General features: G+C 56.4%; 36 protein-coding genes (2 of these 36 running past the window's edge). 17 read left to right on the top strand and 19 right to left on the bottom strand.

What is annotated here, in order from left to right:
• The 4 genes from IAE27_RS05270 to IAE27_RS05255 all read right to left on the bottom strand — a co-directional run.
• Positions 1 to 3,061, bottom strand: the 5' portion of a protein-coding gene (locus IAE27_RS05270; protein ID WP_004112968.1) for a multidrug efflux RND transporter permease subunit. Its footprint begins 47 nt before the window's first position; 3,061 of the gene's 3,108 nt are visible here — the first part of the coding sequence; the start codon lies at positions 3,059 to 3,061; its stop codon lies off the left edge, out of view.
• Positions 3,062 to 3,077: 16 nt separating this feature from the next.
• A complete protein-coding gene (locus IAE27_RS05265; RefSeq protein WP_135800176.1) occupies positions 3,078 to 3,500 on the bottom strand; it encodes a hypothetical protein in 423 nt (140 codons plus the stop codon).
• Positions 3,501 to 3,627: 127 nt separating this feature from the next.
• A complete protein-coding gene (locus IAE27_RS05260; RefSeq protein WP_154023008.1) occupies positions 3,628 to 4,080 on the bottom strand; it encodes an ester cyclase in 453 nt (150 codons plus the stop codon).
• A gap of 51 nt (positions 4,081 to 4,131) precedes the next feature.
• A complete protein-coding gene (locus tag IAE27_RS05255) occupies positions 4,132 to 5,457 on the bottom strand; it encodes a glycoside hydrolase family 10 protein (protein ID WP_070557711.1) in 1,326 nt (441 codons plus the stop codon).
• A gap of 268 nt (positions 5,458 to 5,725) precedes the next feature.
• Between IAE27_RS05255 and IAE27_RS05250 the strand changes: the two genes are divergently transcribed.
• On the top strand, positions 5,726 to 7,246 hold the full coding sequence (locus IAE27_RS05250) for a cyclic diguanylate phosphodiesterase (RefSeq protein ID WP_115239550.1): 1,521 nt from the start codon (positions 5,726 to 5,728) through the stop codon (positions 7,244 to 7,246).
• Positions 7,247 to 7,382: 136 nt separating this feature from the next.
• Positions 7,383 to 7,982, top strand: a complete 600-nt coding sequence (nqrE, locus tag IAE27_RS05245) for an NADH:ubiquinone reductase (Na(+)-transporting) subunit E (RefSeq protein ID WP_004102040.1) — start codon at positions 7,383 to 7,385, stop codon at positions 7,980 to 7,982.
• Positions 7,983 to 8,134: 152 nt separating this feature from the next.
• Here the strand turns inward: nqrE and ivy are convergent, their stop codons facing one another.
• On the bottom strand, positions 8,135 to 8,575 hold the full coding sequence (gene ivy, locus IAE27_RS05240) for an Ivy family C-type lysozyme inhibitor (RefSeq protein ID WP_154023007.1): 441 nt from the start codon (positions 8,573 to 8,575) through the stop codon (positions 8,135 to 8,137).
• A gap of 443 nt (positions 8,576 to 9,018) precedes the next feature.
• Here ivy and IAE27_RS05235 point away from each other — a divergent pair, with 443 nt between their 5' ends.
• The gene (locus tag IAE27_RS05235; protein WP_016809021.1) at positions 9,019 to 9,564 is read left to right on the top strand and encodes a YfaZ family outer membrane protein; all 546 of its coding nucleotides are present in this window, start codon (positions 9,019 to 9,021) and stop codon (positions 9,562 to 9,564) included.
• A 75-nt stretch (positions 9,565 to 9,639) separates the two neighbouring features.
• Here IAE27_RS05235 and IAE27_RS05230 read toward each other — a convergent pair whose 3' ends face one another.
• Complete coding sequence (locus IAE27_RS05230) at positions 9,640 to 9,801, bottom strand: YqaE/Pmp3 family membrane protein (protein ID WP_004102047.1); 162 nt, start codon at positions 9,799 to 9,801, stop codon at positions 9,640 to 9,642.
• Positions 9,802 to 10,119: 318 nt separating this feature from the next.
• Between IAE27_RS05230 and IAE27_RS05225 the strand changes: the two genes are divergently transcribed.
• Entirely contained in the window at positions 10,120 to 10,347 is a 228-nt protein-coding gene (locus tag IAE27_RS05225) for a hypothetical protein (RefSeq protein ID WP_016809020.1), read from the top strand.
• A gap of 179 nt (positions 10,348 to 10,526) precedes the next feature.
• Here the strand turns inward: IAE27_RS05225 and IAE27_RS05220 are convergent, their stop codons facing one another.
• Positions 10,527 to 11,417 (bottom strand): SDR family oxidoreductase, encoded by an 891-nt coding sequence (locus IAE27_RS05220; RefSeq protein WP_200092110.1) that lies wholly within the window; start codon positions 11,415 to 11,417, stop codon positions 10,527 to 10,529.
• Positions 11,418 to 11,531: 114 nt separating this feature from the next.
• Positions 11,532 to 12,059 carry a GNAT family N-acetyltransferase gene (locus tag IAE27_RS05215; protein ID WP_200092108.1) on the bottom strand — a complete coding sequence of 176 codons (528 nt, stop codon included), beginning with the start codon at positions 12,057 to 12,059 and terminating at the stop codon, positions 11,532 to 11,534.
• A 144-nt stretch (positions 12,060 to 12,203) separates the two neighbouring features.
• Here IAE27_RS05215 and treZ point away from each other — a divergent pair, with 144 nt between their 5' ends.
• The 5 genes from treZ (at position 12,204) to IAE27_RS05190 (ending at position 20,138) form a co-directional block, all read left to right on the top strand.
• Positions 12,204 to 13,991 (top strand): malto-oligosyltrehalose trehalohydrolase, encoded by a 1,788-nt coding sequence (treZ, locus tag IAE27_RS05210; protein ID WP_154022982.1) that lies wholly within the window; start codon positions 12,204 to 12,206, stop codon positions 13,989 to 13,991.
• Positions 13,988 to 16,528 (top strand): malto-oligosyltrehalose synthase, encoded by a 2,541-nt coding sequence (gene treY, locus IAE27_RS05205; protein ID WP_200092099.1) that lies wholly within the window; start codon positions 13,988 to 13,990, stop codon positions 16,526 to 16,528. Before treZ ends, treY begins: the two co-directional genes overlap by 4 nt.
• A gap of 2 nt (positions 16,529 to 16,530) precedes the next feature.
• On the top strand, positions 16,531 to 18,606 hold the full coding sequence (gene glgX / locus IAE27_RS05200; RefSeq protein ID WP_135800175.1) for a glycogen debranching protein GlgX: 2,076 nt from the start codon (positions 16,531 to 16,533) through the stop codon (positions 18,604 to 18,606).
• 59 nt (positions 18,607 to 18,665) lie between these two features.
• Positions 18,666 to 19,100 carry a DUF4440 domain-containing protein gene (locus IAE27_RS05195; RefSeq protein ID WP_135800174.1) on the top strand — a complete coding sequence of 145 codons (435 nt, stop codon included), beginning with the start codon at positions 18,666 to 18,668 and terminating at the stop codon, positions 19,098 to 19,100.
• A gap of 765 nt (positions 19,101 to 19,865) precedes the next feature.
• Entirely contained in the window at positions 19,866 to 20,138 is a 273-nt protein-coding gene (locus IAE27_RS05190) for a DUF1471 domain-containing protein (RefSeq protein ID WP_004102072.1), read from the top strand.
• A 203-nt stretch (positions 20,139 to 20,341) separates the two neighbouring features.
• On the opposite strand, the gene IAE27_RS05185 is transcribed toward IAE27_RS05190, so the two are convergent.
• Together IAE27_RS05185 and IAE27_RS05180 are read right to left on the bottom strand one after the other, a co-directional pair.
• The gene (locus tag IAE27_RS05185) at positions 20,342 to 21,394 is read right to left on the bottom strand and encodes a heparan-alpha-glucosaminide N-acetyltransferase domain-containing protein (RefSeq protein ID WP_135800173.1); all 1,053 of its coding nucleotides are present in this window, start codon (positions 21,392 to 21,394) and stop codon (positions 20,342 to 20,344) included.
• A gap of 32 nt (positions 21,395 to 21,426) precedes the next feature.
• On the bottom strand, positions 21,427 to 21,597 hold the full coding sequence (locus IAE27_RS05180) for a hypothetical protein (RefSeq protein WP_168217111.1): 171 nt from the start codon (positions 21,595 to 21,597) through the stop codon (positions 21,427 to 21,429).
• Between the two features lie 539 nt (positions 21,598 to 22,136).
• Between IAE27_RS05180 and IAE27_RS05175 the strand changes: the two genes are divergently transcribed.
• Positions 22,137 to 22,577, top strand: a complete 441-nt coding sequence (locus IAE27_RS05175; RefSeq protein WP_070557611.1) for a helix-turn-helix domain-containing protein — start codon at positions 22,137 to 22,139, stop codon at positions 22,575 to 22,577.
• Between the two features lie 84 nt (positions 22,578 to 22,661).
• Here the strand turns inward: IAE27_RS05175 and IAE27_RS05170 are convergent, their stop codons facing one another.
• The 5 genes from IAE27_RS05170 to pgtC form a co-directional block, all read right to left on the bottom strand.
• Positions 22,662 to 24,029, bottom strand: a complete 1,368-nt coding sequence (locus tag IAE27_RS05170; RefSeq protein ID WP_200092097.1) for an L-serine ammonia-lyase — start codon at positions 24,027 to 24,029, stop codon at positions 22,662 to 22,664.
• Positions 24,030 to 24,092: 63 nt separating this feature from the next.
• On the bottom strand, positions 24,093 to 25,376 hold the full coding sequence (locus IAE27_RS05165; RefSeq protein ID WP_004102080.1) for an HAAAP family serine/threonine permease: 1,284 nt from the start codon (positions 25,374 to 25,376) through the stop codon (positions 24,093 to 24,095).
• A gap of 403 nt (positions 25,377 to 25,779) precedes the next feature.
• Complete coding sequence (pgtA, locus tag IAE27_RS05160; RefSeq protein ID WP_023320954.1) at positions 25,780 to 27,030, bottom strand: two-component system response regulator PgtA; 1,251 nt, start codon at positions 27,028 to 27,030, stop codon at positions 25,780 to 25,782.
• On the bottom strand, positions 27,020 to 29,029 hold the full coding sequence (gene pgtB, locus IAE27_RS05155; protein WP_004102084.1) for a two-component system sensor histidine kinase PgtB: 2,010 nt from the start codon (positions 29,027 to 29,029) through the stop codon (positions 27,020 to 27,022). The genes pgtA and pgtB overlap by 11 nt, the downstream gene beginning before the upstream one ends.
• Positions 29,026 to 30,246: a phosphoglycerate transport regulator PgtC gene (gene pgtC / locus IAE27_RS05150; protein WP_154023006.1), complete on the bottom strand. Its 1,221-nt coding sequence runs from the start codon at positions 30,244 to 30,246 to the stop codon at positions 29,026 to 29,028. Before pgtC ends, pgtB begins: the two co-directional genes overlap by 4 nt.
• 406 nt (positions 30,247 to 30,652) lie before the next feature.
• Between pgtC and pgtP the strand changes: the two genes are divergently transcribed.
• A complete protein-coding gene (gene pgtP, locus IAE27_RS05145) occupies positions 30,653 to 32,044 on the top strand; it encodes a phosphoglycerate transporter PgtP (protein ID WP_004113099.1) in 1,392 nt (463 codons plus the stop codon).
• Positions 32,045 to 32,113: 69 nt separating this feature from the next.
• Here the strand turns inward: pgtP and IAE27_RS05140 are convergent, their stop codons facing one another.
• Genes IAE27_RS05140 through ybtP form a run of 4 tightly spaced genes read right to left on the bottom strand, consistent with a single transcriptional unit; the run spans position 32,114 to position 38,205 of the window.
• The gene (locus IAE27_RS05140) at positions 32,114 to 33,424 is read right to left on the bottom strand and encodes a salicylate synthase (RefSeq protein WP_135800172.1); all 1,311 of its coding nucleotides are present in this window, start codon (positions 33,422 to 33,424) and stop codon (positions 32,114 to 32,116) included.
• A 3-nt stretch (positions 33,425 to 33,427) separates the two neighbouring features.
• Entirely contained in the window at positions 33,428 to 34,711 is a 1,284-nt protein-coding gene (locus IAE27_RS05135; RefSeq protein ID WP_135800171.1) for an MFS transporter, read from the bottom strand.
• Complete coding sequence (gene ybtQ, locus IAE27_RS05130) at positions 34,704 to 36,506, bottom strand: yersiniabactin ABC transporter ATP-binding/permease protein YbtQ (protein ID WP_135800170.1); 1,803 nt, start codon at positions 36,504 to 36,506, stop codon at positions 34,704 to 34,706. The genes IAE27_RS05135 and ybtQ overlap by 8 nt, the downstream gene beginning before the upstream one ends.
• A complete protein-coding gene (gene ybtP, locus IAE27_RS05125) occupies positions 36,493 to 38,205 on the bottom strand; it encodes a yersiniabactin ABC transporter ATP-binding/permease protein YbtP (RefSeq protein WP_070557712.1) in 1,713 nt (570 codons plus the stop codon). The genes ybtQ and ybtP overlap by 14 nt, the downstream gene beginning before the upstream one ends.
• Before the next feature lie 256 nt (positions 38,206 to 38,461).
• Here ybtP and ybtA point away from each other — a divergent pair, with 256 nt between their 5' ends.
• The 6 genes from ybtA to IAE27_RS05095 form a co-directional block, all read left to right on the top strand.
• Positions 38,462 to 39,421 carry a yersiniabactin transcriptional regulator YbtA gene (gene ybtA / locus IAE27_RS05120; protein ID WP_023329710.1) on the top strand — a complete coding sequence of 320 codons (960 nt, stop codon included), beginning with the start codon at positions 38,462 to 38,464 and terminating at the stop codon, positions 39,419 to 39,421.
• Positions 39,422 to 39,601: 180 nt separating this feature from the next.
• Positions 39,602 to 45,709 carry a non-ribosomal peptide synthetase gene (locus IAE27_RS05115; protein WP_154022986.1) on the top strand — a complete coding sequence of 2,036 codons (6,108 nt, stop codon included), beginning with the start codon at positions 39,602 to 39,604 and terminating at the stop codon, positions 45,707 to 45,709.
• Positions 45,710 to 45,796: 87 nt separating this feature from the next.
• Positions 45,797 to 55,273, top strand: coding sequence for a yersiniabactin polyketide synthase HMWP1 (gene irp1, locus IAE27_RS05110; protein WP_200092087.1), 9,477 nt, complete (start codon positions 45,797 to 45,799; stop codon positions 55,271 to 55,273).
• Positions 55,270 to 56,367: a Gfo/Idh/MocA family oxidoreductase gene (locus IAE27_RS05105; protein WP_070557620.1), complete on the top strand. Its 1,098-nt coding sequence runs from the start codon at positions 55,270 to 55,272 to the stop codon at positions 56,365 to 56,367. Before irp1 ends, IAE27_RS05105 begins: the two co-directional genes overlap by 4 nt.
• Entirely contained in the window at positions 56,364 to 57,167 is an 804-nt protein-coding gene (locus tag IAE27_RS05100; protein ID WP_070557621.1) for a thioesterase II family protein, read from the top strand. Before IAE27_RS05105 ends, IAE27_RS05100 begins: the two co-directional genes overlap by 4 nt.
• A gap of 3 nt (positions 57,168 to 57,170) precedes the next feature.
• Positions 57,171 to 57,671, top strand: the beginning of a protein-coding gene (locus IAE27_RS05095; RefSeq protein ID WP_200092078.1) for a (2,3-dihydroxybenzoyl)adenylate synthase. 1,077 nt of this gene lie beyond the right edge of the window; the window shows 501 of its 1,578 coding nt (coding positions 1-501); it begins with the start codon at positions 57,171 to 57,173; the stop codon falls past the right edge of the window.

Here is a 57,671-nt window from a genome sequence, read left to right as displayed (position 1 = left end):
GGAAAAAGAGTGGAACGAAGAGCAAGGTCAGCAGCGTCCCGGTGAGCATACCGCCGATCACCGCGGTGCCAATCTCCCGTTGGCTGGAAGCGCCGGCACCGGTAGAGAGTACCAGAGGGATAACGCCGACAACAAATGCAAGTGAGGTCATAATGATGGGGCGTAAGCGCAGACGAGCGCCCTCCAGCGCCGCGTCGGATAAGGTTTTTCCTTGCTGAAACTGCGCCAGCGCAAATTCAACGATCAGAATCGCATTTTTTGCGGAAAGCCCCATGGTCGTCAGCATACCGACCTGGAAGTAGATATCGTTTTCATATCCGGCGAGCAGCGACGCGCTCACGGCCCCCAGAATCCCCAACGGCACGATCAGCAGTACGGCGACCGGAATCGACCAGCTTTCATACAAGGCGGCCAGACACAAAAACATAAAGGCCAGCGACGCCAGATATACCCATAGCGTTTGCACTGAAGAGGCCTGCTCCTGCCAGGACAAACCGCTCCATTGCAGATCAAACCCGCTCAGCGTGCCCACCAGTTCGGCCATTTCCGCCATCGCCGAACCGGAGCTGACGCCCGATGCCGCATTGCCCTGGAACTGCACGGCTGACAGTCCGTTAAAACGCTGAAGCATCTGCGGCCCGGTGGTCCAGCGCCAGGATGAGAAGCTGTCGAAGGAGGCCATGTTGTTGCTGTCGCCGCGGACAAACCAGGCGGATAAATTTTCCGGCGTCGAACGCCAGGCTGCGTCTCCCTGCATGTACACGCGCTTGACGCGTCCGCGATCGATAAAGTCGTTAATGTACACGCCGCCCCAGGCCGCAGAGAGAGTGCTGTTTATCGCGGCCTGATCCAACCCCTGGGCCTGCGCTTTCTGTCTGTCAACATCGACCTGCAGCTGCGCCTTCTCCTCCAGGCTGTTAATGCGCACCGCATCCAGTTCTGGCTGTTGTCTGGCGGCAGCGAGCAGGGTGTTTTGCGCCTCGATGAGCGACGGGCTGCCGTTTTGCGCGCTATCCTGTAGCCAGAGTTCAAAGCCGCTCGACTGCCCGAGCCCGCGCACGGTGGGTGGCGACATCACGCTGATGCTGGCCAGCCGGGAGGTTTTAACAAAGTACTGGTTCGCCCGGGCAATGATCGCCTGAGCGCTGTTCTGTTCTCCGGGACGCGCATCCCAGTGCTTGAGTTCGGCGAAGGCCATGCCGACGTTCTGCCCGCTGCCGGCGTTATTTCTGCCGGTAACCATAAAGATGACGTTGAGGTTATTCTCTTCCTCGCTCATGAAATAGCGGCTAATTTCCGCGCCGACCTCTTCGGTCATCGACATCGGCGAGCCGGAGGGAAGCGTAAACTGAACCATCACCGCGCCCTGATCCTCTTCCGGCAGAAAGCCGCCAGCCAGTTTCTGATACTGCCAGAGCATCAAAAACGTCAGCGCCAGGGCCAGCAATACAAAGCGGAAGGGGCGGACCGCTATCCGCCGGAGAATCGCCAGGTAACGATTCTGAGTGGCGGCGACGCCGCGGTTGAAACCGGAGAAGAACGGCCCTTTTTTAAGATGGCCGGGTTTGAGCAGATGGGCGCACAGCGTCGGCGTCAGGGTCAGTGCGACCAGCGCGGAAAGCACCATCGCCGAAACGATGGTCACGCTGAACTGCCGGTAGATAATCCCCACCGAGCCGCCGAAAAACGCCATCGGGATAAAAACCGCCGAGAGTACCAGCGCGATGCCAATCAGCGCGCCGGTTATCTCATTCATCGAGCGCAGCGTGGCTTCAAGCGGGGTAAGATCCTCTTCCACCATCAGGCGTTCAACGTTCTCCACCACCACGATAGCGTCATCAACCAGCAGACCGATTGCCAGAACCATCGCGAAGAGGGTGAGCGTATTGATGCTGTAGCCCAACAGGCTAAGGATGCCGAAGGTACCGAGCAGGACGACCGGCACCGTGAGGGTCGGGATCAGCGTTGCCCGCCAGCTCTGGAGAAAGAGATACATGACCGCCACCACAAAAAGAATCGCCTCAATCAGCGTGCGCACTACGCTTTCGATAGAGACCGTCACGAACGGCGTGCTGTCGCGCGGATAAGCGGCGACAACGCCCTGCGGAAAGCGGGGCGTCAGGCGTTCGACTTCTGTCCGGATCTTCTCCGCCGTCTCCAGCGCGTTGGCCCCGGAGGCCAGCTGAATTGAGATTCCGGCTGAGGGGAAACCGTTGAGCGTGGTTTGGTTTTGATAGTTTTCCGCGCCGATCTCCACCCGGGCGACATCGCGCAGATAGACCACCGAGCCGTCGCTGTTGGTGCGCAGAATAATGTTTTCAAACTGTTCGGGATGCTCAAGGCGGGACTGCGCGGTGACCGTCGCGTTCAGATACTGCCCCTCCAGCGTAGGCAGTGAACCAATTTCGCCGCTGGTGACCTGAGAATTCTGCGCCTCGACGGCGGCCTGCACGTCGGAGGGCATCAAACCGTAGCTGGTCAGCTGCAGCGGATTGAGCCAGATGCGCATCGCGTACTGGGCGCCGAAAACGGTCGTTTCCCCCACGCCTTCCACCCGGCTCAGCGGCTCCTGCAGGGAGCTAACGAGAAAGTCGCTGATATCAAGGCTGGTTAGCGTTCGAGTTTGATCGTACAGGGCCACCACCATCAGGCTATCACCCTGTGACTTGGTTACCGTAAGGCCTTGCTGCTGCACCTCTTGAGGCAAACGCGTAATGGCCTGATTAACGGCATTTTGTACCTGCACCTGCGCCATATCGGGATCAATGCGTTGATCGAAACTGAGGCTAATACGCGCCTGGCCTGCTGAACTGCTGCTGGAGGAAAAATAGAGCAGGCCGTCGATGCCTTTAATCTGCTGCTCCAGCACCTGGGTCACGCTGTCTTCAACGGTTTCAGCCGAGGCGCCGGGGTAGTTGGCGGTGACGTTGACGCCGGGAGGAGCAATATCCGGATATTGTTCAACGGGCAGGGTCAGCAGGGCGAAAGCGCCGGTCGCCATAATACAGATGGCGATGACGGCGGCAAAAACCGGGCGAAACACAAAAAAGCGAGCCAGCATCGTTATGCACCTACGGTCAGTTGAGGGATTCTTGTAGCGCAAACACGGCCGGCGGTTCGCTTAGCCCGGAGGATGGGGGAAATGCCGGCGTGGGTGGAGCCAGTAGCGCCGCATCCAGCGCCCTCGACAGAAAAAAGCGGCTGATTTCAGAACATGCAGTCGTACGCTGGTATTCACCCCACAGAAAGTCATAGGTCTGAATACTGAAAATATTCTGCTGCAGTAAAAAATGCAGATAGCGTTGGCGCTGCTCCGCCTGCTGGCTAACGAGCAGGGCGTGACATAGCCTGGCCTGAGCCGGCTCATCTACACGTGAACATGCCGCCTGAATCTGCTGATCCTGCGTAGCCAGACTCAGCAATGAGGCCTTCGCTACGCAGGGAAGAAATGATAATCCAATGAAACAAAACAGCTTTGCCCATTTTCCTTCGTTGAACATCCGCCTTACCCCGTCAGTTTATTTACTTTACAGTAAAGTAAATAAACTGTTTAAACAAGTGCCCATCTATACGAAGCGAAAATGGGTAAAGCGGAGGGAATGATGAGCAGAGGAGCTCTGCTCAGGCTCAGAACATGCCGTTGCCGCTGGCGGTTTTCTGCGGAACGTTCTGGGTCACGTCCCAGTGCTCAACGATTTTATGCTGTTCATCAACGCGGAAGATATCGATAATCGCCCGCGTCACTCCCGGCTCGCGACCGGTTACCTCCACTTGGAGGATCACATGATCGCCGTCGACAAAGGCCTGCTTGATATCGCTGCGCGAGTCGGGATATTTACTCTTCAGGAAGGCGATAAACTGCTGAAAGCCTTCGACGCCATCTTTCGCCATCGGGTTATGCTGTATGTAGCGGTCTCCGAGGTAGGGCCTGGCGGCGGCAAAGTCCTTGTCATTTAACGCTTTGTTATAAAAATCAATGACGTTTTTCTTATTCAGCTGTTCGCTTTCACTGTTGCCCGCAAAAACAGCGGGCGACAGGGCGCAAAACAGGGAAAAGGCGATGAGCGATTTTTTCAACATACATCCTCCGGCGGTGATTGTAGTAACAGGCATCTGGCCTGTCAGGGGGAATCAACCTCCCCAGCGGCCTTTGAGGTAGTTAACGGCCTGCTGGGTCTGCGGCTGATTAAGGTAATTCTCTCTGAACAGAATAGTGCCCTGAATTTGCGGCATGGATTCATTCAGATCAAGCTGCTTTTTCAGCTCCGGCACGCCGCCGCTAATCATCCAGTCAGGCTCGCTCTTTGACGGTTCGCCAACTTTGTACAGCGCCACGCCGATATAAAGCCGGGTGTGGGTAGGCTTCACCACCTCAGCCCACCACTTTGCCAGCACATCGTAGCGCGCGGCGTCGCGGGCGAAGGGCCAGTAAATTTGCGGCGCGATATAGTCCAGCCATCCCTGCTGAACCCACAGGCGGGTATCCGCGTAAGACTCATCGTAGGCCGCCGCGCCGCGGGTATCGGACCCGGACGGATCGTGAGAGCGATTGCGCCAGACGCCCGCCGGGCTGACGCCGAATTCTACGGCGGGGTTCAGCTGCTTGATAGTGCGGGAAACCTGCTCAATCAGCAGCTGGGTATTGTGCCGCCGCCAGTCCGCTTTGGCAGCAAAGCCCTGGCCATACTGCTGGAACGTCCGATTGTCGTTCAGCTTCGACCCCGGCGTTTCGGTATAGAAGTAATCATCGAACTGGACGCCGTCTACCGGATAGCGCTCTACGACCTCTGCCACGATGCTGGTGATCCAGTCGCGCACTTCCGGAATCCCCGGGTCGAGAACGAAACGGTCTCCGGAGGTACGGATCCAATCCGGATGCAGGACATAGACGCTGGCGGGAAACTGCGAAAGGGTACCGTTAAGCTCGGTGACGGTTTTGGGGCGAGTATTGACCGAGACGCGATAGGGGTTGAACCATGCATGAACGCGCATGCCGCGCTTATGGGCTTCATCCAGCATAAACTTTAACGGATCGTAGCCCGGGTCCTCGCCGATTTTACCGGTCAGCATATCGGACCACGGCAGGATCTTCGACGGCCAGAGCGCGGTGCCATCAGGTTTCACCTGGAAAAAAACGGTATTGATACCGAGGCTTTTTAAATTATCCAGCTTGGCAATCAGCGCCTGCTGCTGCAGGGCGATGCGGCGATCGGCGGTAATGCCGCCGTTCACGGATTCCAGCGGCGGCCAGTCGAGGCGCGAGACGGTGGTCAGCCAGACGCCGCGCACCGGCTCGTGGCTTTTGGGTAACGTCGGCTGCTTTGTCGCGGGCGGCAGCGGCGTGACAAGAGAAACGGGCGGTTTACTGCCGCAGTGCGACAGCAGCAGCGCTGCAGCGATAGCTACGGCGGATGCTTTTACTTTTTTCAGGATGCTATTACGGGAGTGAATCGTCATATTTGCCAGCATTTCTGGTCAGCGCACAAAGAAGTCATTTTCGTATTATTCTACTTTAAGTCAATAATTTAGCCATAGACAGCGCCGCTTTTGCCTCAGCAAATTTCGCAGCCAGTCGTCTGCGCCATCACGCAACGGCTGGCCATGATATATCATTGATATGCATTAAAACTTGATCGGTTCAGGGCGAGTTTAAAAAGGATTTGTTAAAATCTGGCCAAACAATTGACCGCCGGCCCCCGATGGCGAGTCTAACTGGATTAGCATAATGAACTACTCATCGTCACGCCATCGTCTGTGGATAATCCTATTTCTCATGGCATTAATCAGCCTTGGCACCGGCCTTTGCTACTGGCAGATGCAAAAAAAGGTGGATAAGGATATCCAGTCGCGGCTGCAGCAGGCGATAGCCAGCCTTGATGTGACCGTCTCCCACGCCGAACAGGCCGCCGACCTGGCGGAACCTTTTATGGGAAAAAACTGCAATGAGAACGTCCTGACGGAGCTGCGCACGCTGGTGGCGACCATTCCCGACGTGCGCTCGGTAAATTTAGGGCGGGATAACGAGATCTACTGCACTTCAGTTTTTGGCGGACGCAAATTTCAGTTTGATAGAACTCAATATACCCAAGGATCGTTGCAGTTATTCCAGGGGAACGATATTACGCCGTCTCATCCGTTAATGGTGTATAGCGAACAGGACGACCGGGGGAATACCACGCTGATAGGTATTGATGGCTATTATTTATACAATATTTTATCCGTTCTGGATGGCGATGCTCATCTGTATCTTCAGGTTGGTAATCGGGTAATGAACCGCAAAGGGGAAGTCACCACGACGCCGAAGATCAAAATTCCCGTGCGTCTGACCTCTGAGCAATTTAATTATTCGGTCATTGCCGATCGCGGCTTTGCCTCCGGCGCAGTCGCATTTATCCGCTATGAACAGCATACCCTCATCGCCATTCTTCTCGCCTCCTTGCTGCTCGCCTTTTTGTTCAGAAACTATCTCCGCTATCGGCAGACGATTGAGTACCAGCTGAGGAAGGCGATCGAGCTGAAGCAGCTCAAACCGTATATTCAGCCGATAATTAACGATGAGGACGGCGCCATTATCGGCGGCGAGGTGCTGGTACGCTGGGAACATCCCAAACAGGGATTTATTGCGCCGGATAAATTTATCTCCGTTGCGGAACAGACCGGTTTGATTAAAGACGTGACGGCGATTTGCTTTGCGGAGGTAAGCCGACAGCTCCGTCGCCAGCAGTCCCTGCTCCCTAAAGGACTCTTTATTTGCTTTAACACCAGCTCGGTTAACTTTCAGGATGACGAAATAGTCCAACTCTGCCAGACGTTTATCCGGGAGCTGAAAGAGGCGGAAGTTCGTCTCGTCCTTGAGATAACCGAGCGGGAGTCGATTGAAAATACGCTGCAAACCTCGGAGGTGACGGATAAGCTGCGGCGCATCGGGATTCAGTTTTCGCTGGATGATTTCGGTACCGGCTACGCAAACTACAGCTACATCCAGCAGTTTAATCCTGAGATTATAAAAATCGATAAGGTGTTTACCTTCAATATCGTCACCAATAATGCTTCCGCGCTGGTGGTCAAGAATATGGTGAATCTGGCGAAGAAGTTTAACTGTCAGATTATCGCCGAAGGCGTGGAGGATAAGGAGCAGCTTACAATGCTCAGGAATATGGGCATCGCTATTTACCAGGGCTACTACTTCTCACAACCGGTGCCGGTTGGCGAGTTTATCAAAATGCTGCCACGTTCATTTCGCTAGTCAGGAAAGGGCTGGTTTGTTCGATCACAAACAGGAAATTAAAAGGTGATCGACTCGGCAAAACCGAATCGTAATTTCCTGTTTGGCCTGAAAATTTGTCATCATTGAGGAACAACTCAACAACACGGAGGTTGTCTTGTTCGAATCTCACCTGAATATTTTTATCCGCGCGGTTTTCGTTGAAAATATGGCGCTCAATTTTTTCCTTGGCATGTGTACTTTTCTCGCTATTTCCAAAAAGATCGATGTCGCATTTCGGCTCGGGATCACCGTGACGGCGCTGCTAGCCATTGCGACGCCGATTAACAACCTGATTTATCATCACCTACTGAAAGAAAATGCTCTGATTGAAGGCGTGGATCTCAGTTTTCTCGATTTCATCACGTTTATCGGCGTCCTTGCGGCGCTGGTGCAGATCCTGGAGATGGTGATCGACAAATATTTCCATGCGTTAAACCATGCTTTAGGGCCGTTTCTGCCGCTGTTGACCATCCACTGCGCCATTTTTGGCGCGACCATATTTATGGTGCAGCGTGAATACAGCTTCCTTGAGTCGCTGACTTATGGCACCGGATGCGGTATTGGCTGGACGCTGGCGATTGTGGCGCTGGCTGGCATTCGCGAAAAGCTGAAATATGCCAATATGCCGAAAGGGTTACGCGGATTAGGCAGCGTGTTCATTACCGCCGGACTCATGTCGCTGGGCTTTATGTCGTTCGCGGGTATTTCCCTGTAAACAGAAGTCGGGAACCATGAGAGAGAGCGTCTGGCCTGACGACGTTTTACCGAAATTCTGCCGTACACCTTTGGGCGCGCACGGCAGAAGAGGGCGCTGGCGGGCGATGAATGCGCGTCGCGGGTTCATCGCACCGGGCCTGCTGGCGGATTTCAGGGGTAGTTGAAAGCCTCTGGATGGTTTTCCAGGCTGCCGCTCAGGGCTGCAAAGAGTACCGTTTTCCCATCGATGGATAATGGATCGCTAACGTTAAGCCAGGTCAGCTTTTCCTGGGAGGTCTTTTCGTCAACGGTGGAAAAAACTCCGGACATTTGTCTGGATTTTTCCGACCACAGCACCGCGAGCCGCTCCGCAGCGCAATCGTGAGGTTTGCAGACGCTGAGCACCTGATAAACATCCTCGCCAAGCTTTACCGTACGCGCGGGCGTGGTCGTGCCGCCTGAACTGACCCAAACGGGCAGGTGATGTCCTTTGAGCATCTGATTAAACGCGGCGGGCTCCTTTTTGGCGAGGCTGTTCAGCGTAATATCGTCCTGTGCCATAGCGTTTGCTGACGTCGCCAGAATAGCCAGCGCGGTTAACATTTTAAGCATAATAATACTCCTGTGATCTTTCCGATTCCGTTTAACGCCTGTCAATCATGGCTCTGGTTGGCGGTGAATGCAAATTTGCTCAGCTGGCTTCTCTATATTTCGCAAATGGTCGGGAAGTGGTGATTTCATTTCTTATGGTTTTGTAAAAAAGAATGTCACTATAGAATGCGAATTACTTATAAAGCATATAAAACCGGCAGTGATTATTACTATCGCGAGCTTTTATTCAACATTTTCGTGTCGTTGGTTGAATCACCATTAAGATAACGCGTCAATAATGGCTCAATCACTGTGCTTATTCGCTTGACTGGTAACGTATAATAGAATCCAGACTATTCTGCTGTTATTTTTCGGTAAATTAATGACTGTGTCATTTCACAAAAGAAAATTTGATCGCCGGCATCGCGCTTGTTAAAGTTCGCGCCACTTTTCAGGAGGGTATGATGAAAAAGACTCAATTCATTATCGCGTGTTCTTTAATTATGGCTTCAGGCTCTGCCCTGGCAATGGGTTTTACCGCTGAGCAGGGGAAAAACTTTACCAATCTTAATATGGAAATCGGTAAGAGTTCTTCCGGCCTGTATGCGGAAAGTAACTGGATTAAAAATACTCAGGACGGAAGTCAGCTTGGCGGCGTCGGCGTTGGCTACAATCTTGCGCTGGGTCCGCTCACGGCGAATATTGGCACAAAAGCCGTATATCTCGGGCCGAAGAAAGGGGACAACGGCGTCGCCTTCCCGATTGGCGGCGGCATCGATCTGGCGCTGACTGACAGTATCCATCTGTACGGCGAAGGATATTCCGCGCCGGAAGGGTTAACTAACAGCGTTAAAAATTACGTCGAAGCGAATGGCGGAATTAGCTGGACGCCGTTGACGCCGCTGACTATCAAGGCTGGCTATCGTCACGCGAGCGTTGATGGAAAAGATGGCCGCCCGGGACATACTATCATAGATGGCGCTTACGTAGGCGCTGGCGTGACTTTCTGATATGACGGTCGGGAGCGTGGGCTCCCGACATATTACTGAGCACTGGGAAAAATCTCAAAAGGCGCTTTCAGATGCTTAGCTGTTTTTGGTCTGTACCCAAAAAGCGTGAATGAGCCCTGGAATGTAGCCGAGGATCGTCAAAATAATATTGAGAATAAACGCCCAGCCAAACCCTTTTCCCAGCAATACTCCCAGCGGGGGTAGAATAATCGTTAAGACAATTCGCCAGAAACCCATAATATCTCCCTGTGTTGTTAGCTAACTTATTACTATTTTAGTGGCTGACGGTATTTTTGCAAATTTTAGCTTTTTAAATCATAAGTCTGCTAACTTTTCTGAGTTTCAAATACTACATATTTAATAAATTTAAAAGCGCTAATTTATGCCAGATATCTATATGGGATTATTCCAGGTTATTGCTTAAATTATGTTCTTCAAAGCTCAGTGGAAAATTTGTACGGAAGAGGGGGAATTACGCGCAATGATAGCCTGCCGGGTGGGGTAAATTGCGCTACACTGCCCGTCCAGGGGATAAGATATTGACGGCGGGGTTACATGGACAACATCGTTCTTCAAAAGGTCATCGCCATCTTTCTGATGGTTTGGTGGGGTTGGGATATTCTGAAAAGAAAAAAGAAAAAGCAGAACCCCGATCCCCTTATTGCGCAGGCAAACGCTGCGGAGCGCTATCAGTGGCGCTACTTGCGTTGGGGATGGCGACTCTTGCAATTCGCCTGTGGCGGGTATTTGCTGATAATGATGGTCACCTTTCTTTTACGCTAGCGCTGGCAGGTGAAAAGAGAGCCGCTACCGCGGCTCTTTTGCTGACCAGGCACGTATCCGGAGGAGTTGCGCGCTGGCGCTCAACCTGGGCTACCGAACTGCAGACGGCCTGGACCCGCCCGAGTCCCTGTCGCCCGGCTAAGCGTAACGCTAGCCGGGAACAGGCCGCGCCAGCTCTTTTAGGCTACGCCGGTACCGCCATCTGAGCACCAGACCTGACCCGAAGCGTAGGAGCAGGCGTCGGAAGCCAGAAGGACGTAAAGCGGCGCAATCTCAACCGGCTGTCCCGGTCGGCCAAGCGGCGTATCCTCACCAAATTTTTGCACCTTCTCCTGCGGCTGGCCGCCGCTCGACTGCAACGGTGTCCAGTAAGGGCCAGGGGCAACGGCGTTAACGCGAATACCGCGCGGTCCAAGCTGCTGCGCCAGGGATTTAGTAAACGCCACGTTGCAGGCTTTGGTCTGGGCGTAATCCAGCAGAATCTCGCTGGGTTTAAACGCCTGAACGGAAGAGGTATTGATGATAACCGCCCCCGCAGACAGGTGACGAAGGGCGGCTTTGGTTATCCAGAACGGCGCATAGACGTTGGTTTTAAAGGTGGCATCAAACGCAGCGGTGCTCAGCTGTTCGATGGATTCGCAATACTGCTGTCTGCCGGCATTGTTCACCAGAATATCCAGCCCGCCCAGCTCGGCTACCGCTTTTTCAACCAGGGTGTCGCAAAAAGATTCAACCCGAATATCGCCGGGAATGGCGACAGCTTTTCGTCCCTCGGCCTGAATCAGCGCGATAACGGCAGCCGCGTCCGACTCTTCTTCCGGCAGGTAGCCGATGGCGACATCCGCGCCTTCACGCGCATAGGCGATAGCGACAGCGACAGCGCGGCCAATACCTGAATCACCGCCGGTAATAAGCGCTTTTTTTCCCGCGAGCTTCCCGGAGCCGATATAGCTGGTCTCACCGTGGTCGGGAAGGGGCTTCATTTCAGATGCCAGCCCCGGAGCCTGCTGCGGCTGCTCAACAAACGGCGGAAGAGGATAATGTAGCGATGAATTATTTCCTGTTGTCATACCGGCCTCCTGATAAATGAAATTTAAGATTAGCCAATCGTTGTGATTGAGCGAGCAAAAAGCGTAAACCAGGAATAATTAACTTTGTAAAACCAGGAATTATTTACCTGACAATTAGTTCAACATGTAATACCAGAACAGCGCAATTTCATCTTTTTCCGCTAAAGCGTTGTAGAGATATCGATCGTATCCTCCGAGAGTAAAACCATAATTTTGATAGAAGAGGCAGGCGGGCACGTTAACGTTCTGCGTCTCAAGCTTTAATCCCGCAGCGTTCATACTGCGGGCCCAGATATGGGCGGCGGCCATGAGCTTGTTGGCCGCGCCGGCTCTGCGATGTGAGCTTTCAATGGCAATATAATCGACGGAAATAAACCTGTTCCAGCTCAGGGATGCGGTGATAAAACCGGCCATCTGTCCCGCTTCGGTTTCGGCAATCAGGAATATTGCATCCGGATTAATACAGTGGTTTTCCAGCGTCTGGATATCCAGCTCATAGGTTTTATTATAAGCGCAGGGAAGTGCCTCAATTTTCAGATCATTATTGATGAAAGGGCCTCTGGCAACCTGGCTGACCGTGAAGGAAAAATCACAATATTCGAGGCGAGCAAGGTCAGAATTTAATCCTTTACGAATCTGCATAGCATTCCTTATTTTTTAGCGATTTATTAATGATAGACAACGTCGTTAAAAATAACAGTCAGGCCATCAACAGCGCATTCGTCCAAACCTGGGCTAATCTTATATTTCATGCTGCATTTCCTGCAGGTCGTTTGAGGACATTGAATGGAATCCATATCGTTTAAAAAGCATTGGGGGGCGGAATTCATTTCCGCGGATATTGTCCGCTTTCGCGTCTGGGCCGAAGGTCAAAAGTCGATGACGCTTAGCCTGAGAGACCGGGATATTGCGATGGAAGCCGTGGGAAAGGGCTGGTTCCAGATCGATGTCCCTGGCGTTAAGCACGGGGATGAATATCAGCTTCGTTTAGCCGACGGCCGCCTCATTCCCGACCCGGCCACCCGCGCGCAGCGCGATGATGTCAATGGCCCCTCAGTAGTGATCGATCCCCGACGCTATCAACCGGTTAACCGTGACTGGAAAGGGCGTCCCTGGGAAGAAACCGTGATATATGAACTTCATCCGGGCACCTTTACGCCAGAAGGCACCTTTGTCGCCGCTATCGAAAAGCTTCCCTGGCTGGCAGAGTTGGGGATCACCCAGATAGAGGTTATGCCGGTGTCTCAGTTTGGTGGTTCGCGCGGCTGGGGCTACGACGGGGTACTACTTTATGCCCCGCACTCAGCTTATGGTACCCCGGCGGATTTTCACGCCTTCATCGATGCCGCTCACGGGTTAGGGCTTTCGGTGGTTCTCGATATCGTGCTGAACCATTTTGGTCCGGAAGGCAACTATCTCTCTTTGCTGTCGCCGGGCTTTTTTCATCAGGACCGAATGACCCCCTGGGGTAATGCCATTGCCTATGAAAACGAGGCCGTGCGTCAGTATATTACCGATGCGCCGCTGTTCTGGCTTACCGAGTATCAACTTGATGGGCTACGCTTTGATGCTATTGACCAGATTGAAGATCGCTCCGCCCGGCACGTGCTGATAGAAATAGCCGAGAATATCCGCGCGGCTATACCCGACCGCCATATTCACCTGACGACGGAAGATAGCCGTAACGTGGTTTTCCTCCACCCGCGCGATGAAAACGGGCACACACCGCTGTTTACCGCTGAATGGAATGATGACTTTCATAATGCCGCGCACGTTTTCGCGACCGGTGAAACCCATGCGTATTATCAGGATTTTGCGCATCAGCCGGCAAAGAATGTCGCTCGGGCGCTGGCGGAAGGATTTGTCTATCAGGGGGAGGTCTCTCCACAAACCGGGCAACCTCGCGGCGTCTCCTGCGCCGTTCAGCCACCGCAGTTCTTTGTCGACTTTATTCAGAATCACGATCAGACCGGGAACCGAGCCCATGGCGAAAGGCTTATCTCCCTGGCCGGCGCTGAGAAAACGCGCGTGCTGCTAGCCGCATTGCTTCTCTCTCCCCACATTCCCTTACTGTTTATGGGCGAAGAGTATGGTGAAACCCATCCTTTTCTATTTTTTACCGATTTTCAGGGTGCTCTCGCCAAAGCGGTAAGAGAAGGGCGGGCAAAAGAGTTTGCCGGACACGCAGGGCATGATGCCTCCGTTCCGGATCCGAACGATCCTCAAACCTTTATCCGCTCTAAGCTCGACTGGCAGAAGGCGGCAAGCGAGGAGGGGAAATCCTGGCTGCGCTTTACCCGCAACCTTATCTTACTGCGCCATCGCTATATCGTCCCGCTGCTCGCGGCAGGGGGCGTCGTGGAAGGCAGGATCCTGCACGCGGCGGCGCATGCGCTGGCGGTGAGCTGGCGCTTCCCCGACGGGACGCTCTCCGTGGCGCTGAATATCGACGCGGACCCCGTGACGATGCCGGAGATACCGGGAGAGGTCATTTTTAGCTGGCCGGAGCGGCAGGAAGCGTTAACGCCAAACAGCATTGTTGTCCGTTTTGCACATGGAGAAGCTTCATCATGATCCCTTCCGCAACCTATCGTATTCAATTCCGTAATGGTATGACCTTCGATCGCGCGGCGGCGCTGGCCCCGTATCTGAAAGCGCTGGGTATTAGCCATCTTTACGCGTCGCCGATATTTACGGCGACCACCGGCTCCACCCATGGCTATGATATTACCGATCCAAACGAAATCGACCCGGCTATTGGCGGCCGCGAAGGGTTTGACCGGCTGGTAAAGGCGCTGCGGAGTGCGCAAATTGGCCTGATTCTGGATATTGTCCCCAACCATATGGCGACCTCTCTGGAGAATCGCTGGTGGCGGGACGTCATTGAACAGGGTAAGCACAGCGCCTGGGCCAATTATTTCGATATTGACTGGACGCGTCCCGTTACGCTGCCGTTTCTGGGGGATACCTTTGAGGCAGAGCTGGAGAGCGGGGCGCTTGAGCTTAAGCGCGATCCTGAAACGGGGAAACCGGCGTTCGTCTATTACGACCAGGCCTGGCCGCTGAATCCTGAAAGTCTGGCAACAGGTGAGCAACTACTAACTTCGCCGGATCGCGACGCGATTGTGGCGCTGCACGAGGCGCAAAGCTGGCGGCTGATGTCGTGGCGGGAAGCGCCCAGACAGCTCTCCTGGCGGCGCTTTTTCGAAATTACGGGCCTGATTGGCGTCAGGGTCGAAGAACAGGCGGTATTCGACGATACCCACCGTCTTATTCTTGAACTGGTACATGCCGGTATCGTCGATGGTCTGCGCATCGATCATATCGATGGGCTTGCCGACCCATTAGGGTATTTGCAGCGTCTGCGCCAGGCCGCCGGGCCAGAATGCTACATTACGGTGGAAAAAATTCTTGCAAAAGGCGAGCAGCTTCCCGCTGATTGGCCCGTCTCCGGCACCACCGGATATGAGTTTATCGCTTCGCTGGCTGAAGTGCTGGTGGATGACAATAATCTCGACCAGCTGCAGCAGGTGCATGACGAAGCGCTCGGCGGCGCGTTAGATCGTCACCAGGCGCTGCGTGAGGCTAAAGGGCTGATGGCGGATCGCAACTTTGAGGGCGAATTTACCACTTTGTTGAGGCTGGCCATCGAACTGGCGCAGCGTAATAGCATGGAGGTTGAAAGCGAAGCGCTGCGCCACGCATTACGTGAACTGCTGCTGGCCTTTCCGGTATATCGCACCTACGGTACCGCTGAGGGGATGAGCGCCGAGGATATTACGCTATTAAACCGGGTCGTCGATCGGGTTAACGCTCGGGAAAACCGCCCCGATCCCAGGGCCCTTGAGGTCATTATCGCTATCCTGACCGGCAATTTACAAACAAGCAGCCTCGATGCCGCCTCGCTTTTCAGGACCCGTTTTCAACAGCTGACAGGGCCGTTAATGGCTAAATCGGTCGAGGATACGCTGTTCTTCCGCCATAACCTCGATCTGGCGCTGAATGAAGTCGGCGCCGATCCCACGCCGCGCGCTTTCTCGCTTTCTCGTTTCCATCAGGAGATGCGTATTCGCCTTGCTCGCCAGCCCGACGCGCTGCTGGGCACTTCGACGCACGACACTAAACGCGGGGAGGATGCGCGCGCCCGTCTGTATACCTTAACGGAAGCTCCGCAGCTGTGGGCGACCAATCTTGCGCGCTGGCGTCAGATGAATCAAACCCTGGTGCGTTTTTTGAACGACGGTACGGCGCCGAACGCGGCAGATACGTGGATGATCTATCAGGCGCTCGCCGGCGTGTGGCCTGCAACGTTGCTGCCTGACGATAGCGCAGGGCTGAAAGCCCTCGAAGAACGTTTTCTCGCTTTTATGGAAAAAGCGCTGCGCGAGGCTAAGCAAAGAACCGACTGGATCGACAGCAATGAAAGCTATGAAAGCGTCGTACTGAACTACGTTCAACAGCTGTTTTCTGCTGATAATGCGCTGTTTCTCAATGATTTTCACACCTCCCTGCAGCCTTTTGTCCGTGCCGGTCTGGTGAAAAGCCTTAGCCAGACGGTCATCAAACTGACCGCGCCCGGGGTACCGGATATTTATCAGGGGAGCGAGGCGCTGAACTTTAGCCTCGTCGATCCGGATAACCGCCGTGAACCTGACTTCGCCGCCCTGGCACAACATCTTGATAGCGGAAGCGCGGAACTGTTTCATCATGAAAGCGCATGGCGAGACGGACGGTTGAAGCAATACGTCACCGCTTCGTTTCTCAGATTAAGGCAGCAGCATTCCGCGCTCTTTCATTATGGTGACTGGGTACCATTAAAAGTCGCGGGTGAAAGAGCAGATAATTTTATCGCCTACGCGCGTATCAAAGACGAGGAAGCCCTCATCGTGGTGGTTCCTCGGCTGGTGTTTGACGTGGCGGCGCACGGGTTGGTCGAGTCATCGGCGCAACTGTGGGGCGAGACGGCAGTATCGCTCCCGGAAGATCTGGCCGGAAGGCGTTATTGCGATGCATTAACTGGTGAAAGCCGTCTGGTAGAAGAGACGCTCGATCTGGCGTCAGCAACGGGGTGGTTATTGACGCTTATTAGTGAAAAGGAACGTGGGGAATAACAATGTCAAAGGAAAATGCTTTTATCATACGGCCAGGCCACGGCCAGCAGTTGGGGGCTAATTTCGACGGGAAGGGGGTGAACTTCGCACTGTTTTCAGCGCATGCTGAACGCGTTGAGCTGTGCTTATTCGATCCTTCCGGTAAAACCGAAATAGCCCGGCTTGAACTGCCTGAATATACAGATGAGATCTGGCACGGCTATGTACCCGATCTGCAGCCCGGCGCATTGTACGGTTATCGGGTTTACGGACCTTACGATCCGGAAAACGGTCATCGCTTTAATCCCAATAAATTGCTTATCGATCCCTACGCGCGGGAGCTGGAAGGCGATGTTGAGTGGAACGATGCGCATTTCGGCTACGAGTTGGGCCATGAGGAGAGCGACCTGAGCTTTGATAGTCGCGATAGCGCGCCCTATACGCCAAAATGTAAGGTTATCGACCCGGATGCCTTCGACTGGCAGGGGGAAAACCGTCCCAATGTACCCTGGCCGAAGACGGTTATCTACGAAACCCATGTCAAAGGTTTTACCCGGCTTAATCCGGCGCTTCCTCAGGAGCTGCGCGGCACATTTGAGGGGCTTGGGCATCAGGCTTCCGTCGATTATATTAAAAGTCTGGGCATTACTTCCGTCGAACTGCTCCCCGTACACTGGTTTCCCGATGACCAGCATCTGCTCGATCGGGGGCTGACAAACTTCTGGGGTTACAATACGCTAGGCTTCTTTGCTCCCGCTTCCCGCTATTATGGCCCTGCAGGTATAGCGGGCTTTCGCAACATGGTGCGCGCTTTTCATGATGCCGGTATCGAAGTGATCCTTGACGTGGTGTATAACCACACCGCGGAAGGCAATGAACTGGGCCCGACGCTCTCATTTAAAGGTATCGATAACTTCTCTTATTACCGGACGATGCCGGATCAGCATCGTTATTACATTAATGATACCGGGACCGGAAATACGGTGAATACATCGCATCCCCGGGTGCTGCAGATGGTTATGGATTCGCTACGGTACTGGGCGCAATCGATGCACGTTGATGGCTTTCGTTTCGACCTCGGGACTATTCTTGGACGCGAGCCAGAAGGCTTCGATCCGCGAGGCGGTTTTTTCGATGCGGTAACCCAGGATCCGGTTTTATCGAAGCTTAAACTGATTGGTGAGCCGTGGGATATTGGCCCCGGCGGCTATCAGGTCGGCGGTTTCCCGCCTGGCTGGGGCGAGTGGAACGACAAATATCGTGATACGGTACGGGAATACTGGAAGGGAGATAACGTCTCCAACGACTTCGCCGCCCGCTTACTGGGCTCGGGGGATCTGTACGATTTACGCGGTCGTCGTCCGTGGTCCAGCGTCAATTTTATTACCGCCCATGACGGCTTTACGTTGAACGATCTGGTTTCATATAACGAGAAGCATAATGAAGCCAACGGTGAGGACAATAACGACGGGCACAACGATAACCGTTCCTGCAACTATGGCGAAGAAGGCCCAACGGAAAATCAGGATATTATTGCCGTCCGTGAACGCCAGAAGCGTAATTTTCTGGCAACGTTATTTTTCTCCCACGGTACGCCGATGCTGCTGGCCGGCGATGAGTTTGGTCGTTCGCAGCAGGGCAATAATAACGGCTACTGCCAGGACAGCGAGATTTCATGGTTCAACTGGGAAGCGCAGTCTGAGCGGGATCGTGCATTACGAGACTTCACCCAGCATCTGATTGCACTGCGCGCGGAGCAACCGCTTTTACGTCGTGAAAGCTGGCGCGACGGGCTGGAAATACGCTGGTTTAACGCCGGCGGCGGTTTGCAGCAATCAGAGCAATGGGATGAGGGTTCGACCTTAGGCCTTGCCATCAGTCGACCCGATCTTGAGAAGGAGGAGGGCATCTGGCATGACGTGCTGATGCTGTTCAATCCCTTTGAAGGCGATGTTCCGTTCCAGATCCCGCAGTTTGGCGAAGGCGGCTGGGTTCTTGAGCTGTCGACCGCAGAGGAAAAAACAGACGGCGCGATTATTACCGAGACGATTGATTTTGTTCTCGCCGGGCGCAGTATTGCGCTATTCAGACGACCTTAGCCTACAAGACAACCCGGCGCAGATGGCCGGGTTTTTGTCATGTTGAAAAAGAGGTAATAATGTTCGATCCCGTAAACCTGCAATTGTTTGAGTTAATTTTCCACCTGGAAGTTAGCCTGCATCAGGCATCAACACGCCGCAGCGCGCAGCTTTTGCAGCAGTTGTTGCATGACGAATTTCTGGAGATAGGCCGTAGCGGAGAACGTTACGATAAAACGCAGACCGTAGCAGCATTAATTAACGAGGACGTGGAGGCTATCAACGCTTACAGCTTTCAGTTGGCTTTACTAACCAAAGATTGCGCGTTGCTTACGTACCGCAGCGAGGTTATCGATTCAGACGGACGCGCTGCTAAAAAAACGCTTCGTTCGTCAATCTGGCAGAGGAGCCATATTTGTGCAAATCATCAGGAATGCTGGCAGCTCAGATTTCACCAGGGGACGCCAGTGAAAGAAGTTCAGGAAGAAGAGCAGGCGAGCAAGACGGCGAATTAAGAACCAGGTGTGCAGGCGTTAAGCTTCGAAAAGTCCATTTAACATAATATACATTATGCGCACTAATGATGTGACGGCTCAATGCTAATGCCTATTTGTGGTCCATCATCCATCAGGAATGTCCAGGCCATATATAGGTTCTCAGACCTGTATGGCTGGTCAACATCTCACTTCACTTTTCCTGATGAGGAGTTTTCTGTGGCTATACATGACGCCGGGATGTTCACCGTGAAAGAAATCAACCTCCTCAAAATCCTTCATGATGTCATCGACCGCTGCCCCGGACTTCTGAACTTAGCTTTGACAAATATGGTGTCAGCCAGATTATGCGGTTGTGACCAGAACTCAGGTTAACCCGCCAGGGATTCTGCTAATGCTCCCGGCGTTTCCATTTCCGCTGCCGGGATCTTGCGACATGTTATAGCTTACTGCCTCCCGGATGGTATATGCAGCGGTGTTGTTCTTTTACCGGCTCAAGAACCAGAACCACTCAGGATATTCTCAGCCAACGTCTGACAACAAAGACGAAAACGTACCGTCTGCATATTGCCGTGCTCTCATGCCAACATCCTTTCTGAATTTCTTAGACATGACCACCTGGCTTCACCGCAAGTCTTGCTATCGTGACTCCTGCCATCAGGATAACGCTGGATTAATCCTGGGATTGCCACGGTGTTCACCGTCATTTTTTGGCGATACTGAAAATGGCTACTATACTTAAAATGAAAAAGCTTTCGATGAGCTTTATTTAAAGGAGATTAGATAATGAAAAAGGTATTAGCTGCATTAGCGTTATCCGTGTTTGCATTTGGCGCCTCAGCCTCTCAGTTGATTACGAAACAAGAAGTTGACCATTTTAAACTGACCCATGTAGGCAGTATCTCTGTAGGACCTTCCGGCGGTCAATTCTCTTCTCCCTCTGACTTGCACGATCAGCTTTCAAAATTAGCTGATGAAAAAGGTGGCAAGTTCTATGTGATTACCGCGGCTCGTGAGCATGGTCCAAACTTTGAAGCAACTGCTGAAGTTTATAAATAACGATCCTGATAAATTTCATCAGAGCTTAATATAGCATCTGTTATATTTAACAGCCTGTTTCTCCTCGCACAGGCTGTTTGCTTATTTTTCTATCAGCTACGGTAAATCCCATTTTCATCAGTTTATCGGGTAACCACCCTGCTCCCGGGTTTCCGCCATTACAGAGGCAGACATCAGGTTGTGTGGCCGGGTTGTCAGTCGGCTTAGATTGCTCTTTTAACGAAAAACATCGTTTTTTGTATCAGATACGGTGTAAAGCATATAACAGATGAAAACAGCACAGAAAAAAACAACGTTGCTCCCTGGAGAGGAATACTGCGCGGGATTAGCCAGGTGTAGACTGCAACAAATAAAGAGTGCCAGACATGACAGTAAAGCAGAACATCAAAAGCGATGACTGAAATCACATAAATAGCCAGGGAATGTTTTCCCGGGTACTCGAGCCAGGTGAGATCTATTACGGCCATTCTTTTCACTAATAGATAAAGCCAAATTGCAATGCCGACACAAATTAAGAGAAATGATGGTGTCCAGAGCTTCTTAACAATCGGTATCGAAAAATAGTAAGCCAGAAAAAAACCCGTTATTATACAAACCATTCCATAGCAGAACCCTCGGGTGTCACTGATTTTATTTATTTGCTCTCCGAAGATAACGCCTGACAAAGTGGTGATAAGGGCACCGAGCGTGCTCAATACGCCTTCTGAGTCCCCAGATCTGCCAGTGTCAGTATTATAATAATTAGCATGCGCGCCAAGCATTAAATCATCTACGACATCAGAAATATTTGCGTATTGATTATAATCTCCCCATATCATTAAAATGGCTGACCACGCAAGTATGAGCGCCAGGCATAGAGCAGGTAACTTTTTATTGCTGATAAAGTTATAAATTAAGCCTGTCACTCCATAGCAAATACCGATGCGTTGCAGCACCCCCATGATTTTGAAATGCTCCTGATCGTACAAAACAAAGACAATTGCTTTCAGAAATATTCCTGTCAGGACTAGAACCGTTGACCTTATAAACAGGCCTCGCAGCGTGATTTTTTTAAGACGATTTGACAGCGTCAGAGAAATACCCACAATAAAAAGAAACGTAGGAAACACGGTATCCGCCAACGATAACCCCGCCCATTCTGAGTGGATTAACGCAGAGTTCGTTATCCTCAAGTCTACTGGGCTATTAACAACCAGCATCAGAAAGACTGTGAGTCCCCTCATACGATCAATATCTTGATTACGCGTGATTTTCATACGTGAACTTTTTAAAGTGGGCTGATTTTGTATTATTTTTTACAAACACTAATGTCGATTATGCCTGGAACGTCAATGCCAGCATTAATTAAATTACACACACCCGGACCGGGATCAACAATCAGTGCTGCAATATCATCATCTGCAATAGCGGAAAAGGTAAACATAGATAGTAAAAACGCAAAAATTGACAGTTTAAACATTTTAACCTCTCAAAATATGGGATGTTTATTCGCTATGTTGTTGACTCCATCGCTGCGTCAACGTTTTAAAACTAGCAGTTAATTAAAATACTGCAACAGCGAGTAAGAATATTTAAACCATTAAGACCTTATTTTGCCTCGGGTTAAAAAACTCAATACTTTGAGCAATAAGGAATTCGATACAATCGGCAAGAACATTTGAATCTAACAAAACAAAAAAAATGACATTTTTGATAATAATCAGCGCCAGGATGCCCTGAAGGAGTCACGGCACTTCCCTGCTCCACGTTCTTCGTGTTCATAAAGTCGGTGTAAATCATATCACCTCCGGCGATCTCTGCGCCCATTTCTATTCGGATAATGAAAAAAGATAGCCACGGCACTTCTTAAGTAACTGAAAACCTCATAACTGCTAACGACCTGATGACATACGCGAAAAACAATGTCGCCACTCTCGCAAAAGAGACATTATCCACTTTATTTACAAAGTAACATGTTAAATAATCAGTTAAGAATTAATACGCAGTAGAGGAATTAAGATGCGTTTCAGTACCATGCCCGACGGTGAAATTATTTCTGAACTGTGCCGAAGAATTAAAGAAACGCGTATACAGCTGGGATTGTCACAGATTGAGCTGGCCGAACGCGCCCAGGTCGGTGCGGCAACCATTAAGCGCGTTGAATTGGGTGAGTCGGTGACCCTCAGTACGCTTATTGGCATTTTGCGCGGTCTGGATCGTCTGCATCAGCTGGAGTCGATTTTATTCGATTCGCACATGCGCACCTTTAAGGCGCAGCTCAATGCCGAGACCCCTTCCCGTATCCGTATCCGTAAAAAAACGCCTCAGGCAAAAGAGAAATTGCCCACTGCTACGCCGCCTGGCGAGGCTAATGCCACCATTAACGAGTGGTACACCTCATCGGCTTCGAACAGCGTGGTATGGTCTTTCACACCGCCGGACGCGGAGAAAAAAAGCTAAGGGACTTCAGAAGACGGCCGGCAAGTTTCGCGGCCAGAGAAAGAGTAAACCGCCTGCAGCGCGCACAGGCGGTTTTATCCAAAATCAGGATTCACATACCGCGACTTTTATTGCCAGACCGCCCCGGGCGGTTTCACGGTATTTGGCATTCATGTCTTTGCCTGTCTCAAACATCGTTTCGATGACTTTATCCAGTGAGACTTTTGGATCGCTGGTCCGGTACATCGCCATGCTGGCCGAGTTAATCGCCTTCACTGCCGCAATCGCGTTACGCTCGATACAGGGGACCTGGACCTGCCCGGCCACCGGATCGCAGGTCAGGCCGAGGTTATGCTCCATGCCGATCTCCGCGGCAATGCACACCTTCTCCGGGCTGCCGCCCAGCAGTTCGGCCAGACCGGCAGAGGCCATTGAGCAGGCCACGCCCACTTCTCCCTGGCAACCAACTTCTGCTCCGGAAATCGAGGCATTCATCTTGTACAGAATGCCAATGGCGCCCGCCGTCAGGTAATAGCGCATATAGATTTCCGGCGTCACCTCTTTGATAAAACGATCGTAATAGGCCAGTACCGCCGGAACAATGCCGCAGGCGCCGTTAGTCGGCGCGGTAACCACTCGCCCGCCCGCCGCGTTCTCCTCTCCCACCGCCATCGCGAACATATTGACCCAATCCATGGCGCTCAGTGGCGTAATCGACTGGCTCTGGGGCGCCAGCACGCGATGCAGCGCAGAAGCACGGCGCGGTACTTTCAGCGGCCCCGGCAAGATGCCTTCCGTATTCATACCCCGGTTAATGGCGTTTCTCATGGTCACCCAGATTTTCGCCATATTTTGCTCCACGCTCTCTCTGCCGTGGCGAGCGATCTCATTTTTCATCATCACGGCAGAAATCGACAGGCAGTTGTCATGACAGTGCGCCAGCAGATTACGTGCGGAATAGAACGGGAACGGAATATCGACTTCGGCATCCTGATTCTTACCAAAGTTTTCCTCCGTCACGATAAAACCGCCGCCGATGGAATAATAGGTCTGGAAATGGGCAATTTTGCCGTCGCAAAACGCCGTAATGCTCATGCCGTTTTCATGCAGCGGCACAAATTCATTGTGAAAACGCATGCATTCCGCCACCGGGAACTGAATTTCTCGCTGGCCTTCTTCTATAAACAGACGATGCATGGTGTTCACATCACGAATAATACCGGGGATGGCGTCGATATCCACGGTATCCGGTAAATATCCCGATAGTCCGAGAATGATGGCGATATCGGTGTGGTGACCTTTACCCGTTAATGACAGTGAACCATACACATCCACTACCAGACGATTCACTTTTTGCAGCAGGCCCTTTTCCTGCAGGGTATCAACAAAATGTTTTCCCGCTTTCATCGGCCCGACGGTATGTGAGCTGGACGGCCCGATGCTGATTTTGAAAATATCGAAAACGCTAATCATGTGGCACCCATGCGGTTACATAGCAAAACGGATGCGCCGCCTGTGGCAGGCGGCGCTGAACACTTAGCTAAACAGAGAGAAGAAAATGGCGGAGATGGCAATTAACCCCATGACAACCACAAACGCATTGCTGATATGACCGCTGTACTTGCGCATGGCCGGGACTTTGTTAATGGCATACATTGGCATCAGGAACAAAATCATCGCGATAACCGGACCGCCCAGGGTCTCAATCATGCCCAGGATGCTTGGGTTCAGGGTAGCGACAAGCCAGGTCGTCACCAGCATAAACAGCGCGGTAATCTTGTTCAGCTTATTGATTTCGATGGATTTACCTTTTCCGCGCAGAGATTTAATCACCATGCCGTTGAAACCTTCACGCGCCCCGAGGTAGTGGCCAAGGAAGGATTTGGTAATCGCGATCATGGCGATAATCGGTGCCATCCAGGCAATCACCGGCGCGTTGAAGTGGTTCGCCAGGTAGGAAAGAATGGAGATATTCTGAGCCTTCGCTTCCGCCAGGTTTTCCGGTGAGAGGCTTAGTACGCAGCTGAACACGAAGAACATCACGGTCAGCACCATCATGATGTGGGCGAAGCCCAGGATACGCGAGCACTTGCGCTCAGCGTCCTGACCATATTCTTCCCGCTTTGCCACCGCAAAGGAGGAGATAATTGGCGAATGGTTAAAGGAGAACACCATGACCGGGATTGCCAGCCACAGGGTCATCCACAGACCGTTCCCCGTTGCGGAGGCGCTGCTCAGCGACAGCGTATCCAGTACCGCGCCGTTCCATTGCGGTATCAAATACAGCGCCAGCACCATCAGCGCAAAGACGAATGGAAACACCAGCACGCTCATGGCTTTAACAATCATTTTTTCGCCAAAGCGGACGATTCCCATCATGCCGACAATGAGAATCAGCGACAAAATGGCGCGCGGCGGAGACACCAGACCAAGCTGGTGAGTAATAAAGCTATCGACCGTGTTAGTAATAGCCACGCTGTAGACCAGCAGAATCGGATAAATAGCGAAGAAGTACAGCAGCGTGATGAGCTTACCGGCGCCCGTACCGAAATGCTCTTCCACAACTTCGGTAATATCTTCTCCCGGGTTTTTGCCCGACAGAACAAAACGAGTTAAACCACGGTGGGCAAAAAACGTCATCGGAAATGCAAGAATAGCCATGATGATTAACGGAATTAAACCGCCGACCCCGGCGTTAATTGGCAAAAAAAGCACCCCTGCGCCAATCGCAGTACCGTACAGACCCAGCATCCAGACGGTATCACTCTTTCTCCAGCCGCTGCTCTCGCGAGCGACGAGGGTATTTTGAACGGTTTCCATAATATGGCCTCAGTAATATAAAGTAGCGTCAGGTTTATTTGACGCTGATTCAGGTAATAAAAACGTGGTGTTTATTTGGCTATTTTATGAAATGCAACTATGCTAATTCACTAACCGCGATCACATAACCTGATTTATTGCAGTGACTTTTAACGTATCAAAATTAACCCCGAGAATTCGTTATTTTTTTAAGGTATCATTTTTAATACGTTATTATTTTCGTATGCTCTTAACTGCCGTTTCTTTATATACCCAGAACCTTGAGGTAACAAACAATATTTGTCATACGATTAATAAAAAAATCAAAGAAATTATTTCCCGACATTAAAATTCACCGCGGGTACCGGTCCTGCTTTTGCGCAGAGGAAATGACCGCATCGTCACCTCCTCCCCTTAAACTGCCCTACACCCCTTTGTAATGCTCTTTACTCAGGCCATACTTCTTCATTCTGAGATAGAGTTTTTTACGCGGTATAAGCAGATACTCCGCCACCTCATTGATACGTCCCTGGTGGATATTCAGCGCTTCAGTGATAATCTGCCGCTCGACGTCCTCAACCCGCCGATCCAGCGGCGTCGGTTCGCCGACAAGCATCTGCGGATTCACCGTTTCCGCGAGCGGTAATACCCCCACCGCAAACAGCTCGGCGGCGTTCGCCAGTTCGCGAACGTTATTTGGCCACACTCGCCGCATCATCCCCTTCAACAGACCGGCATCCACCTCCGGGACGGGATGATTCAGCCGTTGACAGGTTTTTTGCAAATAGTGATGAAACAGCGGCTCGATATCATCAGGTCGCTTTGACAGAGGCTGGCAGCCAATTTGCGTCATCGCGAAGCAGTAATAGAGTTCCGCCACTATCTGGCTGCTGGCGGCCAGTTCCACCAGCGAAGCATTACCGATACCAATCAGGCGAAAAGGCCGTTTCTCATGACTCTGCAGCTGTACCAGATGATGCTGTTGCCCGTGAGTCAGATGCTCCAGGTGACTTAAGACCAGCGTCCCGCCCTGGGCTTGCGCGATCAGTTCATTCAGCGTGTGGGCGTTAGCCGTATTTAGTTCGCAGGAGATAAACGGACCGTCGGCGTGACGCCCTAACTGGTGCAGGTAACGCGCGCCGGTCATGCGGCCGGTTCCCGGCTCGCCGTAAAGCCATACCGCAATATCCGTCTCTGCCAGCTGCTGAAGGCGCTGGCGATACCGATCCGTCCATTGGCTACGGCCAATAAGCTCAACCTGTAATTTTTGCTGACAATACTGGCGACGGGCGATCACCGATTGCCTCTGACGCAGCGCGGCATCCACCAGCGTGAGCAGCTTGCCCGGATCGATCGGCTTTTGCAGGAAATCCCAGGCCCCTTTTTTCACCGCCTCCACCGCCATCGGCACATCGCCGTGACCGGTGATAAGCAGAATCGGCAGCAGATCGTCATCCTGATGAAACAACGTCATTAAATCGATTCCGGAGCAGCCGGGCATGCAGACATCGCTTAAAACAATGCCGGGCCAGTCCTTCGGCACCTGCTCCCGCGCATCAAAAGGATTATTACAGGCACTGACGTGATACCCCGCTTGCTCAAGCAGCTGCGTATAGGCATCCAACACATCGGCATCATCATCAATCAGCAGAATCGAACAGTTATTACTCAACATCTTTTACATCCGTCAAATTGAATTCCAGCACCACGCAGGCACTGCGCGTAAACGTCGACGCCAGGCGCAACGCCCCTTCCATTTGCGTCATCAGCGAAACACATATCGAAAGCCCTATTCCCAGTCCCACGGCTTTACTGGTAGTGAACGGCTTTAACAGCGAAGGGAGTAAGGCCGCAGGCCAGCCGGGGCCGTTATCGGCAATCAACACGCACAGCCTTTCGCCCTGGATTTGCCAGCTCACGGTGATTTGCGCTGCGTGCGGGCAAGCATCAAGGGCATTTGACAGCACGTTCACCAGCACCTGATGAACACGCACTTCGTCTCCCAGGATCCAGACGGTGTCATCCGGTATCAGCAGCGTCCCCTGCTGAGGTTTATGTCGCATCGCCAGCAATTCCCACGCCACGGTAAATGTCTGGCGCAAATCGACCGGGTGCAGCGCTGTTTCCAGTTCTGCGCGGCGGGTAAACTGGCGCAGGGAGCGGATAATCGCGTCAATGCGGTTGATCAGCCCTTCCGCTTTGCTTAACGTCGTCCGCGCCTGCTCCGTCTGTCCCTGCTCGATTGCCCTTCCTGCGGTAAAAAGATACATCGACAGCGCATTCAACGGCTGATTGATCTCATGCGCCAGGGTGGTCATCGTCTGCCCCACCACCGCCAGTTTAGCGGTCTGGATCAGCTCGTCCTGAGTGGCACGCAGATCGGCCTCAATCGCTTTCCGCTCGCCTATCTCCTGTTCAAGCTGCTGTTTTTGCGCATTAAGCTGACCCAGGGTATGGCGAAGCAAACCGGCAATACGTCCCAGCTCGTCGCGCCCGTAAACCGGAATGGTCGCCTCGGTCTGGCCCAGACCAATCTGCACCACCGCCTGATTCAGCGCGGTAAAGCGTTTCACCAGCCGCGAGCGAATAAAATAATGGTTCAGCCCCCACGCCAGCAGCAGCGCCAGCAGCGTCGCCACCAGGATTAGCCCGCCGCTGACCCGGACAATCTGCCCCATACGCTGATTAAACATCTGCATCTGCTGGTGACTGCTGCCAAGCTGGGCTTCCAGCAGCGTTCTGAAGCGTCCCAGCGTTGCTTCTCTGGCCCGGCTGGCTTCCACGAGCGCTTTTTGCGCGGTAACGTAGTCGCGCATAGTGTCCGGCATCTTATTTTTCACCATGCCAATTTCCAGCAGCTCATCGATCGTTTGTCGCAGGGTAATGGTGCTCGGCCAGTCATCCAGCGCACGAATATTTTCATCCGACGTTTTCTTCAGGTTTTCAAGATAGCGGATATGCGTCTCCACCAGCATACCGTCATCATTACCGGATTTCAGTTCATTGAGCCTGTCGCGCAGGTCGTCAACGATCTGATTTTCAATACGAGCCAGGGTATAGACCTGCTGTTGTTCATTCTGCACTTCCCGGGAGCGTTTCAGGTACTGCGCCGCATCCCCCTGTCGGGCTTCAATCTGATCGAGCAGCGTTCCCTGTTGCCAGGTAAAATCCTGCACCAGCGAATTCAGCTCGGTGGTGAAATCATCGTGCAGCCAGTCGATCCGCGCCGAAAGCTCTCCCACCTTTTCGCGAACCAGAAACATGTTGTAGAGCACGCGATCCAGTTCCGCCAGCAGCGCGCGGCTGTCCTGCAATATCACCGCCAGCTGCTGGCGTTCTGCCGGCGACAACCCCTGGCTCAGCCGCTCTATTTTATCCAGATGCTGGATAATCTGGTTGCGCAGCTGCAGCCGTACCGTGGTATTCGGCGCCAGCAGAAATTCGTTGAGCTGATCGACCACCAGGTTGAGATTACCTTCAATCAGAAAAGCCGAATGGATGCGCGGAAAATACTCATCCAGCGAATAGCGGATCTGCGAACTTTGCTCATGCCATGAATAGAGGCTGACGCTGCTGACAATCAGCGTCAGCAGCGCCCCCATCAGAAAAGCCCCGCGTAGGCTGCTACTGATACTGATTTGCCGCAGACGTTGCAGCATGGACCTGCCCATCATTTCAGTTCTTCCAGTTTATTAATCGCCTGCCGCTGATTGTTGAGAAACCAGAGCTGCCACTCCATCATCTGCTGTTCCGCGAAGCTCTTATTGTCGAACTGAGCCAGCCAGGCTTCATCCTCGCTGCTCGCCGGATCGACCGGCACACGGGTCAGCAACGCGCGTATCTCGGGCAGCGGACGCTTGAGTCGGGCCTCCGCGCTGTGCAGCGCTCGCCAGGCATCTTTTAGCTGGGCAAGACGAAAGCTGATCGCCGTATCGAACATCCGTTGAACCAGACGCTGGCGTTTGAGGATCAGCCGATAGTTCAATGGCGGTTGATTCATCAGCACCGCCTGCTGCGCCGCCCGCGGATTGCCCGCCGCCAGCGGCGTTACCGGGTATTTCCCGGTATTAGCATCGGCGAGGATCGCCTGGCCCTCCGGGCTTAACAGATAGCGAATAAACCGCCGCGCCTCGCTGGCGTGCTGACTGTTTTTAAGCACCGCGATATAGGTCGGCGAAACCGCCGACTGCGGGAAATAGGTAAAAGCCAAGTGCGGATCGTTCAGCAGCAGATTGGCGTAGTTATCAATCACCGGACCGGCCACGCCCAGGCCGCTTTTAATCTTATCCGCTACCCCAAAGCTGCGGGATGAAATGGTCACGAGGTTTCCCGCACTCGTCAACAGCGTTTCCCATCCTTTAATCCAGCCCTTTTGTTGCAGCAGCGACTCCACCATCAGATGGTTGGTATCCGAACGCGACGGACTGCTCATCAGCAGCGCCCCCTGATAGCGGGGATCGGTCAGGTCATCCCAGTCCGCTGGCGCAGGCAGATGCCGTGTCATCAGCGCCGAGCGATTAATCAGCAAACCGAACCCGGAAATCGCCACGGCCACGGAGGTGGAGCGGATAGATTCCGGCACCAGGTGTTGGCTGACTGCCGGCGCACCGCTGAACGGCGCCAGTTTTTGATGCTCCTGAAGATGCTGCAGCAGCATCGGCGACGAGGTCAGGATCAGATCGACATTTTCGGCATTTGCCGTATCAAGCAGCTGTTCCAGCGAGGCGCTGGTGCGGTTGAGCGTCCTAATCATCACTGACCCCGGCTCCGTCTGCCAGCGATCGATAATCCACACGGTGGCGCTGGGAGAAAATGTCGTCGCCATCACCAGCTCATTGCTTTGCGCTGCACAGGGTCTCAGCCAGGCGGTCAGCAGCATCAGCGCGAGCATTTTGCTCACTATCCCGCCCCGACGAAGAGACATGTTTGTGATCCCGTTCATAAATATTGAAATACCGTAAAAATAGCGTTGAGACAAAACTTACCCGTTTATGAAATCTGGCGAATTAATCACCGCGACCGGCGAAATAGTCAAACGGGCGTCCGGGAATATCAGGAAAGATTACCAGATAATGATTGGGGAATTTGCTGGTATCCGCACAAGCCTGACATAAAATCAGCGCAAAATTATTTCCGCAGGCTCTCGCTCATTCAATATGAGTCAAAAGTAACCTATCAATTCATTATGTTGAGTCAGTTTTGACTCATTTTGACGATTTGTATTTTATAGCCGCTTATTTCACCCTTCAGGTCGAATACTCCTGATGTTCACATCAATATAAAATACAGGTGACGACATGTTATCATTATTAAAAAAAGGGCCGTCGGCGAATAAAGTTCCTGCTGAGAAAATTCAGGCAACTTATGGTCGATACCGCATGCAGGCGCTGCTAAGCGTATTTCTGGGATATCTGGCGTACTATATTGTGCGCAATAACTTCACATTATCCACGCCCTATCTGAAAGAGCAGTTAGACCTTAGCGCCACGCAGATCGGTTTGCTCAGCAGCTGTATGCTGATAGCGTACGGTATCAGTAAAGGCGTGATGAGCAGCCTTGCGGATAAAGCCAGCCCGAAAGTGTTTATGGCCTGCGGTCTCGTACTGTGCGCAATCGTCAACGTCGGGTTAGGATTCAGTACCGCATTCTGGATCTTCGCTGCGCTGGTTGTCCTGAACGGCCTGTTTCAGGGGATGGGGGTCGGCCCCTCTTTTATTACCATCGCTAACTGGTTCCCGCGTCGGGAGCGTGGCCGCGTAGGGGCTTTCTGGAATATTTCCCATAACGTCGGCGGCGGGATTGTCGCCCCGATCGTCGGCGCCGCATTTGCGATTCTCGGTACCGAGCACTGGCAGAGCGCCAGCTACATTGTGCCGGCCTGCGTGGCGGTGGTATTCGCCATCAGCGTACTGGTGCTGGGTAAAGGTTCGCCGCGCGAGGAAGGCCTGCCTTCGCTGGAAGAGATGATGCCGGAAGAAAAAGTGGTGCTGAAGACCAAACATACTCAGCAAGCGCCGGAGAACATGAGCGCGTTCCAGATCTTCTGCACCTACGTCCTGCGCAACAAAAACGCCTGGTATGTCTCCTTCGTCGATGTCTTTGTCTACATGGTGCGTTTCGGCATGATCAGCTGGCTGCCTATCTATCTGCTGACGGTGAAACATTTTTCTAAAGAGCAGATGAGCGTCGCCTTCCTGTTTTTTGAGTGGGCAGCGATTCCTTCTACCCTACTGGCCGGGTGGCTTTCCGACAAGCTGTTCAAAGGGCGCCGGATGCCGTTAGCCATGATCTGCATGGCGCTAATCTTCATCTGTCTGATCGGCTACTGGAAAAGCGAATCTCTGCTGATGGTCACGGTATTCGCGGCGATTGTGGGCTGCCTGATTTACGTCCCGCAGTTTCTGGCCTCGGTCCAGACCATGGAGATCGTCCCCAGCTTTGCCGTTGGTTCAGCCGTGGGTCTGCGCGGATTTATGAGCTATATCTTTGGCGCCTCGTTAGGCACCAGCCTGTTTGGCGTGATGGTCGATAAAATGGGCTGGCACGGCGGGTTCTATCTGCTGATGGGCGGGATCGTCTGCTGCATCCTGTTCTGCTACCTCTCTCATCGCGGCGCGCTGGAGCTTGAGCAACAGCGTAAAATCACCGAGCAGGAAGAGGCCCGGCTGGCGCTGGCTGACGCACAGTAAGCGCCTGATAACGTAGAAATAAAGTGCCAGCCTGCTGGCACTTTTGGCCTTACGCAGAGTTGGCCGTCGTTACGCAGACCCCCTTAAATAGGGCGCAATGCTCGCTAATTTTTCCCGGGTTTCCGTCAGTTCGCGTTCCGGCGTCGATTGCGCAATGATCCCCGCCCCCGCTTGTATCCAGCAGCGCTGGCTGTCCTGAAATACGGATCGCAGGACTAACGCCGCATCAAAGCGCGTCTCCTCCAGCAGCAGCACCGCCCCGGAATAGAGCTCCCGCGGCGTCTTCTCAATTTGCATAATCGCGCTCAGGGCCGCATTCTTGGGGATACCCGAGGCGGTAATCGACGGAAACAGCACGGTAAATGCATCCCAGGCATCCTTACTTTCCGCAAGCTGACCGCTGACGCAAGATCCCAGATGCTGAACGCTACCGCGCTGGCGAACCGACATCAAATCTTCAACCACCACGCTGCCCGGCTGGCAGACCACCGCCAGTTCAGCGATCGCCTCCTTCACCGACAGGATGTGCTCCAGCACCTCTTTACCGTCATGCAGCAGCTCGGTCTCTTTCTCCTTATTCTGCTGCGGATCCCCCATGCGATCGCGGGTACCCGCAAGGGGTTCAGTGACGACTTTGCTTCCGCTGACCGACATCACCAGCTCCGGGCTAAACCCCAGCGCTTCTCGCCCCTGCTGGCGAAACATAAACGAACGGGTGGGCGTATTGGCCTGCCGCCCGCATAATAGCGTGGAGGGCATATCAATTCGCGATGGCAAGGCAATAGCCCGCGAGACAATCGCTTTGACATATTCACCGCGGCGGATCGCCGAAACCACGCGCGCCACCTGCTCCTGATAGGCCTCACCGTTGTCAGCGGTATCTACAGTCACGGTGTTACACGGCGTCGCCGTACCGGCTGCTTTTACCCACTCGCACAGACGTCGGCATTCGCTGGCGGTGTCGGCAGAAACGGTGACATTTCCCTGTTCAAAAATCAGTTCTTCACGGGGAACGGTTAACGTCAGCAATGGCCACTCGCCAGCGTGATAGGCTATCCCACGGGTATGCGCCGCAAAGTTAAACCCGACCTGGCCATATACCCGACGCCCTTTCACCTGAGGATGGGCCATAAAACGACGCGCGCAGTCGGTAATGGAATCCACCGCCCATTGCTGCTCTCCGTCCGCATTGATGAAGGTCGCCCGCGTGCCGTCAGCATTAATGATCAACCGTGCCAGGCATCCTTTGCCGATATACCAACACGGTTGCCGCTCATAGACATAGCACTCTTCATCGGCGAACTGGCGTAAGACGCCACAAATCGTCGGCAGCCGCCGTTCCTCTGGGAGCGCCAGATGTAAAAATTCACTGATTTTCATCCCTTACCTCTCTGTGTTATTCCCGGATCCTTCAATTGCGTTTGTCGAATGCAGCCTGGCAGAAGCAATCCACGCTGCCAGCAGCGTGAATGCGCCGCCAAATATAAAGCAGGCCGCATAGCCAAAATGCTGCGCAATTACGCCGCCAACCACGCCGGCCAGAATGGCGATGGCGGCATCAGTACATTGAAAGAGCGTAAAATCGACGCCAGCCTGCAGAGGCGATGAAAGCGTCATCAGCGTGGCGTAAAGACAGACCAGGGCGCAGGCCAGCGAAATGGATTGCAGGATGATCAGCCCCTGGAGTAACAGCAGCCGCAAATGTCCCGGCGCCAGCAGCAACGTCGTTACTATTGCCAGCAGCACGACGCCCTGGAGGCCATAAGCCGCAAGCAGCGCTCTGCCGGGGGAGGTGTATTTCATCAGCACCCCGCCCGCCAGCGTTCCTGCGATACCAGCCGCGATATTGCCAGCGCTGAATAGCGCGCCGAGCGCCGACATGCTCAACCCCTGATCCAGCAGCAGCGGCGCCAGAAGAGGCAACACGAACCGCATCCCGGTATTCAGCATCAGCACCAACAGTAAACCCAGCCGCGCCTGTCGCCTTTTAAGCGCATAACCCAACGCCGGAACATGCGGTACAGACGTGATGCGCATGGGTTCGGCAATGCGCCACAGGGGAACGGATAAGACCAGGATCAGCGCCGCCATGATCAGCATGGCCACCGGCCAGTCGAATGCCGCCGCTAGCATCAGGAAGACGCCGCCGCCGCACATCATTCCCAGATAGCTGCCGCCGACCTGGACGCTGTTTCCCCAGCCGTAACCTGCGCGACTGAGCTGATCGACACAAAAGCCGTCGCTGGCAATATCGATGGTGGCGGCAACCGTACCCGCGAGTAAAAACAGCGCAAACAACGCGGCGATTTGCGTGTCGGGAAATCCCCCAGTTCGCCCGACCGAGCCGGTCGCAGCGGCAACCGTCAGGATCGCCGCCAACCCGACCTGACCCCGGAGGATTAACAGGCGAGAACGACGCTCCGGGCGATCGGGCGGCAGGCGCCAGCGCTCAATCCACGGCGCCCAGATAAACTTCAGCGCCCAGGGCAACATAAACAGCGTTGTCGCGCCGGCAAGGGCCAGCGAGCCGCCGGCGGCGCGCACCAGCGCAGGCAGGGACTGCATAGAGAGCGCCGATACCAGGCTCTGCGTCACATAGATCCCGGCAATGGCAAAAATCACCCGTCCGGTCGTTAACGGTTTCACCTGCGACTGAACATCACTCATGCAGTCGCTCCTCAGATGCGTCAACCTCTGCATCACGCCAGACGCGCGCGGCCATTTGCGCCTGCCACAGCGCCTGGTAACGTCCCTGACGGGAGAGAAGCTGCGCATGCGTGCCCTGTTCAACCACTTCTCCCTCTTCCATTACCAGGATGTTTCCGGCCCCGGCGATGGTTGACAGGCGATGGGCGATAATAATCACCGTCCGGTTGTGAACCAGACTATCAATAGCTTTCTGTACCGCCAGTTCGCTATCAATATCCAGCGCGGCGGTCGGCTCATCGAGAATGACGATCGGCGCATCTTTCAATAAGGCCCTGGCAATGGAAATTCGCTGGCGCTCGCCGCCCGAGAGCTGCCCGCCCATCTCGCCCATTGGCGTCAGCCAGCCTTGCGGAAGACGGGAAATGAATTCAAGACACTGCGCCGCGCGGGCGGCCTCTTCCACCTCCTGCTGCGTGGCCTGCGGGCGGGCAATAAGGAGATTCGCCAGCAGCGTGTCATCAAACAGCCAGACATCCTGAAACACGACGGAAATCAGGCTATTGAGCTGTTCCGCCGTCAGATGACGAATATCGACGCCACCGATAGAAATCTCTCCCTGCTGCGGATCGGCATAGCGCATTAACAGTTTGCTGACCGTGGTTTTACCGGCGCCTGAGGCACCCACCAGCGCGCTCATGCTGGCGGCCGGAAAGGTCAAAGAGAGGTTGTTGAGCGCGGGATCGCCGCTGTCATCATAGCGGTAGCAAATGGTGTCAAAGCGGATATCGTAACGCTCCGGCATCTCGCCGCGTTCTGCGACGGGAAGCGGCGGGATCGCCATAAACTGCTCAATACGCTGCAGGGCGCTGGCGATCAGTTCCACCACCGAGGTGTAGCTGATAAACATCGCCATTGGTTCCGAAAAACGCATTATCATCGCGGCGGCGGCTATCAAAAAGGCAAGGTTCAGGGTCCCTGTCACTACCCAGACCACCCCGGCTAACACGACCACCTGCAGGCCCAGCTCCACGACGCCGGCGATCAGCATCGTCGCGCCGGCGCTCTGGCGATGCGTGCGGCTCTGCAAGCTTTCCAGCGCATTAAAATGCGCCAGCAACGCCCGGCTTTTTTCGCCATCGCTGCCGCAGGTACGCAAAACCATCATCCCTTGCGCAAATTCAACGATATCCCCGCTCAGCCGCTGGTGCGCTTCGCCCAGGGTCTGCATTTGTCGGCGCATCGCCGGCCGGCGCCAGTAATAAAACGGCACCAGCATGGGAAAGATCAGCAACATCACCAGCCCCAGCCGCCAGTCGATCCACAACGTTGCCAGCGATGCGGTCAGCGGAGTGACGATGGTTAAAAGCAAAATATTGGCTATCGCAATCACATAGTTGAGATTTTCATCCACGCTGCCCAGCAACAAGGCGTTCGTTTCGCCCGCTCTGCCGAGCTGGAGTCTTTCCAGCGGCACGCGGCGTAGCTGTTCGCCCAGGCGCAGGCGCAGTTCATGGGTGGCCTGCGCCAGATGACCACGGTATTCAAAGCCCAGCCCATACCAGCGTAGCGCCAGCGCCGCGAACGCCATAGCGCTGAAAACCAAAGCCCAGGTGAGAAGCGGCGATGCTTCACCACGTAATAGCGCATCAACGATCGGATAGAGGCAGGCAAAGGCAATCCCCTGCATCAATGCCGCCAGCAGCAGCGCAATCATACTGCGCCGCAGCATCCCTGCCTGACTGCCAACGCTGGAGATAAGCTGGCGCCAGATGACGCGCCAGGCCAGGTTATCCGCGGGATTAATGGCTTTCATTTTCCGCCTCCTCTGGTTGTGTTCTCCCCGGCATCCATTGCTGCGCCTGCTGATAGCGCTGCCACAGCTGCTGATACAAGCCGCCCTGGGCCAACAGTTGCCGGTGGCTCCCGCGTTCCCGGAGCCGCCCGTCGGAAAACAGCAGTATCATATCGGCGTGAGTCACCATGGAGAGTCGATGCGCGACCATGATGACCGTCCGGCCGCGCATGGCCGCCGCGAGGGCTTGGATCAGCGCCGCTTCGTTTTCCGGATCGGCAAACGCTGTCGCCTCATCGAGCACAAGAATGGGGCGATCCTGCAACAGCGCCCGGGCGATGGTGATGCGCTGCCGCTGACCGCCGGAGAGAAAGACGCCGCGCTCCCCGACGCGGGTGCTGTACCCCTCCGGCAACGCGCTGATAAATTCATGGGCCTGCGCCACTCTGGCCGCCGATATCACCGCTTCCAGCGGCGTATCCGGCGCGCCCAGACGAATGTTATTGGCGATGGTGTCGGCAAAAAGGAAGTTGTCCTGGAATACAAACGAGATTTGCTGCATCAAGGTGTCCGTCTGCATATCGCGCAGATCCACGCCGCCGATGCGAATATGGCCTTTATCGGGATCGGCATAACGCAGCAGGAGTCGCGCCACGGTGCTTTTCCCGGCGCCGCTCGGCCCGACCAGCGCCACTATTTTTCCGGCAGGTACATGAAAGCTCACCTCCTGCAGCGCCGCGCCTGCGCGCGCTTGTGGATAATGAAAACTCACCTGCTCAAAGGTAATGCTCGCATCGTTCGGCTGCCGATCGACAAGCGGACGGGAGAGTTCCGGCATCGCGAGAACCTGATAAATACGCTGAATGCTTAAACGCGTTTGCGCGACCAGGTTATTGAGCATCATCATGGGCATCACCGCTTCCGCCATCCCGCTGCCCAACAGTAAAACGGCCACCCAGGCGATAAAATCGAGGCTGCCCGCCTGCATCAGGCCGTATCCGCACCAGATCAGAACGAATAAGGTCGGCAGCGGATTGAGGATCGAGAATGAAAAACGCGCTGAAAAGCCGGCTTTGCGATACCAGATTTTGAGCACATCGACCCACTCCTCAAGGGCATGCTGATAGCGCAAAAAGCTGGTGCTGCCGCTATCAAACGTTCTGACCACCGGCATGGCCTGCACGAACTCAATCACCGCGGCGCTGACCTGCTCGCGCGCCTGATGATAACGCTGAGCCATCTCTCCCGAGCGCTGGCGGGCGAGAGTAAGTATCAGTGAACCCAATGCCAGCACACCCAGCGTGGCAATGGCCAGTCGCCAGTCCAGCCAGAACAGGATAGCGGCGGTCGCCAGGGGCATGACTATCGCGCGAGCGTACAGCGGCGTGCTGTCAGCAACGAAAATGTGTAACGACTTCACATCATCCAGCATTACCTTCGCCATCGCACCGCTGCCCATTTGCTGTAACGCGCCGGGGGCAAGCTGCACGGCTTTCTGCGCTAATCTGCTGCGCAGAATATTCTCCAGATGAAACGCCGCATAATGCGAGGTGTTAAATGCCTGCAGGCGCAGGACAAAAGTCAGCGCCACGCAGCCAAATAGCCCTCCCAACGACCAGAGTGGAATAACGTCGGGCGAGACGCGAAGATCGCGCAGGCTCCATGCCAGAAAAAGCAGCGCCGCAAGGCTGGTGATGGCCGCCAGACCCGCCAGCGCCATCGCCAGAATGACCTTCCGGCGAACCGGGGTTATCACCTGCCAGAGCGGGAACCGGGACGAAGATTCAGTATTGGATGATTGAGATGACATGGGAGTGGCTGAATTTCCTGATGAATTTTTACGGACGCCAAAAACGCTATTTCAGGGTGGCGTTCTGAGAATTAATGTGAATAATAACCATTATCAATTACTCATCTACCCCATTCGGTTCTATTTTTACCCGCATTGGTTTAAGCCACAGGGAGATAACCCGGTCATGACGGAGTCACCACAAACGCAATCTGCAATCTCAATTCATCAGTTGGTGGTCGGGAAACCCGCTAACGACGGTACTATCCCGGCCCAGTGTGAACTGCTGCGCTGTTCGTTGCAGGAAGGGATGGATATTTTGCTCTGGAGAGGCCATTTTGCGCAGCCTGAGACGTTACAGCTTCACGATGATCTGGGCAGGATTAACTTCTCGTGCATCCTCGAGGGCACCTCGCGCTTTGCCATCCAGGGGCTCAGACGCCACACCGAGTGGGAACTGGCCCGCAATCGCCATTACATTACCCACACGCCAGATTGCCGCGGCAGCGCCTCCTACGGCGGCCGATTCGAGAGCATCACCCTCTCCTTCAGCCCTGAAACCCTCGCGCTGTGGGTACCGGATATCAGTACAGTCATTAAAAATAAGATCGACTCCCACTGCTGTTGCCAGCAGCAGCGCTGCAATGCGGAAACCCATTTAACGGCCCAGGCTTTGCGTCATGCGCTAATGCGGATGCACGGCGGATTCAGCCATGAACAAAAACCTTCGACGCTCTGGCTACAGGGACAGAGTCTGGTGATGCTAAGCCTGGTCCTGGACGAGCACCGCGAAGACGCCAGCTGCTTCTCCTGCCACTTCAACCCGGTGGAGCGCCAGAAACTGCTGCGGGCAAAGGATCTGCTGCTGGCCGATTTGACGCAGGCGCCGGGCGTTGCTGAGCTGGCGAGAGAGTCCGGTTTGAGCGTGCTGAAAATTAAGCGTGGCTTCCGCGTTCTGTTTAACAACAGCGTCTATGGCCTGTTTCAGGCTGAACGCATGCAGGAGGCACGAAGAAGGCTGGCCAATGGCAATACCTCCGTTATGACGGTAGCCGCCGATCTGGGCTACGCCAACGCCAGCCACTTCTCTGCCGCTTTCCAGAAACAGTTTGGCGTCACCCCTTCCAGCTTTAAACGCGTCATCTGATCGCCGATCGCCCCCTCCCCGCCAGCGGCCCGGAAACCCCCTCCGGGCCTCAGTGCTTTCCTCCAGTGATTAACCCGAAACGGGCATAAATAGACCCGTTTCGGGTAGCACTCAATTGTTAATAATTATTATTCTCATGTAAGGAGTGTTTTCCGCTAAGACGTGCCATCAGGAGGAAGAATGATTTCTGGCGCACCATCTCAGGAACCGCAGTTACCGGACAACGGCAACGCGGCTGATTATCAACAATTACGCGAGCGGCTCACGCAGGAGCTAAATTTAACGCCGCAGCAGCTACATGAAGCGTGCAATTTGATCCAGGCGGGCCTGGATTCAATCAGATTGATGAGATGGTTAGACTGGTTTCGTAAAAGGGGCTACCGCGTGACCCTGCGCGAACTGTATGCCGCCCCCACGCTGGGCGGGTGGCGCCAGCTGATGCGCAGCCGTTCCCCGGAGAAACCGGCGGAGGAAACGGCATCCGGCGAAAGCGTCTGGCCGACCATGACCGAGGGTACCCCCTTCCCTCTGACGCCGGTCCAGCATGCCTACCTGACGGGGCGAATGCCTGGACAGCCTCTCGGCGGCGTGGGCTGCCATCTGTATCAGGAGTTTGCCGGCTATTCTCTGACGGCGGAAAAGCTGGAACAGGCCATCGCGATCCTGATGCAGCGCCACCCGATGCTGCATATCGCCTTTCGCACCGACGGACAGCAGGTCTGGTTAAAGCAACCTTACTGGAACGGCGTCACGGTTCATGATCTGCGCCAGAACGACGCCGCCAGCCGCCAGGTCTATCTGGACGCCCTGCGCCAGCGCCTGAGCCACCGCCTTTTACGCGTGGAGATCGGCGAAACGTTTGATTTTCAGCTGACGCTGTTGCCCGATAATCGCCACTGCCTCCATGTCAATATTGACCTGCTGATTATGGATGCCTCCAGCTTTACGCTCTTCTTCGATGAGCTTAATGCTCTGCTGGCGGGCGAATCGCTGCCGGCTATCGACCCCCGCTATGATTTCCGCTCCTATTTGCTGCACCAGCAGAAGGTGCATCAACCGCTGCGAGCCGAAGCCCGCGCGTACTGGCTGGCGAAAGCGCCTGCGCTTCCTCCTGCGCCGCTCTTGCCGCTGGCCTGCGACCCCGCCGCGCTACGTGAAGTCCGTAATACCCGACGCCGCATGATTGTCCCGGCCAAACAGTGGCATGCGTTCAGCCAACGGGCCGGTGAGTACGGCGTCACCCCGACAATGGCGCTGGCAACCTGTTTTTCCGCCGTCCTGGCTCGCTGGAGTGGCCTGACGCGGCTGCTGCTCAACGTAACGTTATTCGACCGCCAACCGCTGCACCCGGCGGTTAGCGCTATGCTTGCCGACTTCACCAATATTCTGCTGCTGGATACCGCCTGCGACGGCGATACCGTCAGCGGCCTCGCGCAGAAGAATCAGCTGACCTTTACCGAAGACTGGGAGCATCGTCACTGGTCCGGCGTCGAACTCCTCCGGGAGCTCAAACGCCAGCAGCGCTATCCCCACGGCGCCCCGGTGGTATTTACCAGCAATCTGGGACGCTCTCTCTACAGCAGCCGCGCGGAACCGCCTTTGGGCGAGCCGGACTGGGGCATCTCGCAGACGCCGCAGGTGTGGATAGATCATCTGGCCTTCGAACATCAAGGCGAGGTCTGGCTGCAATGGGACAGCAATGACGCCCTGTTCCCTCCGGCATTAGTAGCGACGTTGTTCGCGGCCTACTGCCAGCTGATTAACCAGCTCTGCGAAGATGACAGCGCATGGCAAAAACCGTTCCCGGATACCCTGCCCGCCAGGCAGCGCGCGATTCGCCAGCGGGTCAACGCGACCGACGCGCCCATTCCCGCAGGACTGCTGCATGAAGGCATTTTCCGCATCGCCCTCCAGCAGCCGGAGGCGCTGGCGGTCACAGATGCTCATTATCAGTGGAACTACCGTGAACTGACGGACTTTGCCCGCCGTTGCGCCGGCAGGTTAATCGCGTGCGGGGTGCAGCCGGGCGACAATGTGGCGATCGGCATGTCAAAAGGCGCGGGACAGCTGGTTGCGGTGCTGGCCGTACTGCTGGCCGGGGCGGTCTACGTTCCGGTTTCGCTGGACCAGCCCGCCGCGCGGCGCAAGAAAATCTATGCTGACGCCAGCGTTCGGCTGGTGCTCATTTGCCAGCACGACGCCAGCGCGTGGTCAGACGATGTTCCCCTGCTTGCCTGGCAGCAGGCCATTGAGGATGAACCGATCGGCTACCCGGTGGTTCGCGCACCGACACAACCGGCCTATATTCTCTACACCTCCGGTTCTACCGGCACACCGAAAGGCGTGGTCATTTCTCACCGGGGAGCGCTCAACACCTGTTGCGATATCAATAACCGCTATCAGGTAGGTCCAGGCGACAGGGTGCTGGCGCTGTCCGGCCTGCATTTTGATTTATCGGTATATGACATTTTTGGCGTCCTGAGCGCCGGCGGCGCGCTGGTTATGGTGATGGAAGAGCAACGGCGCGATCCCCGCGCGTGGTGTGAACTGATCCAACGCCATCAGGTCACACTCTGGAACAGCGTCCCGGCGCTATTCGATATGCTGCTGACCTGGTGCGAGGGTTTTGCCGACGCTGCGCCGGCAAATCTGCGCGCGGTAATGCTTTCCGGCGACTGGATCGGTCTCGATCTTCCCGCCCGCTTTCGGGCCTATCGGCCGCAAGGGCAGTTTATCGCTATGGGCGGCGCCACCGAGGCGTCTATCTGGTCTAACGTCTGCGAGGTCAGAGAGGTTCCTGAGCACTGGCGCGCCATCCCCTACGGTTTTCCGCTGGCTAACCAGCGCTACCGGGTAGTCGATGAGCGGGGCCGGGACTGCCCCGACTGGGTGCCCGGCGAATTGTGGATTGGCGGCCTCGGGGTCGCTGAAGGCTATTTCAACGATCCCCTACGCAGCGAGCAGCAGTTTTTGACGCAATCGGGCGAGCGCTGGTATCGCACCGGCGATCTCGGCTGCTACTGGCCAGACGGTACCTTAGAGTTCCTCGGCCGCCGCGATAAGCAGGTCAAGGTCGGGGGATATCGCATCGAGCTGGGCGAAATTGAGAGCGCGCTCGGCCAGGTGGCGGGCGTGAAACAAGCCACCGTTCAGGCGATCGGGGAGAAAGAGAAGACCCTGGCGGCCTGGGTTGTTCCCCAGGGGGAGGCTTTTTGCGTTCCCCATCATCGCGATCCGTTGCTGCCGCAGGAATGGCGTACCCTGGCAGGAACGCTGCCCTGCTGCGCCTGCCCGCCAGAAATCTCCGCCGCTCAGGTCGCTGATTTTCTGCAGTATCGTCTGTTAAAACTGCATCCGGGCCACGCCTCTGACGTCGATCCGCTCTCCCTGATCGATTCGCTCGCTATCCAGCCGCGCTGGCAGGCCGTGGTGGAACGCTGGTTAGCCTTTCTTGCGGCTCAACAGCGGCTGCAGCCCGCCGCTGAGGGTTATCAGGTCTGCGCGGCAGAAGCGCCGGAAAAGCGCCATCCTTCGTTCAGCGGGCATGACCTCACCTTAATGCAGATTCTTCGCGGCGCGCGCCACGAACTGTCATTACTGAACGATGCGCGGTGGTCGCCGGAAAGTCTGGCTTTCGACCATCCGGCCAGCGCCTTGTATATCGAGGAGCTGGCGACAATGTGCCAACAGCTTTCCCGACGTTTACAGCGCCCGGTACGCCTGCTGGAGGTGGGTGTCCGCACCGCCCGCGCCGCAGAGTGCCTGTTGTCCCGCCTCAACGCTGGCGAGGTTGAGTATGTCGGGCTTGAACATAGCCAGGAGCTGCTGCTGAGCGCCAGACAGCGGCTTGCCCCATGGCCTGATGCCCGTCTGGCCCTCTGGAATGCGGAGACGCTGGCGGCGCACGCGCATTCGGCGGACATTGTCTGGCTGAATAATGCCCTGCATCGTTTGCTGCCAGAAGATCCCGGACTCCTTACGACCTTACAACGGCTCGCCGTCCCCGGAGCGCTGCTCTACGTCATGGAGTTTCGCCAGTTGACGCCGTCTGCCCTGCTCAGCACGCTTCTGTTAACCGCTGGACAACCGGAGGCTTTACTGCATAACAGCGCAGCGTGGGCAACAATATTCAGCGCCGCCGACTTCAGCTGTCAGCATGGCGATGAAATCGGCGGATTACAACGCTTCCTCGTCCAGTGCCCGGCCAGCCAGATGCGCCGGGACCCGCGTAAACTACAGGCCGCCCTTGCCGAACGCTTGCCCGGGTGGATGGTGCCGCAACGGATCCATTTCCTTGACGCTTTCCCGCTGACCGCGAACGGAAAAATTGACTATCAGGCGCTGACCCGTCGGCATACCCCTGAGGCGGAAACATCGGCCGAAGCGGATTTACCTCAGGGCGATATGGAAACATGCGTGGCCGCCATCTGGCAGCAGCTGTTGTCGATCGGCACCGTCACTCGGGAGACCGACTTTTTCCAGCAAGGCGGCGACAGCCTGCTGGCCACCCGTCTGACCGGACAGCTCCATCAGGCGGGTTATACCGCGCAATTAAGCGATCTGTTTAATCATCCCCGACTGGTGGATTTTGCCGCTACCCTGCGTAAAACCGACCTCCCGGTCGAACAGCCATTCACCCACTATCCTGAAGATCGCTACCAGCCGTTCGCGCTTACCGACGTGCAGCAGGCCTACCTGGTAGGACGGCAGCCGGGGTTTGCCCTGGGCGGCGTAGGCTCCCACTTCTTCGTTGAATTTGAGGTTGCCGATCTGGATATCCGCCGGCTGGAGAGGGTCTGGAATCGTTTAATCGTCCGCCACGATATGCTGCGCGCCGTTGTTCACGATGGACAACTGCAGGTTCTCGAACAGACTCCCCCCTGGATCATACCCGCGCACGTTTGCCCAACGCCAGACGAGGCGCTGCGGCTACGTGAAAAGCTGGCGCATCAGGTACTCAACCCCGAAATCTGGCCGGTATTCGATCTCCAGGTCGGATACGTCGACGGGATGCCCGCCCGACTCTGGCTGTGCCTGGATAACCTGTTGCTTGACGGGCTAAGCATGCAGATCCTGCTGGCGGAGCTGGAACACGGCTATCGCTATCCGCAACAGCTGCCGCCGCCGCTCCCCGTCACTTTCAGGGATTATCTGCAGCAACCCGCGCTGCGGGCGCCAGACCCAGACTCCCTGGCCTGGTGGCAGACTCAGCTGGACGATATCCCTCCGGCGCCGGCGCTGCCGCTTCGATGCTTGCCTCAGGACGTTGCGACGCCGCGCTTTGCGCGCCTGAACGGGGCCATGGACAGCGCGCGCTGGCGCCGATTGAAACAGCGGGCGGCTGAAGCCCACCTTACCCCGTCGGCCTTACTCTTATCGGTATGGTCGACGGTGCTCTCGGCATGGAGCGCGCGGCCTGAATTCACGCTTAACCTGACGCTTTTCGACCGCCGTCCGGTGCATCCGCAAATCAACCAGATTCTGGGCGACTTCACCTCCCTGATGCTGCTGAGCTGGCGGCCTGGCGACAACTGGCTGCACAGCGCGCAGCGACTGCAGCAGCGCCTGAGCCAGAGCCTCAATTATCGCGATGTATCCGCCATCCGCGTGATGCGTCAGCTGGCGCAACGGCAAAATCTGCCCGCCGTGACCATGCCGGTTGTCTTCACCAGCGCGCTCGGCTTCGCGCAGGATAATTTCCTCGCCCGGCGCAATTTACTCAAACCGGTCTGGGGTATCTCGCAGACGCCGCAGGTCTGGCTCGATCACCAGGTTTATGAGTCCGAAGGTGAATTGCGCTTTAACTGGGATTTTGTCGCCGCCCTGTTTCCTGCCGAACAGGTGGAGCGGCAGTTTGCCCAGTATGGCGAATTGCTCAATCGGATGGCCGAGGAAGAGAGCTGCTGGCAGCTTCCGCTCGCCGCGCTGGTTCCCCCCGTTAAACTCGCGGAACAAAGCCCCGCGCCCGCTCCGCGCGGCTGCCCTGAGCGCCCGCTGTCCGGCGTGGCGGCGGACGAGAGCACTGTCCGTCTGATTTGCGACGCCTTTCGCGAGGTGGTGGGCGAATCGATTATGCCCGCGGATAACTTTTTTGAGGCGGGCGCCACGTCGCTAAATCTGGTGCAGCTGCACATTTTGTTACAACGTCACGAATTTTCCACGCTGACGCTGCTTGATCTCTTTACCCACTCCTCTCCAGCCGCTCTGGCCGAATACCTTACCGGCGTCGCGATGGAGGAGAAAGCCACACGCTCTCGCCCGGTTCGCCGACGCCAGCGGCGGATTTAGCGCGAACCAAACTGATTTTTTCCGGGACGCCGTCGCGCAAGCGCGGCGTGCCATTGACTTTGTGACTCTTAGGAAACGAGACCGATTATGGATAACTTGCGCTTCTCTTCTGCGCCGACAGCAGATTCCATTGATGCATCGATCGCTGAACGCTACCCGGACTGCGAACCTGTCGCGGTGATCGGCTACGCCTGCCATTTTCCTGAAGCGCCCGATGGCGAAACGTTCTGGCAAAACTTGCTGGAAGGCCGTGAATGCAGCAGGCGCTTTACCCGCGAGGCGCTGCTGGCCGCCGGTCTGGATGCCACGGTGATTGACGATCCTCATTACGTCAATATCGGGACGGTTTTAAACAACGCCGACTGCTTCGACGCCGCCCTGTTTGGCTACTCGCGGCAAGAAGCCGAATCTATCGATCCGCAGCAGCGACTGTTTTTGCAGGCGGTCTGGCATGCGCTGGAGCATGCCGGCTATGCCCCCGGCGCCGTCCCCCACAAGACCGGCGTTTTCGCCTCATCCCGGATGAGCACCTATCCCGGCCGCGAAGCCCTGAACGTCACGGAAGTCGCGCAGGTCAAGGGTCTGCAGTCGCTGATGGGTAATGATAAGGACTATATTGCCACCCGCGCCGCGTATAAGCTCAATCTGCATGGCCCGGCGCTATCGGTACAGACCGCCTGCTCCAGTTCGCTGGTTGCGGTGCATCTGGCCTGCGAAAGCCTGCGCGCGGGGGAATCCGATATGGCGGTGGCCGGCGGCGTGGCGCTCTCTTTCCCCCAGCAGGCGGGCTACCGCTACCAGCCCGGGATGATTTTCTCTCCCGATGGCCACTGTCGCCCTTTTGACGCCTCGGCAGAAGGCACCTGGGCCGGCAACGGTCTCGGCTGCGTGGTACTGCGCCGCCTGAGAGATGCGCTGCTGTCAGAGGATCCGATTATTGCCGTGATCCTCTCCAGCGCGGTCAACAACGACGGTAGCCGAAAAGTGGGTTATACCGCGCCTTCGGTGGCAGGACAGCAAGCGGTCATCGAAGAGGCGTTAATGCTGGCGGCGATCGATGACAGACAGATTGGCTACATTGAAACCCACGGTACCGGCACGCCGCTGGGAGACGCGATTGAAATTGAAGCGCTGCGCAACGTTTATGCGCCCCGCCCGCCGCATCAGCGCTGCGCGCTCGGTTCGGTAAAAAGCAATGTTGGCCATCTGGATACGGCGGCCGGGATTGCCGGGCTGCTGAAAACCATCCTCGCGGTCAACCGCGGACAAATTCCGCCGATGCTAAATTTTGCCACGCCAAATCCGGCGCTCAAGCTCGACGAAAGCCCATTCACCGTGCCGGTGACGGCCCAGACGTGGCAGGAGGAAATACGCTACGCGGGCGTCTCCTCCTTTGGCATTGGCGGCACAAACTGCCACATGATCGTCGCCTCGCTGCCCGATGAGCTCAAATTACCTTTGCCTGGTGCGGATGACGGTAGCAGGAGCACCGCGCTGCTGCTCAGCGCCGCCAGCGACACCGCGTTGCGGCAGCTGGCCACGGACTATGCTCGGGCGCTGAGGGAAAACGCGGATGCCAGTAATCTGGCCTTCACGGCTTTGCGCGCCCGCCGTCTCGATCTCCCCTTTCGTCTGGCGACGGCATTAAATGATGATACCGCCGCTGCCCTTAGCGCCTGGGCTGGAGAACAGGCCGGGACGCCGGTTTATAGCGGCCACGGCGTCAGCGGTAAGCAGGTGTGGCTGTTTACCGGGCAGGGCTCGCACTGGCGGACCATGGGCCACGCCATGTGCCAGCGTTCGAAGGTGTTTGCCGACACGCTTGAACGCTGTTTTTCCGCCTGTCGTGAAATGCTCACGCCCTCCCTGCGCGACGCGATGTTTAATCCCGACTCGGCGCAGCTGGAGGAGATGACCTGGGCGCAGCCGGCCATCGTTGCCTTTGAAATCGCCATGGCGGCGCACTGGCGCGCCGAGGGATTGCAGCCGGATTACGCCATCGGTCACTCGGTGGGCGAATTTGCCGCCGCCGTGGTCTGCGGACACTATACGATTGAACAGGTTATGCCGCTGGTTTGCCGCCGCGGGGCGCTGATGCAGCTGTGCGCAAACGGCGCGATGGTGGCGGTGTTCGCGCAAGAAGAGGCGCTGATGCCGCTGGCCCGCCAGTTTGAGCTGGATCTGGCGGCCAACAACGGCACCCGGCATACGGTCTTTTCCGGGCCGGAAGCCCGTATTGCGGAATTTTGCGCCGCGCTTTCGCAGCGTGATATCAGCTATCGTCGCCTGAGCGTTTCCGGCGCGGCGCACTCCGCCTTACTGGAGCCGATACTCGATCGTTTTCAGGACGCCTGCGCCGGGCTGCACGCAGAGCCCGGGCAGCTACAGCTTATTTCCACCCTCACCGCCGGGGCCATAGATGCGTCGACGCTCAATCAGGCGGATTACTGGCGCCGCCATATGCGCCAGCCGGTGCGCTTTATCCAGAGTATTCAGGCGGCGCACAAGCTCGGCGCCCGCGTTTTTATAGAGATGGGACCCGATGCCCAGCTGATTACCTCCGGACAGCGCGAATACCGGGATAACGCTTACTGGATAGCCAGCGCCCGCCGTAACCAGGAGGCGAGCGCTGTCCTGAATCAGGCGCTGCTCCAGCTGTACGCCGCTGGCGTCACCCTGCCATGGGCAGACTTACTGGCGGGCAATGGGCAACGTATCTCTGCGCCACGCTATCCGTTCGCGACCGAGCGTTACTGGAAAGAGCACGTTTCCAACGTTTGCGAGCCTGACGACGTCGTGCTGTCCGCCGGCGCTGAGGTGGCGAGTCGCGCCGCGGCAGCGCTCGATCTTCCCCGGCTGGAAGCGCTTAAACGCTGCGCCACGCGGCTACACGCCATCTATGTCGATCGGCTGGTACAACGCTGTGCGGACGATGCCATTGCCAGCGGCGTCGACGCCATGACCATTATGCGCCGAGGCCGTCTGCTGCCGCGCTACCAGCAGCTGCTTCAACGCCTGCTGAATAACTGCGTGGCCGACGGCGACTACCGCTACGCTGACGGGCGTTATTTCCGCGCCCGCCCGATTGAACATGAGCAGAGGGAAGCTCTGCTGGCGGAGCTTGCTGGCTATTGTGAAGGTTTTCAGGCTATTCCCGAGACCATCGCCCGCGCCGGCGAGCGGCTGTATGAAATGATGAGCGGCGAGGAAGAGCCGGTGGCGATCATCTTCCCGCAGGGCGCCTCCGACGGCGTGGAGGTCCTCTATCAGGAGTTCAGCTTTGGCCGCTATTTCAACCAAATCGCCGCCGGTATCTTACGCGGTCTCGTCCAGACGCGTCAGCCCCAGCGCCCTTTACGAATCCTGGAAGTCGGCGGCGGTACCGGCGGCACCACCGCGTGGCTGCTGCCGGAACTTAACGACGTTCCGGCGCTGGAGTACCACTTCACCGATATCTCCGCCCTGTTTACCCGCCGCGCCCAGCAGAAATTCGCCGACTATGGCTTTGTGCGCTACCACGAACTGGATCTCGAAAAAGAGGCGCAGTCCCAGGGGTTCCAGGCAAACTCATACGATCTGATCGTGGCGGCGAACGTGATCCACGCCACCCGCCATATTGGCCGCACGCTCGATAATCTGCGCCCTCTGCTCAAACCGGGCGGACGCCTGCTGATGCGCGAAATCACCCAGCCAATGCGTCTGTTTGATTTCGTTTTTGGCCCGCTGGTGCTTCCGCTCCAGGATATCGACGCCCGCGAAGGCGAGCTCTTCCTCACCCCCCAACAGTGGCAGCAGCAGTGTCGCCGCGCCGGATTCAGCAAAGTGGCGTGGCTACCGCAGGAGGGTAGCCCGACCGCCGGTATGAGCGAACATATCATTCTCGCCACGCTGCCCGGTCAGGGGATATCCTCGTCATCAGCATCCGCGCTGGGGCAGACGTTGCCGGATAACGCTGATGATCTCGCCGACTGGTCCGATTGCGCGGGTCAGCCGGAACGGTTTAACGCCCGCTGGCAGGAGGCCTGGCGGCGGCTCTCAGCGCGGCACGGCGACGATTCCCCCGTGGAAGCGCCCCAGGTCAGCCCTCCGCAGTGGCTGGGGGAGGTGCGCTTAAGCTGGCGAAACGCCGCCTTTTCCCGCGGCGAGATGCGCGTGGAAGCCCGTCATCCCGATGGCGAGTGGCTGCCGCTGGCTCCCGCCGCGCCTGTTCCTGCGCCGCAGACGCATTATCAATGGCGCTGGACGCCCTTCAGCGCCGCCAGCGATGGCCGCCCACTGGCATTTCGCTTCAGCGCCGGTACGCTTGCGCACGAAAATGAGCTGGCGCAATGCGGTATCCTTCACGATCCGCAGGCCGCTTCGGTGCTCATGATTGTCGAGGAGAGCGAACAGACGCTGGCGTTAGCGAAACAAGTGAAGGAGGCCCTGACCACCGGCGCCGGAGGATTGATTGCGATCACTCGCCGCGCGTGGCAGGTTGAGGAGAATGAGGCGCTCGCCGCGTCTCATCACGCTCTGTGGGCTTTGCTTCGCGTCGCGGCCAATGAACAGCCGGAACGCTTGATTGCCGCCATCGATCTGGCCGAAAACACGCCATGGGAAACGCTGCGTCAGGGATTGAGCGCCGTCTCCCTTTCTCAGCGCTGGCTCGCCGCAAGGGGCAACGCCCTCTGGCTCCCCTCCCTGGCGCCGAATCCAGGGCGCGCCGCCGATCTCCCGGCAAATGTCTTCGCTGGCGATACCCGCTGGCATCTGGTGACCGGCGCGTTTGGCGGATTGGGCCGCCTTGCCGTTAACTGGCTCAAAGAAAAAGGGGCGCAACGTATTGCCCTGCTGGCGCCGCGCGTGGATGCCTCCTGGCCGGGCGACATCGAGGGCGTGCAAATCCGCGTCTGCCGTTGTGATGTTGGCAACGCCCGACAGCTGACCAGGGTTCTCGATAAGCTGGCGGTCGATGGCGGCATTGCCGGGGCGATCCACGCCGCAGGCGTATTGGCTGATGGGCCGCTGCAGGATCTGGACGATCGCCAGCTGGCCGCGGTTTTCGCGGTGAAAGCGCAGGCGGCAGACCAGCTGCGGCAAAGCCTGAGCGACCACAACGCACGCTATCTTATTCTTTACTCCTCCGCAGCCGCCGCCCTCGGCGCGCCGGGTCAAAGCGCCCATGCGCTGGCCTGCGGCTATCTGGACGGGCTGGCGCGGCAACATACTTCTGATGATACTCCGAAAACGATAACCATTGCCTGGGGCGCCTGGGGGGAAAGCGGTCGGGCGGCCACGCCGGAAATGCTGGCGACGCTGGCCAGCCGCGGCATGGGCGCGTTAAGCAATGCCGAAGGCTGCTGGCATCTGGAACAGGCGGTAATGCGCGGTGCCCCATGGCGGCTGGCGATGCGTGTTTTCAGCGACAACATGCCTCCGCTACAACAGGCCCTGTTCCATAGCGGGTCCGCAGAAAAAGCCGCAGTGCCGGTCAGCCCTCCTGCGGATGACAACGTCTTTAACGGCAGCCTGAGCGATGAAACGGCGGTAATGACATGGCTGAAAAAACGCATCGCGGTTCAGTTACGGCTAAGCGATCCGGCATCGCTGCAGGCAAATCAGGATCTGTTGCCGCTGGGCATGGATTCGCTGCTCTTCCTTGAGCTCAGTAGCGATATTCAGCACTACCTGGGCGTGCGCATCAATGCGGAACGGGCGTGGCAGGATCTGTCGCCGCGCGGGCTCACGCAGCTTATCTGTTCTATACCAGAGAAGACGCCTGCCGCTTCGCAGCCGGAAGCGTTACGGCACGACGCCGATGAGCGTTATGCCCCCTTCCCTCTGACGCCGATTCAGCACGCCTACTGGCTGGGAAGAACCCATCTTATTGGTTATGGCGGCGTTGCCTGTCACGTGCTGTTTGAGTGGGATAAACGCCACGATGAACTCGACCTCTCCGTACTGGAGAAAGCATGGAACCAGCTTATTGCCCGTCACGATATGCTGCGAATGGTGGTGGATGCCGACGGCCAACAGCGCGTTCTGGCGACAACCCCGACGTATCGCATCCCGCGCGACGATCTGCGCGCGCTCTCCCCGCAGGAGCAGCGCCTGGCGCTGGAAAAACGGCGGCTGGAACTGAGCTATCGCGTTTTACCCGCCGACCAGTGGCCTCTTTTTGAACTGGTGGTCAGCGAAATCGACGATTGTCGCTATCGCCTGCACATGAACCTCGATCTTCTGCAGTTCGATGTGCAGAGTTTTAAAGTTATGATGGACGATCTGGCGCAGGCCTGGCGCGGAGAGACGCTGGCGCCGCTCGATATCACCTTCCGCGATTATGTGATGGCTGAACAGGCGCGCCGGCAGACGGCGGCATGGCACGATGCCTGGGAGTTCTGGCAGGAAAAACTACCGCAGTTACCCCTGGCGCCGGAACTGCCGGTGGTGGAGACGCCGCCGGAAACTCCACACTTCACCACGTTCACTTCAACGATCGGCAAGCCTGCGTGGCAGGCCGTTAAGCAGCGCTGGCAGCAGCAAGGGCTCACCCCTTCTGCCGCGCTGCTCACGCTGTTTGCCGCCACCCTCGAGCGCTGGAGCCGCACCGCTGAATTTACCCTGAACCTGACTTTCTTTAATCGCCAGCCGGTTCATCCGCAAATCAACCAGTTGATTGGTGATTTTACCTCCGTCACGCTGGTCGATTTTAACTTCACCGCGCCGGCGACGCTGCAAGAGCAGATGCAACGAACCCAGCAGCGCCTGTGGCAGAACATGGCGCACAGCGAAATGAACGGCGTCGAGGTGATCCGCGAGCTGGGGCGCCTGCGCGGATCGCAGCATCAACCGCTGATGCCGGTGGTGTTTACCAGCATGCTGGGAATGACGCTTGAAGGCATGGCTATCGATCGGGCGATGAGTCGTCTGTTCGGTGAACCCTGCTATGTGTTCACGCAAACGCCGCAGGTCTGGCTGGATCATCAGGTCATGGAGAGCGATGGCGAGTTGACGTTTAGCTGGTACTGCATGGATAACGTGCTGGAGCCGGGCACAGCGCAAGCCATGTTTACAGACTATTGCGCCATCCTGCAGGCTGCTATTGCCAGCCCTGAAAGCCCGCAGACGATGGCCAGCGGTATTGCCGAACAGAACCCGCGCCGCCGCTGGCCGCTCAACGCGCAGACGGACTACGATTTGCGGGATATTGAGCAGGCGACGCTGGACTATCCCGGTATCCAGCGGGCCAGAGCGGAACTAAGCGAAAATGGCGCGTTAACGCTGGATATCGTCATGGCCGAGGGGCCGTCGCTCTCCGCGCTCGCCCCGGCTGAGCGCGATCTCGCCTCGCTGGCGCTGCCGTTGCCTGAGCAGGCGCAACTTGATGAACTGGACGCGACCTGGCGCTGGCTGGAGGCGCGTGCGCTACGAGGGATCGCCGACACGCTGACTCGCCATGGTTTATTCACCTCGCCGGAGAGCGCCCATCGCTTTAGCGAAATTGTACAGGCGCTGGCCGCGCAGGGGGCCCGGCGACGGCTGCTGCGCCAGTGGCTACAGTGTCTGACGGAAAGAGAATGGCTGGCCCGCGAGGGGGATAGCTGGCGCAGCCGCATGGCGTTCAGCGAGATCCCCGGGCCGCAGGATGCCTGCCCGCCAACCCAATGGAGTCAGGCGCTGGCGCAGTATCTGGACGCCTGTATTTCCTGCCACGACGACCTTTTCTCCGGGCAGTGTTCGCCGCTGGAACTGCTGTTCAATGAGCCGTTGCGCGTAACCGACGCGCTGTATCGCGAAAACCCCGCCAGCGCCTGTCTGAATCGCTATACCGCACAGATTGCCACCCTGTGCGGCGCAGAACGCATCCTCGAGGTGGGCGCCGGAACCGCAGCCACCGCGGAGCCGGTGCTGAAGGCCACGCAAAGCACGCGACGTTCATACCATTTCACCGATGTCTCCACGCAGTTCCTCAACGATGCCCGGAGCCGTTTCCACGATCAATCGCGGGTTTCTTACGCCTTATTCGACATTAACCAGCCGCTGGATTTCGCCGCCCATCCGGCAGAAGGATACGACCTGATTATTGCCGTCAATGTGCTTCACGACGCCAGTCATATCGTTCAGACGTTGCGCCGATTAAAGCTGCTGCTGAAAACCGGCGGACGTTTGCTGATCGTCGAGGCGACGGAGCGAAACAGCGTATTCCAGCTGGCGAGCGTCGGCTTTATCGAGGGATTGAGCGGATACCGTGATTTCCGCCGCCGGGATGAGAAACCCATGCTCGCCCGTTCGACGTGGCAGGAAGTGCTTGCGCAGGCCGGGTTTGTCAACGAGCTGGCGTGGCCGACGCAGGAATCCTCGCCTCTGCGCCAGCATCTGCTGGTCGCGCGTTCGCCTGGCGTGAATCGACCGGATAAAGCAGCCGTAAGCCGCTATCTGCAGCAGCGTTTTGGCTCCGGCCTGCCCGCATTACGGATTCGCCAACAAGAAGCGTTACTTGCGCCGCTGCGTACCCCGTCCGTTGCGCAGATTGCGCCAGCCGAATCGACCCCGGTCGCCGGGGGAGATCCGACGCTGGAAAAACAGGTCGCTGAACTCTGGCAATCGCTGCTTTCTCGCCCCGTGGCCAGGCATCACGACTTTTTTGCGCTGGGCGGCGACAGTCTGATGGCGACAAGGATGGTCGCGCAGCTGAACCGCAGAGGAATTGCCAGCGCCAGCCTTCAGGATCTGTTCACCCATTCAACGCTCAGCGACTTCTGCGCCCATCTGCAGGCCTGTTCGTCGGCAGAGGACAATCCTGTGCTCATTTGCCACGGCGCGGGCGATGAAACGTTGTTTGTTTTCCACGCTTCCGACGGCGATATCAGCGCCTGGCTGCCGCTTGCCCGGGCGCTGGACAGGCGCGTATTCGGCCTGCAGGCAAAATCGCCGCAGCGTTTTGCCACGCTTGATCGGATGATCGATGAGTATGTCGCATCCATCCGTCGCCAGCAGCCACACGGCCCCTATGTGCTGGCGGGATGGTCGTACGGCGCTTTTCTTGCAGCTGGCGCCGCGCAGCGTCTGTACGCCAAAGGCGAGCAGGTACGGCTGGCGTTAATCGATCCCGTGTGTCGACAGGATTTTCGTTGCGCCAACCGGACGGCCCTGCTGCGGCTGTTAGCCGAAGGGAATACGCCGCTGGCGCTGCCGGAACATTTTGACCGGCTGACGCCCGCCCGCCAGCTTGCCGTCTTCATCGGCCTTGCCAGAACGGCGGGAATGGTGCCGCAAAACCTGACGCGGCAAGCGGCAGAAACGTGGATCGACAACATCGCGCATCTGCTGCGTTTACTGGCCGGGCATACGCCGGGCGAAGCCGTTGCGCTTCCCTGCCTCATCCTGCATGCCGTAATGAGACCCGCGCGCTGGACGCCAGCGGAGACCGAATGGCGGGCCTGGATGAACCGCGCCGACAGCTATGCGATTAAAGCCAGCCACTGGCAAATCATGCTGGAGCCCCCCCACGTTCAGGCTTGCGCGCAGCATATCCAGCGCTGGCTTGGCGCAACCTCAACGCAACCGGAGAACACCTTATGATGCCGTCCACCTTCGACAAACAACGCGTACTGATTGTGGGCGCCAAATTCGGTGAAATGTACCTCAACGCCTTTATGCAGCCCCAGGAGGGGCTCGAACTGGTTGGCCTGCTGGCCCAGGGAAGCCCGCGCGCAAAAGAGCTGGCCCAGGCGTTTGGTATCCCGCTGTATACCTCGCTCGAACAGATCAAGGAGATGCCGGATATCGCCTGTATCGTCGTGCGCTCGACCGTCGCCGGCGGGAGCGGAACGCAGCTTGCCCGGCACTTTTTAACTCACGGCGCGCACGTTATTCAGGAGCATCCCCTCCACCCGGATGATGTCCGTTCATTACAAGCGCTGGCGCAGGAACAGGGGCGTTGCTATTGGGTCAATACGTTTTATCCGCACGCGCTTGCCGGTCGCGTGTGGCTCAGGGACGCGGAGCAGTTACGTCGCTGTCTGGATCAGGGGCCGTCGATTGTCCATGCCACCACCAGCCGGCAGTTGCTCTACTCCACTCTCGATTTATTGCTGCTGGCTCTGGGCGTGGATGCCGCCAGCGTGGCGTGCGAAGTGGTCGGCAGCTTCAGTGACTTTCACTGTCTGAGACTCTACTGGCCGGAGGGAGAGGCTTGCCTGCTGCTTCAGCGCTATCTCGATCCTGACGATCCGGATATGCACAGCCTGATTATGCATCGTCTGCTGCTGGGATGGCCGGAAGGACATCTTTCGCTGGAGGCGAGCTACGGCCCCGTCATCTGGTCATCCAGCCTGTTTGTCGCCGAACATCAGGAGAATGCTCACAGCCTCTACCGCAGGCCGGAGATCCTGCGCGACCCGCCGGGTCAGACGCGCAGCCCGGCGCCCCTGAGCTGGCGTGATTGCTGTGAAACCGCCGGGCCTGAGGGCGTCGGAAGATTACTCCATCAGCTGTGCAGCCATCTGGCGGGCGAAAATGCGCCTGCCGCCTGCCACGGCGCTCATCAGCTGGCGGTGTCGTACCTATGGCAGCAGATTTTACGCGCGACCGGCAATGCCGAGATCCGCCATCTGAAGCCGCCGCGTCATGAACGGTTAACGGCTTTCTACCGCCACGATGAGGAGTCCCGATGATACAATCTGCCATGTGTACTCCGTTATGGCCCGCCCGCAGCGCCAGTACGGCGCATCTGGTGATGTGCCCCTTCGCGGGCGGCAGCAGTAGCGCGTTTCGCTGCTGGCGAGAGCAGCCTATGGCGGACATCGCGCTTTCCCTGGTAACCTGGCCGGGACGCGATCGCCTGCGCCATCTGACGCCGCTCAACAGCATTATGCCGCTGGCGGTACGGCTGGCGAACGAACTGCAACAGAGCGTATCTCCTGACGCGCCGCTGCTGCTCGCCGGGCACAGTATGGGCGCGCAGGTGGCGTTTGAAACATGTCGCCTTCTGGAGCAACGAGGACATGCGCCGCATGGCCTGATTATTTCGGGGTGCCATGCTCCTCATCTCCATTCCGAACGCCGACTCAGCCATCGCGATGATGCCGACTTTATCGCTGAGCTGATAGATATTGGCGGATGTTCGCCTGAGCTGCGGGAAAACGAGGAGTTAATATCGCTGTTTCTTCCCCTCCTGCGCGCCGATTTTTACGCCACCGAGCATTATCACTACGATTCGCCCGATCGCGCCTCGCCGCTGCGCACGCCTGCGCTGCTCATATGCGGCAGCCACGACCGCGAAGCCTCCCGGCAGCAGGTCGACGCCTGGCGTCAGTGGCTGACCCACGTTACCGGGCCGGTCACAATCGACGGCGATCACTTCTATCCCATTCAACAATCCCGCGCCTTCTTTACGCAGATTGTCCGCCATTTTCCCGACGCATTTTCGACGCTGACCGCTGTGCAAAAACAGTCCAGTACTTCTGAAAGGTGACGCATGCACGCTTCTTTTAACACTCTGATTGAACAGTATCCCTTACCTATTGCCGCACAGCTGCGCTGCTGGGCGGCGCGTTATTCCACGCAAACAGCGCTTGTTGATGACGGGGGTGCGCTAACCTACAGCGAGCTTGATGTCCGGGTCGACCAGCTTGCCGCAGGGTTAGACTCGCTGGGGTTGCGTTCAGGACAGCATGTGATTGTGCAGCATCCAAACGGCAACGCCTTCGTGATCCTGTTGTTCGCCTTGTTAAGACTCGGCGCGATCCCCGTTCTGGCGATGCCCTCCCAGCGGGAGCTGGATATCGACGCGCTGATCGCGCTGGCGCAACCCGTCGCTTATTTTATTCACGGGGAAAACCATGCAGGGCTGGCCCGCCAGATGATGCATAAACACGCCTGCTTGCGTCATGTTCTGACCATTGAACAATGCGCAGATGACGATTTTACGCCGCTGTTCTCGCTGCGCGGCGAGCTTCAGGCGTGGCGGCAGCCCGAG

Source organism: Klebsiella sp. S69, assembly GCF_016516145.1.
Lineage (GTDB): Bacteria > Pseudomonadota > Gammaproteobacteria > Enterobacterales > Enterobacteriaceae > Klebsiella > Klebsiella oxytoca.
This window is presented reverse-complemented; position numbering and strand designations above follow the sequence as displayed.

Bases quoted from the DNA above. Each gene is read 5' to 3' on its own strand.
- IAE27_RS05100 (WP_070557621.1), top strand. From the start codon at position 56,364: ATGATACAATCTGCCATGTGTACTCCGTTATGGCCCGCCCGCAGCGCC.
- IAE27_RS05195 (WP_135800174.1), top strand. From the start codon at position 18,666: ATGTTCGATCCCGTAAACCTGCAATTGTTTGAGTTAATTTTCCACCTG.
- glgX (WP_135800175.1), top strand. From the start codon at position 16,531: ATGTCAAAGGAAAATGCTTTTATCATACGGCCAGGCCACGGCCAGCAG.
- IAE27_RS05170 (WP_200092097.1), bottom strand. From the start codon at position 24,029: ATGATTAGCGTTTTCGATATTTTCAAAATCAGCATCGGGCCGTCCAGC.
- pgtB (WP_004102084.1), bottom strand. From the start codon at position 29,029: ATGATGGGCAGGTCCATGCTGCAACGTCTGCGGCAAATCAGTATCAGT.
- IAE27_RS05185 (WP_135800173.1), bottom strand. From the start codon at position 21,394: ATGAAAATCACGCGTAATCAAGATATTGATCGTATGAGGGGACTCACA.
- IAE27_RS05135 (WP_135800171.1), bottom strand. From the start codon at position 34,711: ATGAGTGATGTTCAGTCGCAGGTGAAACCGTTAACGACCGGACGGGTG.
- IAE27_RS05250 (WP_115239550.1), top strand. From the start codon at position 5,726: ATGAACTACTCATCGTCACGCCATCGTCTGTGGATAATCCTATTTCTC.
- IAE27_RS05230 (WP_004102047.1), bottom strand. From the start codon at position 9,801: ATGGGTTTCTGGCGAATTGTCTTAACGATTATTCTACCCCCGCTGGGA.
- IAE27_RS05190 (WP_004102072.1), top strand. From the start codon at position 19,866: ATGAAAAAGGTATTAGCTGCATTAGCGTTATCCGTGTTTGCATTTGGC.
- IAE27_RS05220 (WP_200092110.1), bottom strand. From the start codon at position 11,417: ATGACAACAGGAAATAATTCATCGCTACATTATCCTCTTCCGCCGTTT.
- IAE27_RS05115 (WP_154022986.1), top strand. From the start codon at position 39,602: ATGATTTCTGGCGCACCATCTCAGGAACCGCAGTTACCGGACAACGGC.
- IAE27_RS05235 (WP_016809021.1), top strand. From the start codon at position 9,019: ATGAAAAAGACTCAATTCATTATCGCGTGTTCTTTAATTATGGCTTCA.
- IAE27_RS05180 (WP_168217111.1), bottom strand. From the start codon at position 21,597: ATGTTTAAACTGTCAATTTTTGCGTTTTTACTATCTATGTTTACCTTT.
- IAE27_RS05215 (WP_200092108.1), bottom strand. From the start codon at position 12,059: ATGCAGATTCGTAAAGGATTAAATTCTGACCTTGCTCGCCTCGAATAT.
- IAE27_RS05105 (WP_070557620.1), top strand. From the start codon at position 55,270: ATGATGCCGTCCACCTTCGACAAACAACGCGTACTGATTGTGGGCGCC.
- IAE27_RS05225 (WP_016809020.1), top strand. From the start codon at position 10,120: ATGGACAACATCGTTCTTCAAAAGGTCATCGCCATCTTTCTGATGGTT.
- ivy (WP_154023007.1), bottom strand. From the start codon at position 8,575: ATGCTTAAAATGTTAACCGCGCTGGCTATTCTGGCGACGTCAGCAAAC.
- IAE27_RS05175 (WP_070557611.1), top strand. From the start codon at position 22,137: ATGCGTTTCAGTACCATGCCCGACGGTGAAATTATTTCTGAACTGTGC.
- IAE27_RS05260 (WP_154023008.1), bottom strand. From the start codon at position 4,080: ATGTTGAAAAAATCGCTCATCGCCTTTTCCCTGTTTTGCGCCCTGTCG.
- ybtP (WP_070557712.1), bottom strand. From the start codon at position 38,205: ATGGCGCTGGCGGGTCTGGCGGCCATCACCAGCCTTGCGGCGCTGCTT.
- pgtC (WP_154023006.1), bottom strand. From the start codon at position 30,246: ATGCTCGCGCTGATGCTGCTGACCGCCTGGCTGAGACCCTGTGCAGCG.
- treY (WP_200092099.1), top strand. From the start codon at position 13,988: ATGATCCCTTCCGCAACCTATCGTATTCAATTCCGTAATGGTATGACC.
- IAE27_RS05140 (WP_135800172.1), bottom strand. From the start codon at position 33,424: ATGAAAATCAGTGAATTTTTACATCTGGCGCTCCCAGAGGAACGGCGG.
- irp1 (WP_200092087.1), top strand. From the start codon at position 45,797: ATGGATAACTTGCGCTTCTCTTCTGCGCCGACAGCAGATTCCATTGAT.
- IAE27_RS05165 (WP_004102080.1), bottom strand. From the start codon at position 25,376: ATGGAAACCGTTCAAAATACCCTCGTCGCTCGCGAGAGCAGCGGCTGG.
- IAE27_RS05265 (WP_135800176.1), bottom strand. From the start codon at position 3,500: ATGTTCAACGAAGGAAAATGGGCAAAGCTGTTTTGTTTCATTGGATTA.
- pgtP (WP_004113099.1), top strand. From the start codon at position 30,653: ATGTTATCATTATTAAAAAAAGGGCCGTCGGCGAATAAAGTTCCTGCT.
- pgtA (WP_023320954.1), bottom strand. From the start codon at position 27,030: ATGTTGAGTAATAACTGTTCGATTCTGCTGATTGATGATGATGCCGAT.
- ybtA (WP_023329710.1), top strand. From the start codon at position 38,462: ATGACGGAGTCACCACAAACGCAATCTGCAATCTCAATTCATCAGTTG.
- treZ (WP_154022982.1), top strand. From the start codon at position 12,204: ATGGAATCCATATCGTTTAAAAAGCATTGGGGGGCGGAATTCATTTCC.
- IAE27_RS05255 (WP_070557711.1), bottom strand. From the start codon at position 5,457: ATGACGATTCACTCCCGTAATAGCATCCTGAAAAAAGTAAAAGCATCC.
- ybtQ (WP_135800170.1), bottom strand. From the start codon at position 36,506: ATGAAAGCCATTAATCCCGCGGATAACCTGGCCTGGCGCGTCATCTGG.